Here is a 56428-nt window from a genome sequence, read left to right on the forward strand (position 1 = left end):
GACGACGTCTCGGTCATCGGGTTCGACGACGCGGAGTGGACCACGCTCGTCCGACCACGGCTGAGTGTGATCAGCCAGCCGGTTCAGGAACTGGGCGGCCTCGCGGCGGACATCCTGGTCCGCCGCATCAACGGCTCCACGGCCCGACCCCGCCGCCACACCCTGCGCACCACCTACATCGCGCGCGAGTCGACCGGACCCGCTCCGGCCCAGGTGCGGGGACTGCGGGCGCCAGAGGAGTGACTGCGTCGACAAGCGCTGCGTGGTCGCGGGTGACCGGTGTCCCGGACCGGATCGAGCGAGGGGTTCGTTCTGTCCACGAAGTTTTCCCCGGCCTCGCCACCGGTCTCATCACCCACCGCCACGTCCGACGCCGTTGTCAGGACATCTGACCCGGCGACGGCGCGGTTCGGCGGCGGTAGTAGGCGATCCCGAGAGCGATGGTGATAGGTCCCCATGCGGCAATCGGGGCGATGCACACCGTCGCAAGCGCCTGCCAGGCGTCGTTGGTGTATCCGACGGTGTCAACGATGCCGTAGGGGGTGAGCCGGCGACCGTCGCCGATCGGGACGTCGGTGAACAGCAGGGTGAGGATCAGGCCGCCGAGGACCGCGGGGACGACGGCCGCCATCGGCCGGATCCGTCTGCCGCCAATGATCGGGATCCAGGTGGGCGCCACCTCTCCCCAGCCCCGGACCAGCCCGATGGTCAGGATCGCGATCGCTTCCGACAACACGCTGAGCCCGAGGACGTACGGGATGCTCACCCAATAGGGCGGCATGCCGAGCTCCTGAACCTGCCCCATCTCGAAGTGCAGAGCGAAGGGCAATCGCCACAGGCACGACGGCAGCAGAAGCAGCGGAAGCGCGTAGGCCAGGCGCACAGCCCAGCGGGGAACGGGCCGCTCTGTATCACTGACGGACGGAGGCGTGTGAAGGATCTTCAGCTTCATGGCTTCATCCTCGTGTAGCCTGCACAACCAGGGGTCATCCCGGCGGGCCGAATCGCTACCCCGCGCGAGGGACGCCGTACTGATCAGCGTCCCCCCTCGGGGGGATGCTCGCCGTGCAGCCCTCAAGGTGCTTGGTGAGCGGATACGTGGGGGTGCTTGCGAGCGCCGTCCTGGATCACCGCTGGTCGGGCCGCCACCCGCTCGATCCCAGCTCGGGCAGCAACGGCTCGATGAGCGACCGCAGTCTGTCCGACGCGATCCACGACCGCGACTGACGCTTCCACACGACCCGACCAACGAGCACACAAGCCGACGGTCACGTGATCAACACTTCTGTTATGGCCTCTGAGAACTTCTAACGGAATGAGGCGGGGACAACCTGCTTGTGCCCGTTGATCTGGTTCAGAGACCCTGAGCTCTGGCAGATGCGATCGGGCAGGGCAGAGGGTGCACGGTGGAACTGATCAGTCTCTCGGATGGCGACAACAGCTTCCGGGTGCGTGTGCTGGGGCGTAGGTCGCCGGGCGTGCTGCATCTTCACGACCAGCTCGACGCAGAGGTCCCCGGGTGCCTATGAGTGGCGGCGCTGAACTGCGGCCAGGCCTCGCCAGCAGATGAGTGCGCATCCGACGGGCGGCGCCGGGGCCGGCCACGCTTGCCCCGCACGGACGGCACGGCCTGGAGGAGCAGGATCAGCTGGGTGACGCCGTTGCGGTTGCCGCCGGTCAGGGCCACGGCGAGCGGGATGCCGGTGGCGTCGGTGATCAGCTGGTGTTTTTGCTGCCCGTCCTGCCCCGGTCGACGGGACTTCGTCCGGTCTTGGAGCCCCCTACAACGCGCGGATATGGGAGCCGTCGACGGCCGCCCGGGAGAAGTCCAGGGGTTCGCGCTGCGGAGCTTGGCGAGGAGGACCTCGCGCAGTCGCGGCCACAGGAATTACCTGAGCCTGGCCGCAGTAGGGTCTGCCCCTCTGTTCCAGGGGGGCTTGTCGGAGTGCCTGACTCCAGCATCGCATGATCGTCTGTTGGCACGGGATTCACGCGTCGGAAGGTGGACAGGTGAGCGTTCGGATCGGGTACTCGGCATGGATCGCGGGTGTGGTGCAGTTCTTCGCCATCCACGCGATCGCCGAGTCCGCTTGGGCGAGACCGTATAGCTGGGCGCGGAACAACATCAGCGACTTGGGCAACGCTCACTGCGCTCTGCAGCAAGACCCTGAGCCGCGGTATATCTGTTCCCCCGAGCACGGTCTGATGAATGTCTCTTTCGTCATCTTGGGAGTGCTGCTCGTTGTTGGCGTCGCGCTGACCGGTAGTGTCCTTTGGCGCAGAAGCGGGGCCGCCGCCGTGGCCCGGCTTCTGTTCGCCAGTGCTGGCATGGGTTTTGTGTTGGCTGGGCTGGCTCCTGCGGACGTCAATGAGAACCAGCATCTCCTGGGTGCCCTCTTCATCATGGCAGCGGGCAATATCGGTCTCGTCGTGGCGGGGGCCGGCCTGGCAGAAGGAACTCCGGCCACCCTGCGGTGGGGCACCAGCCTGCTGGGAGTCACCGCGATCACGGCCTTCGGGCTGTTTCTTTCCCACCACTACTTCGGTCTGGGGATGGGAGGTATGGAACGGGTCGCCGCTTTTCCTCTCCTGTGCTGGGCGCTCGCTGTCAGCGTTCGTGGCCTGATCCATCGGGCAGGTCGTATGCGGGAGGCGGTGCCGGCGGAGCGTCTCAGCCGCGCTGGATGACAGTTCTGGTCAGGTCCCGGTGGTCTCCCTCGCGGCATCGAGTTCGGATCGGGCCTCATCCGCCGCAGGCAGACTGGGAAGGGCCGCGCGACACCTGGTGGGCTGGGGAGGCTGACGTAGTCCTTCCCTTCTTATGCCGATGTCACGGCTGGTGATGCTGGTTGAAGGCAGGCGGGTACCTCGACCAGCGTCTGGGCTTCCCGCACTTACGCCTGGCCGACATCGGTCAGGCCGGACGCGTGGCTGTCGGGCTCCCGTACGCGGTCGCTCTCGTCCTGCACGAGGAGAGAGAGCAGCGCGGCCACGGTCAGGCCCGCTTCCGCCGGGTGACGCAGCACCTTGTCCGGCTGGATGCGGTAGGTGTTCGTACGCCCGTCGCGGATGTGGGAGAGGTATCCGTCCTGCTCGAGGTCGGAGATGATCCGCTGGACGGCACGCTCGGTGAGCCGGCAGTGGGCGGCGATGTCGCGGATCCGGATGTTCGGATTGTCGGCGATGGCTGCCAGTACACGCGCATGGTTGGTGACGAACGTCCATCCGGTGTGAGATCCAGGCGCTTCAACCATGCACAGCATTGCAGAGACCGCTTTTGCATGACGCCGAATACATAACGCACTGTTCGCGCATGGTGCGGTACGAACGGTGCGGCGCCTGTGTGGTCAGCGCGCGGGGCTCCTGACGACTTTCCAGGACTCTCATCGAGTCGGACGCGGGTCACGGACTACCCGGGTCATTCGGGCTCGACCACTCGGAAGCGTTCCGCAACGACAAGGGTGTTGTGATCAATGACTGGGGTGTGTCCCAGGTACTCGCTCACGCCGTCGCTGCGGAAGAACTCTTCGTGGGCTGCCCGCCACTGGGCCACATTGGAATAGCCGCGTCCCTCGGCTCGCGCGAAATCGTCGTCGATCTCCTTCATGGGAACGACGCGCACATCGACAAGCTCGATCGTGACGGCGGGACGACTTTCGGAATCAAGCACCGAGAATCGCTGACCGGCCATCGGGACTGCCTCACCGTCGTGCTCGTAGATCTCCAGGAGACCCGTGAGTGCGGTCTTCTGACCGCTCAGGATCGCCGCCACACCACGGTCGCGTTCGGGACCGGGGAAGGCGAGTTCAACGGTCGGAAGGTCGTCAGGTCCCATTGAGCGAGGGTACGAAAGACCGGCCGCGCTGTTCAAGAACCACCGCTCCCAGTACCCACAGCAAGCGCTCGACGTCTTCAGCCACGAGTGCCCACGGCCAAAGGGCGGACCCTTTGGGAGACGCGACGTTGCCCGAGATCACGCGCATCGCCCAGTGGCCTTGCTCAGAGTGGGCGATCGCTTGCACAGCGTCGATTATGGGCACCCGGCACTCGAGCCCGGGGACAGACTGGTAGAGGCGCACTTGTCTACGGACGGCGGTGACGCCGTGCCGAGGAAGGAGGGTGCGGGCTATGGAGGATCGGAACCGTGATGACCGGGGAATGCTGGAAGGACTGCTGGCTGCCAGCCACCTGATGCCTCTGGAACTCTTGCCGGCCCGGGTGACCGAGCACGCGGCAACAGCAGGCTTGAACGAGGTGCTGATCTACATAGCAGACGTGCAACGCCATGTCTTGCGGTTGCTGACCGGGCGAGGTGAGGACGCTGGCCAGGCTGCGGATCATGAGGAAGCCGAGCTGAAGATCGAGGGGACGCTGCCCGGGCGGTCCTACCAGTACGTCGAGGTACTGGCCGACAGGTCCAGCGACGCGCAGGAGCATCACTGGTGGGTGCCGCTGCTGGACGGCACCGAGCGGATCGGGGTGTTGCGCATCACGCCCGCCGCCGACACCGCACACGTGCGGCAGGACATGGCGGCGCTGGCGTCCTTGGTGGCGTTGATCCTGGTCAGCATACGCGAGCACAGCGACTCCTATGCGCGGCTGACCCGTACGGAGCCGATGAACATCGCCGCCGAGATGCAGTGGCACCTGATGCCACCGCGCACCTACGCCGATGGCCGGGTGGTGATCTCCGCGGCGATGGAACCGGCCTACCGCATCAGCGGCGACGCCTTCGACTACGCGACGGCCGGACCGGTCGTGCACCTGTCGATCTTCGACGCGATGGGACACGACACCGCCGCCGGGCTGACCGCGAACCTCGCCATGGCCACGTGCCGCAACTCCCGCCGTCAGAACGCCGGTCTCATGGAGATCACCGAGCGGATTGAGCAGGTCCTACTCGAGCAGTACAAGCAGACTCGCTACACGACCGGGGTCGTCGCCGACCTCGACACCCGTACCGGCATTTTGACCTGGGTCAACCGGGGCCACCACCCGCCGGTGATCATCCGCGGGGGACGGTGGACCAGCGTGCTGCACTGCCAGCCGGCCCACCCCATGGGCACCGGCCTGGGACTGGAGACCATCCTGTGCCGTGAGCAGCTGGAGCCCGGCGACCGGATCGTGCTCTACACCGACGGGATCACCGAAACCCGAGGCCCGGGCGATGCGGAATTCGGCCTGCAGCGGTTCATCGACTTCCTCATCCGCCACAACGCCGACGGCCTGCCCGTGCCCGAGACACTGCGTCGGCTCGTCCGTGCCGTCCTGGAGTACCACAAGGCTCAGCTGGACGACGATGCCACCGTACTGGTCTGCGAATGGATCGGCCCCGACCCCGGCAACACCACCGAAGCCAAGACCCTGGCCGGCCTCACGGCACCATAGCCATGACCACCGACCGTCCTGAGTTCGAGGAGCCCGCACAGGAGCGACCCACCCATGAGCAACGACCTGAATGTCATCGTCCGAGAGACCTGCGGCGGCCTGGCCGTGGCCGCCGTGCGGGGCTTCCTGGACCTACACACCGCCCCCGCCCTGCGCGAGCAGGCCACCGGCATCCAGAACACACACCCGGAGCTGGTGCTGGATCTGTCCAACGTCGGGTTCTGCAACTCCTCCGGTCTCAATACCCTCCTGCGCCTGCACCGCCACGCACAAGCAACCGGCGGCACCCTGGCACTGGCATGCGTCCCTGACCAGACCATGCGGCTGATCACCCGCACCGGCACGGATAGCTTTCTCGACCTGTTCGCCACCACCGACGAAGCCCTCACCGCCCTGAAAGCCCACCGCCCCTCACCCTGAGACCCCGGCCCTGTCACCGATGCCCTTCTCACGGCCCCGGGCGGACAGGTCTCAGGGCCTTGCAGGGGCGTCGTCCCAGGCCAGGGAGGACATCCTCCAGCCCTCAGGGGTGCGCAGGAACTGGGTGGTCTTGTGGCCGCACCCTTCGAACCACTCGCCGTTGTGGTACCCGGACTTGCGGTACTCGCTGAATCGGTGGGCGATCGACCCGAAAACCTCGGTGCGTTCGGCCACCTCCCACTCGGAGAACTCCGTCAGGGTCCCGTCGGTGAGGATCTTCTGGCGTGGTGCGATGAACCCGTCGAGGTCGTAGATCACGGGTTCTTCGCCGACGTTCGCGATGATCCGCCCCTGCCGTACGAAGACGCCACGGATGACGCCGAGATCCGGCCGCCTACCGCCGGTGTTGTCGAAGGCGCCCACGAACACGCCCATCAGCCGGTCCAGTTCGGCGCGGACAGCGGTCTCGGACGCGTCGACGACGGTCGGCCACTCCTCGGCGAGGACCGACCACACCTCGATGTCGCGCCGTTCGCCCTGGTGGACGGAGTGCCGCCGCAGCACACCGTCGCGGCTCATACCGAGCCTGCGGGCGACAGCGATGCTGCGGACATTGCCCGAGGCGGCCCACCATTCGGCCCGGCTCATCCCGCGGTGCTCGAAAGCCCAGTCGATCAGGGCCCGACAGGCCCGTGTGACCAGCCCCTGCCCCTCGCCCGCCTGCTCCAGCCAGCATCCGATCTCGCACACCCCGGAGTCGCGCTCGAAACGGGTGAACATGACGCCGCCGACCAGGGTGCCGTCCAGCCAGATGCCGTGGATCCGGGCGCCGTCCGTGGCCTGCCGGTCGGCGTAGCGCTGAAGGGTGGCCGTGGCGGAGGCGAGGTCGGTGCTGAGGGAGGCCCAGGGTATCCACGGGTCGACGGTGGCCCGGGCCCGGTCGATGTGAGCCAGGAACTCCGGCGCCTGCCAGGGTTCCAGGGGGCGGAGCTGAGCACGGTCGCCGAGCGGCAGGGTGAACACGGGGCCTCACACTCCAGGTACGTAACAAGCGTTCGGTACGTAAGCCAGCAGCATGCCCCCCGCGCCTGGAGACCGTGAAGCCCGCCGCAAGGACGTATCCGAGGCGGTGTGGCGTGTCCTCGCGGACAAGGGGTTCGGCGGGCTGACCCTGCGCGCCGTCGCCGCCACGATGGGCGTCTCGACCGGCATGCTCATGCACTACTTCCCAACCAAACGGGCCCTCGTCAGGCACGCCCTGGACCTGCTGGAGAAGGACACCGCGCAACGGCCCCGACGAGCGCGCCCGGCGCCGGGGCTCGCCACGGTGCGCGCGATGCTCCTTGACATCCTGCCGCTGACCTCGGGCGACACCGCGCGCAACCGCATCTGGGTCAGCTCCTGGGACCTCTCCCTCGCCGACGACGCCCTTGCCGCGGAGCAGGCCGGCCGTTGCACCCGACTGCGCTCGACGATCCGCCCCCACCTGGAAGCCGCACGCGACACGGGCGAGCTCCCCCCGACCGCCGACCCGGAACAACTCGCCGCAACCGCCGTCGCCTTCACCCACGGCCTTGTCGTTCAAGCCCTCTTCGATCCCGACCGCTTTCCCTTGGACGTGCAGACCGCAATGGTCGACTCCTTCCTCTCCTCACTCGCCCGCCGTCAGGACCTGCCCACCCCGCTTTGGCCGTAGTCGTCGGCGGTCCGCCGTTGATGTGCCAGTACTGCGGGTAGCGGGAGCGGGTGTTGGAATCCGGAGCGGCGTTGAGGACCTCGCTGCGGCCACATGAGCGGGGCAACCGAGGACCGCTACCCCGACGTGTTCGGGGCGAACGCCGACTTCCTCACCAAGGTCACCGGCTGTGTCTGACCTGGGCTACACGGAAGGTCACGGCTGCTCGAATGAGGCTTGTCGTCGGGAGAGGGCCAGCCTGCGTCGCTCTCGGTCGATCTCGGTGACGACCACCGTAACCTCGTCGCCGACCTGGACGGCATCCAACGGAGTTTGCACGGGCGCCCGTGTGAGCTCTCGCAAGTGGACCAGTCCCTCGATTCCGTCGACGACCTGGACGAAGGCACCGAATGGGACCAGCTTGGTGACCTGTCCGTGCAGTTTCTGCCCTACCGCGATGCCGTCGGCGAATGTCTCGAAGGGGTCTGGCTGTGTCGCTCGCAAGGACAGTCTGGCCTCCAGGTTCCATGCGTCGAACTGGAGAAACTCGCATGAGATCCGCTGTCCGACCTGCACGACGTCGGAGGCTGCTTCGATGCGCCGCCAGGACAGTTCGGGGATGGTGATGAACCCGACGCCGGGAAAGACCGGGTGGTCGGGGCCGTCGTCCAGCGCTACGAATACACCGAACCGTTCGATCGCTGCGACAGTGCCGGAAAGGAGCTCACCGCAGTGCAGTGATTCCAGGAACGTCCAGAGTTCTGGGTTCTCAGACCGTCCGCCCATCATGCTCCCAGCATTTCACGAGGAGCTGTGCGGGGCGGGAAGTACGGTCACGCTGCGGTCTTGAGGGGACGTCCGCCCCAGCAGACGCCTTCCTTGGGGTGCTTGGAGTCGGCGATGGTGAACTGCCACAACGGTCCGAAGTGCGCCTTGATCGGGTTCGCCCGATGCCTAGGCCGGGGTGAAGCACCATTCGATCTTGTGCTTCTTGGCTCAGCGGCGGATGTCGGCGCCCTTGTGTGCGGACAGGTTGTCCAAGATCCCACGCCCTACAGGCGTTCATCGCCGACCGAGTAGCAGTCGTGGAAGTAGCGTACCTCGGGGGTGCGGTGGTAAGTGGCCGGCACCTGTTCATGCCTGTCGGCGGGGACAGGGCCGAGGTGGGCCGGCCGGCGCCGGCGCGGCATGCCACCGGCACCACCCGGCCTCTGTGCGTTTCGAGGGCTACGGCAGTTGCACGAACGGCGACAGGAAAGCGCGCGCTCCCGGAGTGTCCAGCCGGTATGTGACATTGGTGGCGTAGCACGGGCTGTCGCCGGTGATGGTCGTCGCCGCGAGGATGCGCCTACCACCGATGACGGCGAAGTTCGGTCCGCCCGAATCGCCGTAGCAGGCGCCTCCGTTGCCCTGCGGGGCCGTCATGGCGAGGCGCACCCAGGCATCGTTGAGGGCGTTGAAGCTCACTGGCGCCTTCATCCTGACACCGCCACCCGGGTGAGTGTGGCCGCCCGGTCCGTTCACTGCCTCCTGGGTGCCGTATCCGGCGACGACCCAGTCGGTGGAGTTGAGCTTCTTCGACCCGAGCGCTGCGAGCTGGTTGGCGGTCGGCAACGCGGCCGGAGTGAAGGACCAGCGTGACTTCATCTGCGCGGCCGGGAGTTCGACGACCGAGATGTCGTGCGTGTCGGCGGCGGGTCCCGGGTAGTCGGAGTGGCTGTGGGCCGTGCCCTGAACGGCGACGGCTCTCGCCTGGGCGGCGGGGTCACCGGGGTACTTCTTCGCCGCGGCGTCCAGGTCGGCCTGGACGTCCTGGCTGAGAGAGACGTGGAATCGTACGTTGTCCGGCCAATCGGTTGTGCAGTGAGCGGCCGTCAGGAATGTGTCCGGGTCGATCATCGTGCCCGAACAGACCCAGTCGACGCGGTCCGGGGTGGCCGGGTCACCGTCGTCGTCCCAGGTGGCCACGAGGGCGCCGACCTCGGTGCGCTCGGGGGCGGGGGTCGCGTTGTAGGAATTGATCGCGGACGAGGGCGACGCAATGGCGAGCACGGTGGCGCAGGCGGCCGCAGTGATGGCGGTGGCGCGTATGGCGGTCAAGAAGAAGCCCTTCGCTGGGTATGAATCGGGTTTCCTTCTGTGGACGGTGGGGGCATTGAAGCGCTTGTGATCGTCTACGGCAAGACAGTCTGCAGGTTCACCCGGACCAGCGGGCCGATCGGACCTCTCCGGCCGGACAGTGTGCAGGAGATGGCGTGAGCCACTCCAACCGGCCGCCGAAGGCGCTGTCCCCACGGACCGCAACGTCAGCATGCGCTGGACGTGGCACGCGGACTCAGCGGTGGGCGGTCCAGAGAAGGGTCGGCCATCCGCGGCCGCACCGCGCTCGACCGCGTGTCGAAACACCTGGGCCACCGCCCAGCATCCTGGGTGGCGGGCCGGCGTCCCGGGTGCGGCGGCACGCCCAGTTGCCGCGTGAGCTCCTCAAGTCCTCGATCGACACCGGCTCCGTCACACGCCGCTCGACATCGACCTCGCGTGGTACTACGGGGCACGTCTCGGCGGTGGTGCGCTCAGGCCGTCGAGTCCGCCGGAGCGAGCCTCGACGATTCGGCCAACCATGCGGCTCAGCGCACCCGTTGCGCCGTGCGGGTCCATGCACCTTCCCTACGCCGCCACCCGCTCCATTTGCCCCGCCGCCACGACGAGCCCGGTGGCGCGGCTCACCGGTCGCCACGGAAGTGGTCGCGTAGTTCGTCACTGCAGTCCTTCGCACCGACCCGGATTCGAGCGAAGGCCAGCACGCCGTCGTCCGTGCCTTCCTGCTTGGCCTCGGCCAGCTTCGTCTCGACGTCCGCGATGTACTCGGCGCACTCCGCGCTGACGGGCGTCTCGGGCCGCTGCGCGTCCGTCGTCGAGAAGGCTGTCAGCTCGGCGGTGACGGCAAGACCGGCCGCGCAGAGCACCACCCACGCGGTGATCCAGATGCGCCGGCTCTTCCACAACGGCTTGGGCATCCGGGCATCCTACGTGGGCCACGGCAGGCCGTCGCCGAACGGGCCAGTGTCTCAGCGGTCGGCCACGGGGAGGCGACTGTGTGAGACCACGAGGCCAACGGAGCCATTTGCACGACCACTTGGTGCCGCTCGAGAAGCAGGTTGCCGTTTCCTATAGGTTGATCACGTTCCGTCGGCGGACGGGGCCCAGACCTACGCGTGAGGGAGCTCGCATGGCCTCCATCCACCGCACCACCATGACGCCCACCAAGCTGGAGTTGCTGGCCGAGTGGCTGCCGAAGCAGAGCTGGTACGTGGGCAACCCGGGAACGGCGGATCTGGTCAACGCCGGTGGGTTCCGTCTGGACGATCCGCAAGGCGCGGTCGGGATCGAGTTCATGATCATTGCGCCCACCACCGCGCAGGATCCGGTGGCGTATCTGGTGCCGATGGGCTACCGCGACGCGGCACTGGAGGGCGTCCCCGGCGAGGCGCTGATCGGCACCTCCGAGCACGGCGTCCTCGGCACCCGATGGGTCTACGACGGCGTCCACGACCCGGTGGTGATGGCACAGCTGCGTGCGCTCCTGTGCGGTGAGGCGACGCCGCAGCACCAGAGCAGGAGCGACACCCCCGACCCGACCGTCACGGTGCACGGCACTGGCCCTGGCGACGGGCTCGACGTTCGGGTCACCCGCGTCCTGCGGCCGGCGGAGGCTGCTCAGGAGTCGTCCGGACACCTCGTCGGCGGGTGGACGTGGCCGAACGGTGCGGCCGCGCGGGGCGTACTGGCGGCCGTCGTGCCGCGGTAAGAGACCACACTGGGGCGGCGGTCGGGAAGCACTCTCGTGGCAGCGCCGGCATGAGTTCCGCCTGTTCCACCTCACCCATCCGGCCCTGGACGCCACTGAGGTACTCACAACGCCGAGCAGTTCAGCGGTTGTCGCGGCACGCCGCGACCAGTTGGAGACGTGTCGAGGGCGCCTACGGTGAGCTGTGGGGCGGCGGATAGCGTGCGGGCATGACGATGACGGGGAAGCGACGGGTCCTGTACCGGCAGGGCACGGGGTTCTGGCGGATGACGGCGAAGTGGGTCCTGGTCTTCGGGGCCCTCTACCTTCTGGACGGCGGGCTGCTCCGGTCGTGGGGCGACGCTCTGGCCTGGCCGTTGATCGGAATCCTGCTGTGGGTGCCGTTCGGGATCGGCGTCGTCTGGTACCCGAAGAAGGACCAGCGCGTCGAGCTGACGACGCAGGAACTGCGGGTGCGACGCAAACGGCTGCCGATGGAGAGGATCAACCTGCTGCACGTGGCCCGGCTGTGGCTGGAAGGGCGGTCGACCGCGGACGACCAGCCGGTGCGGGAGTGGCGGCGCTTCGACCGGGTGGTGTGGGTGCCGCTGCAGGACGGCCGAGCGTTCGGCGTGGAATTCCGCGATCCTGCCGCATATGCCGAGGTTTTCGGCGACTTCGCGCTCGCGGCCTGCGGCGGGCCCGACATCGTCCGCGCGCGGGTCGCGGCAGAGACCTACCCGGATCCGATCCCGATGCGGCCCCGTCCCGCCGGCGACGGCTCCTGGCCGGATCTCATGGACATCTTCGGCTGAGATCCGGAAGACGAGCGACCGTCGCGGTTTCGACGTACCGACCGGGCCGGTGCGGGCGTCTTCCTCCGGGTTCGTCGCCGCAGCCGGGTCCGGCCCGGTCCCGGGGGCCTGGGCATCCGTACTGATCTTCGCGGCGGCGCCCGCGGCCCGGTCAAGGACCGTCACAGCCACGACACCACAGCGCATGGGTACACGGACGGCATGAAACCGAAGCGCACACTCGTTTCCCGTCTCTCAGCCGGCCGCTGGCCGTACGTGGTGTCCGGCGCCGCGGTGTCCGTGAGCGCCTGGACAGGTGCGCGGGCGGCCGGCCGGTCGGACACCTGGCATCGCTGGACAAGCCCGGCTGGCAGCCACCTGCCTGGGCGTTTCCCGCCGTGTGGACGCCGTTGTACGCCTCGATCGCGTGGAGTGCCGGACATGCCGTGAGCCGTGCCGACGGACGCCGGCGGCGCGCCCTGATGATCGGCTTCGGTGCGAATCTGGCTCTCAACGCGTCGTGGACATGGCTGTTTTTCGGCCGTCGCAGTCCGACCGCCGGCGTCTGGGGCACCGTGCTGCTGGACGCGAGCAACGTCCAGCTCGTCCGCCAGGTGTGGCGCGGCGATCCCAAGGCCGCCGCGGCACTGGCTCCGCATGCGGGCTGGGGCCTGGTCGCCACCGCACTCAGCGCCTCCCTCGCCCGCCGCAACTGACCGCGAGGAACGATCTGTCAAGCTCCGAGGCTTCGGATGCCGGGGCGTGAACTCCAGGCGTCGCGCAGGGCCGGCCGCACGTCCTCCCCGAGGAGGAGATGCGTCGGCGCACCGGGCAGGGTGGGCAGCTCCGCCCAATGCGTCACGCTGTCGTCGCTCTGCGGGTCGTAGGGAAAACGGATGACTCCGTCGGAGTCGACGAAGCAGTCGTGATGCGTCACTCCGCCTACGCACAGTGACGGTGCCGGCCCATGGACCACCCCTGTGTGCTGACGCACCGGCACTTGCTTGTTTCTGTTCGAAGTGACGCCTCTTTGAGCAACTATTGACACGCCTCCGTCGGTCCCGTCAGAGTCGTTGCCGCCAGTGATGCCCGGTCGCGGACCGAAGGAGCGTCCCCATGCCCGAAATCCCCGCAGTCTCACGCCGCCTGCTCCTGGGAGGTGCGTTGGCCACCGGGGCGATGGTGGCCGGTGCCGGGGCCGCGCACGCGGCACCCGGTGATCCCGCCGCGCCACTTCCGGCCGCCTCGCCCCGGCGCGGCAGTGCCCAGAAGTCGATGATCAACGTGCCCTTCGACACCTACGGCACCGTCCGCGTCGGCCTGATCGGGATCGGGAACCGCGGGTCCGGCATGGGCGAGGGGTGGGCAGCCGTCCCCGGCTGCCGGGTCACCGCCGTCTGCGACATCCGCGCCAACCGTGCCAAGGCGCTCGCCGACCGCCTCGTCGCGCAGGGCAAGCCCCGCCCCGCCGAGTACGGCGGCACCGAGGACGCCTACGCGCAGATGCTGCGGCGGGACGACATCGACCTCGTGTACATCGCCACGCCCTGGGAGTTCCACTACGAGCACGGCAAGGCCTCGCTGGAAGCCGGCAAGCACGTCGTCGTCGAACTCCCCATCGCCACCGAACTCGACGAGCTCTGGGACCTCGTCGACACCTCGGAACGCACTCGCCGGCATCTGCTCCTCTCGGAGAACTGCTGCTACGGCCGCAACGAGCTGGCGATGCTGAAGATGGCCCACGACGGGCTGTTCGGCGACGTCACCAACGGCCACGGAGGCTACCTGCACGACCTGCGTGAACTGCTGTTCTCCGACACGTACTACACCGACTCCTGGCGGCGCCTGTGGCACACCCGCAGCACCGCCTCCTTCTATGCGATGCACGGCCTCGCGCCGATCGCCGCCGCGATGGACATCAACCGCGGCGACCGCATGACCGTACTGAGGGCCACCGCCACCGAGCCCAAGGGGCTGGCCGACTACCGGGAGCGGTTCATCGACAGGTCCCATCCCTCGTGGAAGGAGACCTACATCAACGGTGACCTGGTCACCTGTCTGATCGACACCGCCAAGGGCCGCGTCATCCGGGCCGAGCACGACGTCAGCTCGCCCCGGCCCTACAGTCGCATCAACAGTCTGGCCGGCAGCCGCGGCATCTTCGAGGACTACGCGGGCACGTCGTCGACCGGCGGGCGGATCTACGTCGAGCCCGACCACAGTGGGCACTCCTGGCGCGACTTCGACGCGTACCGGAAGGAGTTCGACCACTGGCTCTGGAAGAAGATCGGCGACGACGCGGCGAACAACGGCGGCCACGGCGGCATGGACTACGTGCTGCAGTGGCGTACCGTCCAGCTGATGCGGTCCGGACTCGTCCCCGACATCGACGTCTACGACTCGGCGGCCTGGTGCTCCCCCGTCCCGCTGAGCGTCAAGTCGCTTGCGATGGGCGGCCGTCCGGTGGCGATCCCGGACTTCACCCGCGGCTCCTGGGTGAACCTGCGCCTGGGCCTGGACTCCCGTGAATCGAGCATGCCTCCCGTGGCCTGAGCGCCTTCCCGGACGACCGACAGAAGGAGCAGTCAGTGAAGTTGACCCGCTTGATCGGTTCGCTCAGAGCCATGGCGGTGGCGGCGGCGGTGACACTCGCCTTCGCGCCCGCCGCCACCGCCGCCGAACCACCGCCCGAGCCCGCGGCCGTACGGACCGAGGTGTCGATCTCACCCGTCGACCTGGACGGTCCGGCCATCTCGACGGTGAAGGTGACCGTGAAGAACGCCGGGCCGGGGAAGATGCGGTCGCTGAAGGTGTCGTTCACGGGTCCGGTCGGCTGGGCCGTCCAGCCGGGCGTCGCAGGCATCGCCGGAACGTTCGCGCAGGGAGCCTCGGCCTCCACGGAGTTCCGCATCCAGGTTCCCGAGCAGCGCGGCGGTTTCACGCTGCGCAGCTTCACCGCCACGGCCACCTACGCCGGCGGCGACGGCCTGGGCTCGGCAACCGCCACCCGTACCCAGACGAGCGGCGCTCCTCTTTCCGACCTCTCGGCCGCCTACAACAACGTGGGGGTCACGGATGAGAGCAACACCGGGCCCGGCAACTACGACGGGGACGGCAACAGCTTCTCCGCGCAGAAGCTGGCCGCCGCCGGGCTGACTCCGGGCGGCCGGGTCGAGGCGCTGGGTGCCGAGCTGACCTGGCCGGCGGCGGCTCCCGGCACCAAGGGCAACGTCTCCAGTGCGGGCCAGGCGATCGCACTGAGCGGCAAGGGCGGCAAGCTGGTCTTCCTCGGCTCCGGCGTGAGCGGCGGAGCCACCGGTACAGCCACGGTGTACTACACCGACGGCACCAGCAGCCGCGGCTCGTTCGGCTTCCCCAACTGGTCCTTCGACCCTGCCGACGCCCACGGCGCGACGCTGGTGGCCTCCGCCGACGGCCGCAACCGGCAGGACGGCTACGGGAACGCGGGCATCGCCTACCGGATCTTCGCCCACTCCGTCCCGCTGGACGCCACGAAGCAGGTCCAGTTCGTGGTGCTCCCGTCCAACGGCAACGTCCACATCTTCGACATGGTCATAGCCCCCTGACGGCACGGGACCCCACCGCACGCAGACGGCTCGGCGCGCTTCGCGGCGGGCCGTCCGCATGTCCGGTCGGCATCAGGGCCGCTGCTCCCGGCTTCCCCGATTCCGGCCCGCTGTCGGACCCGGCATCTACGCTGGCCCCCACGATCCGATCAAGGAGCAGGGCAGTGCGGATAGAGCGTCATCAGGTGGGCGAGGCCGTCGTGTCGGCCGCACGCGAGGACTTCACGAACCGGATCGGGGGGCTGGTGCGGTCCATGTCGCGGGCCGACCGGATGACCACTTATGAATGGCAGTCGATCGCCGAGGAGTTCCTCGACTATTTGGGCGCCCTCTCCGTGGAGACGCCCGACCTCGACACCCCGGAGGCGAGAGCCGCGCTCAAGGACGCCTCCGAGGCCGCCGCCGGTGCCGTCGCCTACGCCGCGTACCACCCGCACTGCAGCTTCCAGGTCTTCCTGGAGTACGTGAACTTCGGCATGAGCTACGACCCCGGCGAGGACGCCCCCGAGGAGAGCGTCACGCCCGGGGCGTGGATCGACGCGCTGTGCCTGTCGGTCCTCCGGGACAGGGCCAAGGCGCACGGCGAGGCATTCCACTTCGCCCGGCAGAAGTTCGCCGGGCGGGTGCAGGGAACACCCGTCGGCGAGCTGGCCACCGGACTGATGGCCGTGGTCCTGGACGACACCGGCGACGACGAGCGGTATCCGCCGAGCGCGCGGGACAGGCTCGCCGCTGTCGACGCGGCCCTGGACCGGGTCCGGGCCCGCGCGGAGGAGACGGGCGAGCCGCTGACGGAGCGGCCGGACAGCGTGGCGCTGCGTACACTGCGTGCCCTGGCCGCGGAGGACCGGGATGCCTTCGATGCCGCGCTGTCCGACCTCCTGGTCGGGCACTCCGCCCTGCACAGTGCCTCGGCCTCCCCCAGCAGCCTTCTTCCGCTGGTCCCCATCGCCCTCGCCGTGCTGGCGTACCGGAGTCTGGGCTGGGCGCCGGCCGTTCAGACCGACTACCTCCCGCACGCCTTGATCACCGGCTTCGCGACCCGGGGCCCACGGGTCGCGGGGTTCGGCCGGAAGCGGCGGCCGGACGCGGTCGCCGCACTCGCCGCGGGCCCGCTGGTGGTGGAGCGGCCGGACTGCGAGTGGACCGTGCACCCGCAGACCAGGGCCGGGTACGAGGAGGCCCTCCGCAAGGCGTTCACCTCGGCCGACGGAAAGCCTCTCTCCGTTTCGCGGCTCGGCTGGGTCATGGGCGATCAGGAGCGGCTCTTCAAGTGGCACGCGGGTGACCCCGACGGGGGCACGGACGCCCTGCTCGCCAGCGCTCGGCTGGCCTCCGGGATGGGGGCGGCCCTGTTCCGTATCGCCCTGGCGGAGCCGGGCACAGAGGCGGAGGTGACCATTGGCGGCCGCACGCTGCGCTACCCGGCCGGGCGGGGCGAAGAAGCCGGCGCCCACAACTGGCATACGGCCACCGCCTTCGCCCTGATCACGGGCGCACGCGAGGACCTGGCTCCGCTGGTGCTCACCGGACCCGCCTTCGCCCGCCCGGACGGATCCGCCTTCACCGCGTACCGCGAGGCCCTCCATGCCTACTTGACCGGCACCGACACCGAGCAGGCCGCGCGGCGTGCGCTGGAGCAGGACGAGAAGGCCGAGGACTGGGGTTTCGCCATGCCCCCGGCCGTGCTGCTGTCGCAGCTCGTGGAAGGCGACGAGGAGAGTTTCAACCTGGCCCTGGCCGACGCCCTCGAGGGCCACCGCGCCTACTACCAGGTCGCCGACCGAGCGGACGATCCCGATGCCTCCGTCGACCTCGACGTTCTCGCCCTGGCCTGCCACGCCCGCCGCCGCGGCTGGGCCGTCCGCGTCGAATCCCCCTACCTGCCGCAGAGCCTTCTGCGGGCCGCCGAGCCCTTCTAGGGCCTGGTCCGAGGGATCGGGGGCCCGCAGCCGATGCGACGAGCGAGGCCGGCGGGCCGTCCGTCAGCGACGGTCCGTCAGCCGCAACGGATGTCCGGGGTGCTGAGGCGGTAGGTCACCCCGCCCCGGACGAGCGAGCCGCTCAGGTGGATGCAGTGACCGGTCGCGTTGAACCAGGTGTAGAGCGGTCCTGCGTAGTAGTGGTAGTTCTGCGGGTGCTCCGGAGGTGGGTCGGCGGCGTAGTCGCCGCTCTCGTCGTGGAGGTACAGCGTGATGTTCGACGCCAGGCCGTCGTAGGGGCTGGACCAGAACTTCGCGCAGTTGCGCTTGGTCGAGGCGTTCCAGTAGGTGCGCGCGTAGCCGCCCCCGCTGCGCCCCGCGGGGCTCTTAGCCCAGTACGTCTTGCCGTCCCAGCTGCCACTGCACTCGACGGCCGCGGGGGCAGCGGCGTGCGCCCCCACCGCCTCGGCCGGCGCCGCCTGCGCGGTGGGCGCGGCCACCAGGCCGAGCAGCAGCGCCATGACTCCGAGGCCCAGCAGCCGTGTTCTCCGCAATCGCTTCATCCGCTACTCCTGTGGGGAGATGTCGCTGATCCGGCACATGACCGGCAGCACACGGAATGCTCCACTTTCCGGGAACCCGGTATCCGCCTTTTCACGAAATCTCCGCCGAATCGGACCGGCGGCACTCCGGCGAGGCATCCCGAGCCGGTCGGCTCGGCATGCGTACCGGACCGCCGAGTTGAACATGTTCAAAATTGGGAGCTACGCTGAGCCGAGCGAAGGCCGAGGGGGTCCGATGAAGGTAGTGCTGCCCGGAGGAACCGGACAGGTGGGCACGGTTCTCGACCGTGCGCTGACGGCCGCCGGTCACGAGGTGACGGTACTGACCCGGCGCCCTGCGCGAGCGCGCGACGTCGGCTGGGACGGGGCCACGCTCGGCCGCTGGGCCGCGGCGATCGACGGCTGCGATGCCGTCATCAACCTGGCCGGACGCAGCGTCTCGTGCCGTTACACCGCCGAGAACCTGCGGACCATGATGGACTCGCGGGTCGATTCGACGCGGGTCGTGGGCGAGGCGATCGCCGCCGCCAGGCGGCCACCGCGCGTCTGGCTGCAGATGAGTACGGCGACGGTCTACGCCCACACCTACGGCACGGCACACGACGAGGCGGCCGGGGTGATCGGTGGCTCGGAGGCCGGGGTGCCGGACTACTGGGCGTACAGCGTCGAGATCGCGAAGAACTGGGAGCGCGCGCAGACCGAGGCGCCGACTCCCGCGACCCGCAAAGTAGCGCTGCGCTCGGCGATGGTCATGAGCCCTGACCGGGGCGGCGTCTTCGACGTGCTGTCGTGGCTGGCGCGCCTCGGGCTGGGTGGCCCGGTCGCCGGGGGCGCGCAGTACGTGTCCTGGATCCACGACGAGGACTTCGTACGCGCGGTGGAATTCCTGATCGACCGGGACGACCTCGAGGGGCCGGTGAACCTCGCCTCGCCCGGCCCCCTCCCCCAGCGCGCGTTCATGCGGGCGCTGCGCACGGCGTGGGGGATGCCGGTGGGGCTCCCGGCGACGCGCTGGATGGCCGAGCTGGGGGCGGTCGCGCTGCGCTCGGACACGGAGCTGCTCCTCAAGAGCCGTCGGGTGGTGCCGGGTCGGCTGCGCGCCGCCGGGTTCACCTTCGCCCATCCCGAGTGGCGGGGGGCCGCGAGGTCCCTCGTGCGGCGCCACGCCGGGGGACGGTGAGTAGCCCTCAGGCGACCGGGGCCAGGGGCCCGCACATCACGTTGCCGGGTTCGGACGGATCGTCACTGATCCAGAACTGCGTCCACAGCAGCGCGAACTCAGCGCGCCCGAGGTAACCGTCGCCGTCCTGGTCGAGACGGTCGAACACATCCCCCGTCGCCATCCTGCGGCCGTGCCAGGTGTCGATGAGCCGCTGGTGCTCGGCACGGGAGATACGCCCGTCACCGTTCTCGTCCACCGCGTCGAAGATGGTGTCGGCCGTCGCCATGACGGCCTCCGGCATCGACGGCAGCCGGTCGACCACGGTCATCAGCTCGTCCATGCCGACCTGCTCGCCCCGGTGCGCGGCGGCCGACAGATGCTGCCACCATCCCATGATCACTTCACGCACACGCGCGGCCAGCTCGGGATTCGCCGTCACCCGTGGCAACCGGCCCCATCGCGCCGCCAGCGCCTCGAAGTCCCCCTTCTCCAGACAGCCGTTGCCGTCCACGTCGAAGACATCGAACATCGGCTTGATCTTCGTCCTCTGGAACCCACTGGCCACCACGAACCCCCCTCGACTCACTGTTTCGGGTACAGGCTGTCCAGTTCCACCCGTCACCCAACAGCGCTCTCGAGCGCATCAGGCCCGACGTGTGACACCACGCCCCGTACGAACGCACCGAGCGCCGGTTCGATCAGGCGTGCGCCCCGGGCCCGAGTTGCCGCGCCCCCTGGCCGAGCGGAGACTGGACGTACGAACCGCGGGCTTGCCCGTGGACCGGGGGACGTTCGGCCCGGAGGCCCGGGCCTCGCCCGACCCGGTGCGGGTGTGCCCTCCGCCAGTCGTTCCGGCGGTGCCGGAACTGTGTTCCGGCAAAGGAAGGTTATGGGCAACGGGCACCGAGATGATCGCGGCTCGGTCGGCCGGCGGGCACCGCGGCAAGGCCTCCCGGTTCCATCCTCCCCGGCTTCCGCTGCGGCTGCCGCGCCGTCCGGGCGGGCCGGACCCGGAGCGTGCATCGGTGTCCTGGGCGGCTTCGGTCTCTGGGTCGGCGGGGAGCCGGCTGCCGTCCCGGCGGGGTCGGAGCGCGTCCTGGCATTCGTCGCCCTGTGCGCCCGTGCGGCAGTGCCCCGCCCTCTCATCGCGGGCACTCTGTGGCCGGCGTCGCCCGAGCACAGTGCGCACGCCAATCTCCGATCGGCCCTGGCACGCCTGCACCAGGCCGGCCGGCAGGCCCTGGAGATCGGCACGGCCGAGGTACGTCTGGCCCCCGAGACCACCGTCGACCTCCACGAAGCCCGCCGGACCGCCCTCCACATCCTTGCCTCCGCCGAGGCCGGCCGGCTCCCCGGCTGTTCCGTCCTGGAAGCGATCGAAGCCCTCTCCGCGGACCTGCTGCCCGGCTGGTACGACGACTGGGCGCTGCTGGAGGCCGAGGACTGGCGGCAGTTGCGACTGCACGCCCTGGAGACGCTGGCCGAACGGCTGATCACGGCACGGCGCCATGCCGACGCCGTCACCGCCGCGCAGGCCGCCGTGCACGCCGATCCGCTGCGCGAGAGCGGCCAGGTGTGTCTGGTCCGAGCCCACCTGGCGCAGGGCAACCCGTCCGAGGCCCTGCACGCGTTCGCCCGATACGGACGCCGCCTGTACGACGAGCTGGGGCTGGAGCCGACCGAGCGGCTGCACCGGCTGGTAGCCGGTCTCGCCCCGTCACGCCGCGGTGACGGCCGGCCCGCACGGTGAAGGCATGACACGTTCGAGCACCGGCGTGATGATCCTCCGGGTCTGGGTGGAGGAAGGCTCCGCCCGTCCCCTGCGCGCGCACGTCCGCGCGACCGCCGACATCGCCTCGGGCGTCGAGCGCGACATGACGCTCACCCGGGTCGACGCCGTGTGCCGGGTGGTCCAGGAATGGCTGGAGGAGATGCTGGTCGACCCCGACGGAGGGTGACGATCGGCGGCGGGCCACGCGGCCGTCACACGTCGGTGACGCCTCGGCCGGGACACTCGAACCATCAGGGGGTCGACAGGACCCTCTCATGTCACGGGGGCTCCTCGCGGAGGCCGTCCGTCGAGGAGATCTCCTGTGCACGGCAACCCGAGGAGGACAGCCATGGCCACCCCAATGTCAGCAGATCGGCTCCTCGACGCGCTGCGCGCCGAAGGACTCACCGTCGTCGAGCACCGGTCGTGGCGCACCCACAACCGCAATCACAAGGGGCCCTGGGGCCCGGTGAACGGGGTGATGATCCATCACACGGTCACCAGCGGCACGACGGGCAGCGTCCAGCTCTGCTACGACGGCCACGCCGCCCTGCCCGGGCCGTTGTGCCACGGAGTCATCGCCAAGGACGGCACCGTGCACATGGTCGGCAACGGCCGCGCCAACCACGCCGGGCTCGGTGACGACGACGTACTGCGCGCGGTGATCGACGAGGTCGCGCTGCCGCCCGACAACGAGGCCAACACCGACGGCAACCAGCACTTCTACGGCTTCGAGGCGATCAACCTCGGCGACGGCGTCGACCCCTGGCCCGAAGAGCAGCTGAAGGCGATCGAGAAGGCGGCCGCCGCCATCTGCCGGGCTCACCACTGGACCGAGCGCAGCGTGATCGGTCACCTGGAATGGCAGCCCGGCAAGATCGACCCCAAGGGCTTCACCATGGCCTCGATGCGGGGCCGGATCAAGGACCGTCTGAGCGCCGCTCTGGCCGGGACCCATGTGATGCGGTAGGGCCCGGGCCCTGAGACGGCAACAACCAGGCGGCGCACAACGCGTGACGGGGGCTGCGTTGTGTGCCGTTCCGAGCTTTCACGAGGAGGGATGGTCATGGCCAAGCGTCTGGTCGTCTGCTGCGACGGGACATGGAATGTCGCCGACCAGCCGAGCAGGACGAACGTCGCCAAGGTCGCCCTGTCCGTGCTCCCCGGGTCCGTCGCCGGGACGGAGCAACGCGTCTACTACCACAGTGGTGTAGGCAGCCGGCGGGGAGAGCGCCTGCGGGGCGGCGCGTTCGGTGTGGGGTTGTCCCAGAACATTCTGGACGCCTACCGGTTCCTCGTCGAGACGTACGAGCCCGACGACGAACTGTTCCTGTTCGGCTTCAGCCGCGGCGCGTTCACGGCCCGCAGCCTCGCAGGGCTGGTACGCAACAGCGGCATCGTGCGTCGGGACCACGCGGACCGGATTCCCGAGGCCTGGGCTCTGTACCGTGACCGGATCGAGCAACCGAACGGCGCGGCCGCCACCTTGTTCCGCCGCTCCTACGCGCGCGAGACGGAGATCGGTTTCGTCGGGGTGTGGGACACGGTCGGCGCCCTGGGCGTCCCGGTTCCGGACGCGACATGGCTCCAGCCGGCGGCGGAGCGCTTCAACCACCGCTGGGCGTTCCACAACACCGAACTGAGCGGCTGGGTCAAGGCGGCCTTCCACGCGCTGGCCGTCGACGAGCAGCGCTCGGCGTTCCGGCCGACGCTGTGGCATCAGAAGTCCGGTGCCGCCGCCTCGGGTCAGGAGCTGAAGCAGGTGTGGTTCGCCGGAGTGCACTGCGACGTCGGTGGCGGTTACCGGGAGACGGGACTGTCCGACGTCGCCCTGCTGTGGATGGTCGACCAGGCCCGCAGGCATGGGCTGGAGTTCGACACCGAGGCGCTGAGCACGGACGGGCCGCGGGTGATGCGGCCTTCGGAAAGCGTCGGCTTCCGCGTGCGGCCGGACGGTTCGGACACTCTCCACGTCTCGCGGACGGGTATGTACCGACTGGCCGAGCCGCTGCACCGGCCCCTCGGGGAGGCGGTGGGCGAGGACGGCCAGCCCGACGGCAACGAGTTCCTCTCGGTGCCCGCTAAGGAGCGTCACGACCGGAACGCGGACTACCGGCCACCGGAGCTGGAACGCTACCTGCGCAGGCAGGAGCGGGTACGGCTGGAACCCGTCCTGTTGCCGGGCCTCTCCGCGGGCCTGCCGCCCATGCCGTCGGCCGTGTCCGGCCGGGGAGCGGCGGCCGACGCACACGACGGACTCGACCGCTCCACATGACGCCGTACCCGCAGGCAACCCTGCCGGAGGCCGGCCGGACGGTGCGCGGTGCCCTCGCGCGGTGCCCTCATCTCCGTGCCGCGACTGGCTTCGATCATTTCGATCAGGAAGACGTGCTTCGTCGCCACCCGCTTGCCCCGGACCTTCAGCGAACCGTCTCGGTCGTACCGGGCCCCGCACGGCGCCCGGTACGCAGCCACACCGCCGTGTCGCACGGCAGGAGGCCGTCGGGGGCGAGCGGGGCGCTGGAGAGCAGTATCCGCTCGTGCGGGGGCAGGCCGACCGGTTCGCCGGACAGGTTGACCACGCAGACCAGGCCGTCCGTCCGGCTGAAGGCCAGGACGCCCTCCGGGGCGGGCAGCCAGGTCATGGTGCCGTCGCCGAAGCCCTTGCCGGTCCGGCGCAGCACCAGGGCCTCCCGGTACAGCGTGAGCATCGACTCCGGGTCGTCGAGCTGCCGGTCGACGGCGTAGCGGGCCCAGTCACCGGGCTGCGGCAGCCACGGTTCCGTCGCCGAACCGAAGCCCCACCAGGGTGCCGTGGCCGTCCACGGCAACGGCACCCGGCAGCCGTCGCGTCCCGGGTCGGTGCCGCCGGAGCGGAAGTGCATGGGGTCCTGGATGCGGTCCAGGGGGATGTCGGCTTCCGGCAGCCCCAGTTCCTCCCCCTGGTAGAGGTAGACCGAGCCGGGCAGGGCCAGGGTCAGCAGGGCGGCGGCGCGTGCCCTGCGGGTGCCGAGCGCCAGGTCGGTCGGGGTGCCGAACGCCTTGGTCGCGAAGTCGAACGCGGTGTCGGCGCGGCCGTAGCGGGTGACCGTCCGGGTGACGTCGTGGTTGGCGAGGACCCAGGTGGCGGGAGCGCCGACGGGAGCGTGCTCGGCGAGGGTCGCGTCGATGGTGGCGCGCAGCCGGTCCGGGTCCCACGGGCAGGTGAGGAGGTTGAAGTTGAAAGCGGTGTGCAGTTCGTCGGGGCGCAGGTACCGCGCGAAGCGCTCGGCGTCGGGCAGCCAGACCTCGCCGACGAACACGGCGCCGTACTCGTCGGCGATCGACCGCCAGGAACGGTAGATGTCGTGGATCTCGTCCTGGTCGATGTACGGGTGGGGGTCGACGCCCTCCTCGAAGTCGGCGAGCGCGGGGTCCTTCACGAGCAGGGCGGCCGAGTCGATGCGCACGCCGGCGACGCCCCGGTCGAACCAGAAGCGGAGGATGTCCTCGTGCTCGCGGCGGACGTCGCGGTGGGCCCAGTTCAGGTCGGGCTGCTCGGGGGTGAACAGGTGCAGGTACCACTCGCCGTCGGGCACCCGCGTCCAGGTGGCGCCGGAGAACTGCGAGGGCCAGTCGTTGGGCGGGAGTTCGCCGTTCTCACCCCGGCCGGGCCGGAAGTGGAAGCGCTCCCGCTCCGGGCTGCCGGGGCCGGCGGCGAGGGCGGCGCGGAACCAGGCGTGCTGGTCGGAGACGTGGTTGGGGACGATGTCGACGATGACGCGGATGCCGAGTTCTGCGGCGTCGGCGATCAGCTTCTCCGCCTCGTCCAGGGTGCCGAAGGCGGGATCGATGGTGCGGTAGTCGGCCACGTCGTAGCCGCCGTCGACCAGGGGGGAGGCGTACCAGGGGGTGAACCACACGGCGTCGATGCCGAGACCGGCGAGGTAGGGCAGTCTCGCCCGGACGCCCGCGAGGTCCCCGGTGCCGTCGCCGTCGCCGTCGGCGAAGCTGCGTGGGTACACCTGGTAGATGACGGCGTCGCGCCACCAGTCGTCGGTGCGGGGCGGAAGAGGGGCTGCCACGGGTGCGGTCCTTTCGGGCAGGGTGGGTCTTCGCCGCCGGCCCGGAAGCGGGGCGTCGGACGGGTCGGCGGCGAAGGCTTGGGAGAGGCGGGGTGCGGGGTTCCGGAAGGGTCAGCCCTTGAGCCCGCCGGCGGTGAGGCCGCTCATGATGTTGCGCTGGAAGATCAGGAAGATCAGGAGCGTCGGCAGTGAGGCGATGGTGAGCGCGGCGATCAGCACGTTCATCGGTACGCCGTTGGAGAGCGAGTAGATGCCGACGTTCAGGGTCTGCATGGCCGGGTCGGGCAGGACGAGCATCGGCCAGAGGAAGTCCTTCCAGACGCCGACGATCGCGAAGATGGAGACCACGCCCAGGATCGGGCGGGAGATCGGCAGGACGATCGACCGGAGCGTGCGCATCGGGCTCGCGCCGTCCATGGCGGCCGCGTCCAGCAGTTCCTTGGGGATCGAGTCGAAGAACCGCTTCAGCAGGAAGATGTTGAAGGCGTTGGTGACCGACGGGAGCCAGATGGCCCAGGGGGTGTTGAGGAGGTTGCGTTCGACGACGGGCACGTCGAGCACGGTGAGGTACTGGGGGACGACCAGGACGGTCGCGGGGATCATCAGCGTCGCCAGCATCGCCCCGAGGACGGCCTTGCCGAAGACGGGACGGAGTCTGGAGAGCGAGTACGCCGCGGCGACGTCGAGGACCAGTTGGAAGGCCAGAGCGCCGAACGCGTAGTACAGGGTGTTGAACAGCAGCTTGGCCAGGTCCATGACCTCCCAGGCCCTGGAGTAGTTGTCCGGCTCGAAGGAGCCGGGCACGAGTGTCGGCGGCGTCTGGATCACCTCCTGCGTGTCCTTGAAGCCGCTGGAGATCATCCAGTACAGCGGTCCGAGGAACACGAGGGTGAAGCCGGCGACGACGACGGTGAACATCACCCAGTAGACGGCCTTGCCGCGGGGCCTGGCGAGCTGGGCCGGTGAGATGAGCGTGCGTGTGGACATGCCGGGGCTCCGGTTCCTACTCGTTCTCGGCGCGGTTGAGCTTGACGTAAGCCGCCGAGAAGCCGGCGAGGATGACGAGCAGGAGCAGCCCCAGGGCTGCCGCGGCGCCGTAGTCGTTGAAGTTGAAGGCGTACTGGTAGATGAGGTAGACGACGGTGGTGGTGGACCCCTCGGGGCCGGCTCCGCCGGTGAGCAGGAAGGGCTCGACGAAGACCTGCATGGTGGAGATGACCTGCATCAGCAGCATCAGGGAGAGGATCAGCCGCGTCTGCGGAATGGTCACGTGCCAGATCTTGCGCAGCACCCCGGCCCCGTCCAGCTCCGCCGCCTCGTAGAGCTCACCGGGAATTCCCTGCAGGGCTGCGAGGTAGATGAGGGCGGCACCGCCCATGTTCATCCAGGTGGAGGCGATGACGATCGAGAGCATCGAGGTGTCCGGGTCCTGGAGCCACTGCTGCGCGGGCAGACCGAAGAAGCCGAACACCTCGTTGAGCAGCCCGTACCCCGGGTCGTACAGGTACTTGAACAGCAGCACCGAGGCGACGGGCGGGAGCATCACCGGCAGGTAGACGAGCAGCCGCAGGTATCCCTTGCCGTGCCGGAACTCGTTGATCACGACGGCGACGACGAACGGTACGGCGAAGCCGAAGACCAGGGCCAGGACCGTGAAGAGCAGGGTGTTGCGCCACGCCTGCCAGAACGCGGGGTCGTTGAACACCGTGGTGAGGTTGTCCAGCCCCACCCAGCTGACGTCGCCGTTGTCCGTCTTCTGGAAGGCGAGGAAGAACTCGCGGATCATCGGGTACCACGAGAACACGGCGAAGCAGAGCACCGCGCCGATCAGGAAGCCGTGGGCCGTGAGGTTGCGCCGCAGGCTCTTGGCGAAGCGTCCGCCCGGTGGCTCGGGGTCCGCCGCGTGCGGAGGGGTGCGGCGGTGACTGGCCGCCTTGCTCGGGTTCATGCTGGGGGCCGACATCGTCGCTCCTTGACACTGGTCCGCCGGGGCGTCGCCCCGGATGCCACAAGTGGTCTGGTCCGCTCCCCTGGGGGGCGGCGTCCGGCGGGGCGGTCGCGACGCCCCGCCGGGGCGCTCACTGGTGGGCGAGCACCTGGTTGACCTGGCTCTCGGCGGTGTCCAGCAGCTTGTCGATGTCGGCGTCCTCGTTGGTGAGGATCCCGGACATCACGTTGTCGAGGACCTTGTAGATCTCCTGGGCCTTCGGCGGCTCGGCCTTGCCCGCGACCGGGTTGTCCATGAAGGTCTTGAAGTTGGCGACCGGCATGGTGGCGTTCTGCTTGCGGGCGGCGTCGTCCTTGGTCTTCGACTCACCCGTCCAGAAGTTGGGCTGCGGGATGCCCACCGGCAGGTCGTCGGCCTTGGTGCGCTCCCAGTCGAACTGGCCCTTACCGACGGCTAGGTTCTTGAAGTTCAGCCAGGCGATCGCGGCCTTGACCTTGTCGCCGGAGATGCCCTTCTTGATCATGTAGCTGTTGCCGCCGGCGAGGGTGTTCTTCTCACCGGGGATCGGGCCCATGCCGAAGTTCTCGTACTTGGCGCCGAGTTGCTGGACCATGTAGGCGATGTCGTCGGGCGCCGCGAGGAACATGCCGAGCTTGTCGGTGGCGATCTGCTTCTGCAGGTCGCCCCACTTCAGCAGCTGCGTCTTGCCCATGCTGTCGTCCTGCCAGCGCATGGCGTGCAGGTTCTGCGCGACCTGGTGCCCCAGGGCGTCGTTGAAGGCCGCCTTCCTGCCGCTCGCGTCGACGACGTCGCCGCCCAGGCTGTACATGTGCGCCGTGAAGTGCCAGCCGCCGGTGTTTCCGGCGCTGTACTCGCCGAAGCCGGCGATGCCGTTGCCGAGGCCGGCGATCTTCCCGGCCGCGGTGCGGACCTCCTCCCAGGTGCGCGGAGGTGTGTCGGGGTCGAGGCCGGCCTGCTCGAAGAGCTTGCGGTTGATCAGCAGGCCCATGGTGTAGTTGCTGGTGGGCAGGCCGTAGAGCTTGCCGTCGCTCTTGAGGGAGGCGAGGACGTCCGGGTCGATGTCCTTCAGCAGCGGCACCGTCCTGTCGTTGACGTACGCGGTGATGTCCTCCGCGCCGTCGTTGTCCAGCACCTGCGGCAGGTCGGTGAAGTAGGTGTAGAAGACGTCCGGCTGCGACTTGGCCTTCAGCATGGCCGTGAACCGCGGGGGTTCCAGGCACTGGCCCGGGGTGGAGCGGCCCTGGATGGTGACGTTGGGGTAGGTCTTGTTGAACTCCTCGACGTCCTCCTTCCACTCCTTGAGCTCGGCCGCCTTGGCCGTCGGGGGCATGCAGTCGATGGTGAGCGTGACCTTGGTCTTCGGGTCCAGCGGAGCTGACGGGTCCGAGGACCCTCCGTTCGAGGAACCGTTGCCGTCGTCGCTGCTGCTCGTTCCGCAGGCGGCGAGCGCGGTGAGCATGAGCGTGGAGACAAGGGTCATGGCGCCGACACCGCGGACACCGGACAGCCGAGCACTTCTCATGGGTGGACCCCTTCGGGCATGAACGAGGAAGGCGCCCCGTCGCCGATGCGTGGCGGGGCGCCGCTCACTCAACCACCACGAACAAGTGAACGCAAGATCTCACGCTCATTTCGTAATTGTTTGACAAGCTCGCGGTACACAGAGGCAGAACGGACGCTCAACCGGTCGAAAAGCCCGTCAGCCGCCGGCCACCAGGTCGACGGCGGGGGTGGTGGCGGCCCGCAGACCCGCGGCCTGGGCGGTCGACGCACGAACCACCAGTTCCGGTTCGAACAGCAACTCGTTGTGGGGCACGTCGCCGCCCTGGATCCGAGTGGCCAGCAACTCGACCGCGGCGCGTCCCATCGCCTCGATAGGCTGGCGCACCGTGGTCAGCGGCGGCTCGGTGCACGTCATGAAGGCGGAGTCGTCGTACCCCACCACGGACACGTCCTCCGGCACCCTCAGACCCCGCCTGCGGGCGGCCCGGACCGCTCCGAGGGCCAGGGGGTCGCTGGCGCACACGATGCCCGTCACCCCCTCGTCCAGCAGCCGCGAGGCGGCCGCCTGGCCGCCCTCCAGGGAGAACATCGACCGTTGCACGAGCTCGTCGGCCAGGAAGCCGCCGGCGGCCCGGGCGGCGGCCCGGAGCCTGCGACGGGAGGGGATGTGGTCCGAGGGGCCGAGCACCAGCCCGATCCGCTCGTGGCCGAGCGACACGAGATGGCGCCAGGACTGCTCGGTCGCCACCACGTCGTCGCACGCGACGCTGGGGAAGTCGAGCCCTTCTATGGCCGCGTTCATCAGGACGACGGGGATGCGCCGCCGGGCCAGCAGCCGGTAGTGCTCGTGCGGCGCGTCCGCCTGCGCGAACAGCCCACCCGCGAAGATCACGCCGGAGACCTGCTGCTGGAGCAGCAGCTCCACGTAGTCGGCCTCGGACACACCCCCCTTGGTCTGCGTGCACAGCACCGGCGTCAGCCCCTGCTGCGCCAGTGCGCTGCCGATCACCTCGGCGAACGCCGGGAAGATGGGGTTCTGCAGCTCCGGCAGCACCAGCCCCACCAGACGGGCCCGCTCCCCCCGCAGTTGCGTCGGACGTTCGTACCCCAGGACGTCCAGCGCCGTCAGCACCGACTGCCGTGTCGCCTCCGACACCCCCGCCTTGCCGTTGAGGACCCGGCTGACCGTGGCCTCACTGACTCCCACCTTCTTCGCCACTTGAGCAAGTCGTCGCGTCATACTCGCAACCGTAGCGCAAACCCCCGCAAGGATTTGCGCTACGCATGGCCGATCCGCGACGGAACCAGCTGGGCTAGGGGTTGATGTTGATCTTGAAGGTCGAGGTCGTGTTGCGGACGTCCACGGCGTTGTCCTCGAGCTTCAGCCCGTTGAAGGTGACCTCGCCGACCGCCGGGCCCTGCCCCTGCTCCGGCATCTCGTTGGCCCACAGGCCGAAGCCGGACCTGGCGTCGTAGGCGTCACCGCTCTTGTGCGCCCCCGTGACGGTGACGTCCGTGAAGACGGTGTCCTTGACGGGGTACTGCGGCTGCCCGCCCACGTAGTTCGTCTGGAACATGATGCCGCTGTAGGTGGGGTCGACGATGTCCACGTGATTGACGCGGATGCCCTGGAAGACCTTCGAGGCGGAGAAGACCCAGATGCCGGGGAAGGTCTGCGCGTCCCAGAAGTGCCCGCCGGCCCGTTCGACCGAGATGTTCTCGAAGGTGGTCAGGGCGGCCCCGAAGCCGTTCATCGGGTAGCCGAAGTCCAGCGACGAGATGGTGATGCCGGAGTACACCAGGGTGTCCGCGATGCGGATGTTGCGGAAGGTGTTGTCGTAGCCGCCGTACACGGCGACACCCGCGGCACGCCAGGTCAGCGTGGTCGTCAGGTTCTCGTAGAGATTGTTCTTCATGTCCGCGCCGCCGGCGTCGATCGCCGAGAACAGCGCGAAACTGTCGTCGCCGGTCGCCCGGGCGTCGTTGTTGGAGACCAGGTTGTCCGTCGACCCGTTGGTCATGTTGACGCCGTCGGCGAACATGTTGCGGATGCGGGAGTTCTTGATGGTCATCCGGTCGGTGTTGGCACCCCAGTACAGGCAGACCATGTGCTCGTTCCAGATGTTGTCGATGACGATGTCCGACACGTTCTGGAAGTCGAAGACCTTGCCCGGCCCGTCGATGCGCGAGGTGTAGTTGCCGAAGTAGGCGAAGTTCGCGAAGGACGAGCCCTTGGCGGTGGCGTCGGCCCGGAAGCCGATGTCGGTGTTCGACTGCCCCTCGGGAGCGTGGAACCGGGTGTACCACGGCCCGGCGCCGACGACCTCGACCGCCTTGCCGTACACCTGGAACGTGCTGGACGTCTGGTAGTCCCCGGACGGCAGGTACACGCCGACGAGCTTGCCCGAGGTGTCCATGCGCACCCGGTCCAGGGCGTTCTGCACGTCCTGGTGGGTGAGTCCGGCGGGTACGGCGTACGCGGCCGGGTCCGGGTTGGCGGCGGGCGCCACCTGCTCCAGGTTCACGAAGTCGAAGGCGTACGCGGTGGAGTCCGAGGCGTCCTTCTGGAGCCGGATCCTCGACCCCGCGGGCACGGTCTGGTCGAACATGAGGTGCGCCTCGTCGTAGATGTGGCGCGGCGCCCCGGAGCCGGGCGAGTTCCCGGGCGCGGCCTCCGCCCCGTACAGCCAGGCGTAGCGGGAGGTGAGCGGCAGCGTCTTCTTCTTGACGCCGTCCACGTAGACGCTGATCGTCGAGTCGATGCCGCCGCCGCCCGGCGCGTCCGGGATCGAGAAGCGGGTGACCAGGGTGTTGGTGGTGGCCCGGGTCGTGAACTCGACGTACTGACCGGTGCCGGTCAGGGTGACCGCCTTGCGGCCCGAGGCCTCGCCGGCGAGATCGCCGACGGTCCGGTTGGGCCCGACGACCCTGGTGCCGCCACCGAGCGAGCCGTCCTCGGCCTCGTACATGTCGTACGGCATGTTGGCGCCGCGCCCGACGAACAGGGGCTTGGTGGAGGTGTTGTTGTCCCGCTTGGCCGGTATCTCCTCCGCGTCGGGGTCGACCACGGCCTTGGCGCTGCAGGACCCGTTGACGGCCTTCCACGAGCCGAGGGTGACGGCGGTGGTGGTGGCGCCGGGGGCGATGACGCCGGTGTGGGTGCCCGCCAGGGTTCTGACGGTCGCGCCCTTGCTGTCGGTCAGGGTGAGGGTGATCCGGTGGTCGCCGCCCGCGGAGGCCACCGTGCCTTGGTTCTTCAGGGCGACGCGGAAGGTGACGTCGTCCCCGGCGGCCGGGGACGACGGGGACGTGCTCACCGCCGCGACGACCAGGTCGGAGCTGGCGACCGGCTTGACGACCAGCGCGTCCGGGCCGGTGTAGGTGTTGTTGGTCTCGTTCTGTTCGATCACCGCGTCGCCGTCGTCGGCCACGGCGCTCAGCGGATAGGTCCCCGCCTCGCGGTTGCCGAGGGACGCGGTGACCGTGGTCTGCTCCCCCGCTCCCAGCGCCCCGACCTGCGCGGTGGCCACGGTGGAGCCGCCGAGCCGCACGGCGAGCCTGCTGGCCGGCGCGTCGGCCGCCCCGCTGTTGCGGACGGTGGCGGAGGCGGTGATGTGGTCCGACTCCACGGGCGTCGCCGGTGACGTGGTCAGCTTCGTCACCTCCAGGTCGGGGTTGGGCGCGGTGACGCCCATGACCTGGAACTCGGCGATCTGTCCGGCCGTCGCGCCGCTGTTGGCGGTGAAGCGCAGCCGCACGTCGGCGGTGCGCTTGCCGACCGGGACGGTGACGGTGTTCCGTCCGGCCGGGGTGAACGCGTAGTCCTTGGCGGCCACCAGCGGGGTGAAGCCGGTCGCGCTCTGCTCCCGGCCCTGGACCTCGATGGTCTGGGTGCGGCTGCCCCAGTCGGGGTCCAGGCGCAGCACCAGCCGGTCGACGTCCGCGTTGGCGCCCAGCTTGACGGTGAGGGTGTTCGGGTAGGTTCCCGCGCCGCCCTCCCAGTACGTCGCCGTGTTGTTGTCGTTGGCGTTGGCCGCGACGTACGTGTGGATCACGGAGGAGGCCTCGATGGGTTTGCCCACCGCCAGGTCGGCGTCGGCTCCGCTGCCGTTGCGGGTCACCTGGTTGCCGGGCGGTGACTGGTTGCCCGCCGCGTCCCTGGCGCGCACGGTGTAGGTGACGGTCGCGGAGGCGGGCTGGGTGTCCGTCCAGGTGGTCACGTCACCGGCGACGGAGGCGCGCCGGATGTTGTTGGCGTAGATGTCGTAGCCGGTCACGGCCCTGTTGTCGGCGGAGGCGCCCCAGGTGAGCCGGATCCGGCCGGCCTCGGGCTCGGTGAGGGACAGGTTCACCGGGGCGGTGGGGGCCTCGGTGTCGCCGTCGTCGGCCGCGCGGGTCACGGTGTCGCTGTTCGCGGACTGGTTGCCCGCCGCGTCCCTGGCGCGCACGAAGGAGCTGACACGGGTGCCCGCGGGCCGGGTGTCGGTGTACGTCGTGACGTTCCCGCCGACCGACGGTCGTCTGCGGGCTGTCATGCGTCCCCGATCTCGGCCCCGCGGGCGGCGGGGCACGGCGGTGGGATGGGTGGGGGGCGGTGCGCCGGCCGTGGCCGGCGCACCGCGGTGATGCCGTGGTCAGCCGCGCGAGGCGGCGGAACCGTTCGCCGAGCCGTTGAACGTGAACTGCGATCCGGGTTCCTTCACCAGATCGCCCTGGGCCGAGGCGGTGATCGTCACGTTGGCCAGGGTGGCGCTGCCGCGCGCCCCGCCCATCGCGAGGATTCCGGACCCGTTGTTGGACTTGGCGATGGTGACGTTCCTGATCTGCACGTCGGGCATGGCGCCGCCGCCCGTCTTGAACTGGATGCCGTCGTAGGTGGAGTCGTGGATGTCGGTGTCGCGGATCGTCACGCCGGGGATGTCCTGGCCCTGGGCGAAGAGGGTGATCGCGCCGAACTCCTGGGCCTCGCCCCAGAACGCCCCGCCCGTGCGGTACAGGCCGTTGTTGGCGAGGAGGGTCTGACCGGAGAAGGGCAGGGGGTCGTGGTCGGTGGCCAGCATGATCCCCGGGTAGTTCATGGTGTCGGAGATCAGGTTGTTCTCCACGGAGTTGCCGTGACCGCCGTAGATCGCCACGCCGTTGGCCCGCCAGGGCAGCTGGATGGTGTTGTTGCGGAAGTGGTTGTCGTGGCCGACGTCGACGGAGGTGTCCTTCACGTACTTGTTGGCCCACACGGCCAGCGCGTCGTCGCCGGTGTTGCGGAAGGAGGAGTTGTAGACGGTCGAGTTGCGGGTGCCGTTGGAGAAGTTGACGCCGTCGGCGTAGGTGTTGCGGATGCGTACGCCGTTGAACTCCAGACCGTCGGCGGGGCCCCAGAGCTCGGGGATGTTGGAGTAGTCCCTGCCGACCCAGGCTCCGACGTTGGAATGCTCGATCCACACGTTGGTGATCCTGGTGTTCCTGCCGAAGCGGCCGTTGAGCGCGACGCCGCCCTCGGCACCGCCGTCTCCGCCGCGGATGGTGCCGGAGCCGAAGACGGCGATGTCGGAGATCTTGGTGTTGTCGTCGATGTCGAACCCGAAGTTTCCCTCGTGCGGGTGGTTGATGCCGCCCGCGTCCTGCGGCTGGATCAGCGAGTACAGCTGGGAGTGCCACATGCCGGCGCCGCGCAGGGTGACGTCGCGGATGCCGACCTGGTTGTACTGGCCCCGGTTCTGCGGGGCGTCGGTGAGGATCTTCTTCTCCTGGCGCCATTGGCCCGCCGGGATCCAGACACAGGGGATCTCCCCCTTCTGGTCCGCCGCGACGGCACGCTGGATGGCGTCCGCGTCGTCGAGGCCGTCGTTGGGCACGGCTCCGTAGTCGGTGATGGAGACGCACTCCGCGGGCTTGGCGGCCGCGGGGGCGACCTGCTCCAGGTCGACGAGGTCGATGACGTAGAAGGCGGCGTTGTCGCCGGCATCGCGCTGGAGGCGGAACGTGGTGCCCGCCGGGTAGGTCTCGGTCAGCAGGGCGTGGGACTCGTCGAACAGGCGCCGGGCGTCACCGCCGGGGCGGTTGGTCAGGCCCTCCGGGTCGTCGGTGGTGCCGTAGAGCCAGCTGTGCTTGGACGACAGGTTGAGCTTGCGGACGAACTCGCCGTTCGCGTAGAGGCTGATCGTCGCCTCCTGTCCGCCGCCGCCGGCCGCGTCCGGGATCGCGTTGCGCACGACGACCGAGTTGGACGGCGTGGTGGAGGTGAACTCCACGTACTCTCCGGCCGAGTCGAGCCGGACCGAGCGGCGCCCGGAGGACTCGGTGGCGAAGTTGGTGTGCCCGAAAGTCCGCCTGGCGTCCGTCTTCAGCAGGGTGCCGTTGTAACGGCCGTCCTCCGCCTCGTACTCGACGTACGGCACGGCGGCGCCGCGGCCGACGACGAGCGAGCGGGCGAAGGTGTTGTTGTCCTCATTGGTCTCCTGGACGACGGAGGTGGCGTCCGCGGTGGCGGTGAGCGTCGCTCCCCCGCTGGTCGCGGTCCAGTCGCCGCTGATGGCCACGTTCGTGGTGGCACCGGCCGCGATGGCGCCGGTGGTGCCGTTCAGGGTGGTGCCGCCGACGGTGAGCCGGGTGACCGATCCGGCGGGCACGGGGCTCGTGCCCCGGTTGCGCACGGCGACGGTGAAGCCGACCTTGGCTCCGACGGCCGGGCTGGACGGGTTGGTGGTGATGCCCGTGACCTCGAGGTCCGGGCCCGGTGCCTGGCCGACGACCAGTTTCGAGCCGGCGTTGCGGCTGTTGTTGCTGTTGTCGAGTTCGGCGACGGAGTCGGAGGGATCGACGACCGCGGAGACGGTGTAGCTGCCCATGGGCCGCTTGCCGACGTGCACCGGCACCCTCACCGACGCGCCTGGGGCGAGCGCGCCGACAGCGGCGCTGCCGGCGACGGTGCCCTCGAGGCTGACGTCCACCGTGGTCGCGGGCGAGGCGGCACTGCCGTCGTTGCGGACCGTGGCCTCGACGGTGACCGCGTCCGACTCGGAGGGCGCCGCGGGTGACCAGGTGAGGGAGGTGACGGTCAGGTCGGGTGCGGGAGCGGCCGCGCCGATGACCTCGAACTCCGCGACCTGTCCCCCGCCGGCGCCGGTGTTGCCGGAGAACTCCAGGCGCACGTCCGCGTACCGGCCGGAGACGGGGATGGTCACCGTGTTGTTGTTCTGCGCCGGGCCGAAGGTGTAGTCGACACGGCTCTTCAGGGAGGTGAAGCCGGTGGCGCCGGCCGCGCGGCCGAGTACCTGGATGCTCTGAGTGCGGGTGCTCCAGACCGGGTCGGGGTTGAGCTTGACGACGACGCCGCTCAGGTCGGCGTCCGCACCGAGCCGGGTGGTCAGTGTCGACGACTGGCCGCTCGCCTCCCAGTAGGTGGATGTGCTGCCGTCGTTGGCGTTGGCGGCGACGTAGTTCTGGGTGGTCGACGAGGCCTCCATCGGCTTGCGCAGGGCGAGGTTGGTGCCGGCCGGCGGGGTCCCGGGGTCCCCTCCCCCGGCGTCGCCGTGGACCTCCACCTCAGACAACTGGGCCGCGTTCCAGCCCGTGTTGCCGGTCACCTGAACCCTGACGTAGCGGGCATCCCCGTCGACGCCGACGACCACGGTGCCGGCGGCGTTCGGGGAGAAGGTTCTCGCGGCGCCCGCCGAGAGGGTGGAGAACGCCTGGCCGTCGGTGCTGCCCTGGACGCTGATGGTCTCGGTGCGGGCCTCCCAGGATGCGGGGAGTTTCAGCACGACGTCGTCGAGCTCGGATCTGGTCCCGAGGTCGATCTGCACCCACTGCGGGAACGAGCCCGTAGGCCCCTCCCAGTACGAGGCCTGGCTGCCGTCGGTGACATTGCTCGCCGGGTAGCCGCCGAGGGCCCCGCCTGTCGTCACCGGTCGGCCCAGCGCCAGGTTCGGGCCCTCCGCGGTGGCCGCGTGGGCGGTCACGGGGAGCGCGCCCGCCGTGAGCAGACCCGCCGTCACGAGGCCGACGGATACCCGCCGGCCCGGATGTCTTCCCCTCATGAGGCTCACTCGTTTCCTTTCCCTGAGTGCCCGGGAACCGGCCCGCCGTGCGTGGCCCGCCGCGCACCGCACGCCGAGGCACGGGAGCGCCGAGCGGCGGTGATCGTCGGGCAGGAGGGGCCGGTGCGCCTGGTGGGCGGTGGCGGTCGGCAGGCCCGGAAGAAGCCGAGGTGAAGCCAGGCCCGCTCAAATCCAAAAGTTGAGTGATTTCGTCAATCTTTTGCAGCACTGAGGTGACAGGTTTCTACCGCGTATCGACTTTGTCAACGCCTCGGGACGGCACAGAAGTTGGACACCGGCGCCGGCGGGCCGTCGCGGCCGGTGCACTTCGGTCGCCGAGGTCACCCACTCGCTCGTCGGCGACAGGGGATGTAACGCGTCCTCGGCGCAACGGATTTACCCAGGCGATGGCGTACGTTCCGGAGCGCCGGCCTCGTCCCGGTCCGGCCTCCGACCTCAGCCGATGCGGACCCGGTGGCCTGAGGCCTCGGCGCTCTCCGTCACGCGCGGGCCGGCAAGCTGGTCAGCAGGCTGCGCCGTGCGGACTCCACGTGCTCTTCGGCCCGGCGGGCCAGGGTGCGGCTGTCGCCGGAGCGCAGGAGAACGGCGAGTTCACGATGCTCGTCGACCACACGCGCGCGGTAATGGTCGTAATCCGCGTCGACGCGACGTAGTTGGAACAGGTGCAGCTGGGAGCGGATCGCCTGCCAGGCGGTGGTGAGCCGGCCGTTTCCGGCGGCCGTGTAGATCTGATCGTGGAAGGCGATGTCCAGTGCCACCAGTCGGCGAGCTTCGCTGCCTCCGGCGACCCCGGTCGCCATCTCGGCCACCAGCCGATCGAGGCCGGCCAGTTGCTCCGCCGTCGCGGTCCGCCGCGCGGTGGTCGCGGCCAGACGGTCCAGCGCGGTCCTCAGCGCGTAGACCTCCTGCACGTCCTCGGCCGTCACCTCGATGACGGTGGTGCCGCGGTGCCAGCCGCCGCGAACCAGGCCTTCCTGCGCCAGCCGGGCCAGCCCTTCCCGGACCGAGCCACGGCTGACCCCGAGGCGCTCGGCCAGCTCCACTTCCCGCAGTGCTGCTCCAGGCGGGAAGTGACCGGAGAAGATGGCCGCCCGCACCAAGTCGGCGGCTTCGTCGGCCAGACCGCGCCGGGCCGCCTTCGGCAGTGCAGAGGACATCCCCCGATGCTGACATCCGGACAACTCTGCCGCCAGACCTCGTCCCCGACTTGGGCACCTCATTGTCCTGATGTTGACATTGGGACACGACCGGGACACGCTGCCCGGGACGCCGAGCCCGCCGGAGAGGACCCCCGATGTCTCATCGACCCGCTGTCCACCTGGCCATCCCGGTCGACGACCTGGCGGCCGCCCGCGGCTTCTACGGACAGGTGCTGGGCCTGCCGGAGGGACGCAGCACCGACCACTGGGTCGACTGGAACCTCGAGGGGCACCAGCTGGTGACCCACCTCGTGCCGACCGCGCCGCAAGCGGCCGGTACCAGCCTGGTCGGACAGCACCGGGTGCCGATCCCGCACTACGGTCTCCTGCTGGAGGAAGAGCAGTTCCACGAGCTCGCCGAGCGGCTGCGAGCCGCCGGCGTGTCCTTCGACATCGAGCCGCACCGTCGCTTTCCCGGCGAGCCCGGTGAGCAGTGGACCATGTTCTTCCGTGACCCCGCGGGCAACGCCCTGGAGTTCAAGGCCTTCCGTGACGAGTCAATGGTGTTCGCCCGATGAGCCAGGTGAGGGGCGTACTGGTCACCGGCGCATCGCGCGGCATCGGCCGCGCCGTCGCGATGGCCTTCGCCGCCGGCGGCGACCGAGTCGCGGTGCAGTACGCCGCCCGTCGTGCGGACGCCGAACGGACTCTGCGGGAACTGCCGGGCACCGGGCACACGCTGCTCCAGGCCGACCTGGGCGAACCCGGCGCGGCCGAGCGAGTGGTGACCGAGGCGGTGGCCGCGCTCGGCACCGTGGACGTACTCGTGAACAACGCGGCCGTGGCGCCCGCGGCGGACACCCGGCATCCGATCGCACAGACCCCGCTGGACCACTGGCAGCAGGTCTGGCGGCGCATGGTGGACGTCAACCTGCTGGGCGCGGCCGACTTGAGCTGGGCCGTGGCCCGTCACCTCGTCGACCGGGGCGCCGATGGTGCCATCGTGAACGTCGGCTCGCGCGGCGCGTTCCGCGGCGAACCGGACTTCCCGGCCTACGGGGCGACCAAAGCCGCTCTGCACGCTCTCGGCCAGTCGCTGGCCGTGGCGCTGGCCCCGCACGGCATCACGGTCACGTCCGTCGCGCCCGGATTCGTGGCCACGGAACGGCAGACGGCCAAGCTGTCCGGCCCGGAGGGCGAGCGCCTGCGCGCGGAGAGTCCCTTCGGGCGGGTCGGCACCCCGGAAGAGATCGCCGCCGCTGTGCATTTCCTCGCCTCCCCGGCGGCGGCGTGGGCCTCGGGAAGCGTCGTCGACCTCAACGGCGCGTCGTATCTGCGCACCTGACGCACGAACCGGGCAAGGACGGCCACACCCACGGCCTCGCGTCCATCGGCCGCTCCGAAGGGGCTGCTCCTACCAGGGCTCACCTGTGGAGGGGTCGAGGCCCGCATCAAAACGACGTTGCTCCTCGCGCCAGTTGACGAAGGAGGGCTCTTCGGGGAGGCCAACGCTGATCGTCTCCTCCTGGAATTCTTCGTCGGTGAGCAGTCTGCGCAGGAACTCGGCCATTCCGAACGGGTGGACCTGGAGATGAGGATTCGTGTCCCGCCCGCACACGAGCACGGGCCACAGGTCGGGATCGTCGCCCGTGGTCAGCCAGCAGTAGATGTCCGCGCCACTGGTGACGCCCCAGGCACTGAGCCGCCCTGCCCCGTACACCCGCATGAAGGCGACGTAGTCGGCGGGAAACCGGGTCCCCCAGATCTCCTCGAGCTCACTCCAGTCGATCCGCTCATCCACTCCGTGCGCCGTCGGCACGACCTGCTCCAGTGCCGCTGTCCGAGGGATCCCGCCCACGTCCACTTCTTTGACTGTGCTGCATCCAGACGTTGGGTTCCTGACGCTCTGCTGGTCCGTGCGGTAGCGGCCTGGAAGGCTACCAGCGGAGTGTGCCGTGCCCGGCTTGGCCCCCACTGACGGCCTGGCCCAGACGGCGGGGGATGCGGTGAAGTGGTAGGGGCGGTAGCCCTTGCCGTCGTTATCCCAGTCGAACTGGAGGTAGCCGTCGCCGAGTCCCCGGCGGCTTCCGGCCGCCCAGCGGATGGCGGAGGTCGTGTAGGAGCCGGAGCGGGTGTTGTTCTCGATGCCGTAGAAGTTCTTCCAGGCCTGGACAGTGCCGGGGCCGGAACGGGAGTGCTTGATCTGCTGGACCCAGCGGGCGGCGTCGAACACCGGGCCCTCGTCGTAGAAGTTCGGGCTGTTCACGCTGACCTTGGCGTAGGCGTACGCGGACGAGCCGAAGCGCTTGGCGCAGATCGTGGCGGCGAGAGCCCAGTTGTCGGGCCAGGGGCCGCTGTAGGCGGGGTCGTCGACCGTCCTCTTCGAGGTGGTGCAGCGGTAGCCCGCGGCCGAGGCCGTCGGCGCGGTGTCCAGGGCCGTCGCGGCACTGGCGGCGACACTCAGAGCGGTGGTTTGGCGGGCCTTCGCCGACGGGGGCCGCGGCGGGAGCGGATCGGCGGTATGCCCTTCACGAGCGGGACGAAGGCCTGGCTGTCGTGGACGTTGGCGCCGGAGATCCCGACGGACAGGGGCAGACCGGTCCGCTCGGTGATCAGATGGATCTTCGAGCCGTACTTGCCCCGGTCGACAGGATTCGGACCTGTCAGGTCCCCCTTTTCAGGGCCCGCATGTTGACCGAGTCGATCGCGCACCGCGACCAGTCCAGGTCGCCGCGGGAGCCGAGTTCGTCGAGGACCAGGCGGTGGAGCTTGGCCCACACCCGGGCCTTCGTCCATTCGGTGAAGCGGCGGTGGGCCGTCGCGCCGGACGGACCGAATGAGGCCGTCGGCAGCTGCTGCCACGTGCAGCCCGAGGTCGCCACGAATACGATCGCGGCCAGCACCTCACGGTCGCCGTGACGACGCCGGCCGCCACCTTGCGGCCGCGACGGCGCCTCCGGCACCACCCGCTGGAACAGCTCCCACAGCTCATCCGGCACCAGCCGCTCAACGGTCCCCGCCACGGCAGCAGCCTACCCAGCCAAATGAGATGACTTGTTAGCTGATCAGACGGGTGGGAGAGTTCGTGAGGGCTGACAGCCATGGCGCAGCCCATGATGAGCTTGGCAGTTGTGGTAGCCGCCGTGCGGGTGCCATCCGGATTCAGGCGGCAGGAGAAAGATTGCTCAACGGCGATGACATTCCTCGGGAGCAACAGTCTCCTTCAGGAATGCCCCTGCCGGAGTCCTGCGCCGGGGCACGCAGTTCACGATTCTGGACAGGAGTACAGCCCATATGAGTAATGCGGCACTGACAGCGGACCACAGGCGTGAGGCCGGGGTGTGGCCCTTGATCCACGCTGAGCGAGCGGCGCTGGCAGCCGATCTGGCAGATCTGACGGACGAGCAGTGGGCGACGCCGTCGCTTTGCACTGGCCTGACAGTGCGTGAGGTGCTGGCGCACCTGACCGCGGGCGCGAGCCTCAACACGATGCGCTGGCTGGCGGGTGTGATCCGCTGCCGGTTCGACTTCGACAAACAGGTGGCCATGCGGCTGGCCCAGCAACTCGGCACGACCCCGGGCGAGACTCTTGAACGTTTCCATCGAACCGTCCCGAGCACGACCAAGCCTCCCCTGCCTGCCATCGCCATGCTGGGCGAGGCGATCGTGCACGCAGAAGACATCCGGCGCCCACTGGGCATCCGCCGTGACTATCCGATCGATGCCGTGGCGAAGACGGCCGGGTACTACCAGGGATCAGACCTTGTAGTCGTCGCCAAGGGCCGCATCAGCGGCCTGCGACTCGTAGCCGACGACAGCCCGTTCACCAGCGGTTCGGGGCCCTTGGTGTCCGGCCGCACCGTAGCCTTGATCATGGCCATGACGGGGCGCGCCACGTACTTGGACGATCTCGAAGGCGACGGTGTGGAACTGCTTCGCAGTCGCTGCGGAACAGCGTGACACGGTGTCGTGACCTCCAGCCCGGCTCCGGAGCAGCAGCCGACGTGCGCCAGGGCTGACCCGGGGTGAGTGTTCATCTTGGTGATGGCGGGCCCTACTACGGTGCTCACGCGGTGGCAGGCGCGCGGGTGTGGGTGCAGGCGGTGAGTATGAACACGCCCAATCTGAAGACCGCCACGCAGTGGATCAGCGGCGGAGCCCCTCTCTACCGGGTGCGCAAGCCGGATGGTCCGGCGATGCACTTGGTGAGCTACTTCGTCGTCCTGGACGAGACGCGTGGGCAGCTGCTGCTCGTCGCTCACCGCAAGGCGGGTCTGTGGCTGCCGGCAGATGGTCATGTCGAGCCGGGTGAGGATCCGTGGGCGGCGGTGGTCCGTGAGAGCCGTGAGGAACTGGGCATCGAGGCTGTGGCATCGCCGGTCTCCGGCAAGCGTCCCTTCTTCCTGACCGTCACCCGCACCCGGGGGCACGGCCCGCACACCGACGTCTCGCTCTGGTACCTGCTCAACGCGGCTGCCCACACCATCACCTCCTGGGACGAGAGTGAGTTCGACTTGATCCGGTGGCTGACCAGCGAGCAGGTACTCCAGGAGCCGTGCGAGCTGCTCGACCCCCACGTGCACCGCTTCACCCGCAAGCTGCAGCACGCCTGGACCCGCAGGCACTGCGGGTAGTCTCCTGCGGCCGTCCGCGAAGACGTCATCGGCCCTCGGGGCTCCGTTGCCCGCATGGTCACCGATGGATGCCAGGGACGCTGGGGCCGGCGGCCTGCGCCTGGACGTGCCTGTCGTCGTGCGCGGCGCTCGCCGCGGCGGTGGTGGGTGCGGGTCCGGCCGGTGCGGGGTCGGGCTGAGGGGCGGGGCGTGCCACGGCCTGCTTGAGGCGGGCGCGGGTCTCGTTCTCGTCGAGCGGGACCACCCGCGCGGTGAGTCGGTGGCCGCGGACAGTGCCCCGTCTGATGACGGCCGCGCCGCGCGACGTCGTAGTGCGCGGCTAGGTTGGCGCGCAGTTACTCGCTGACCGATCTGGGAGAGGTGTATGTCCTCGTTGGATGAGTTGCGGCCCCTGCTGGGCGAGCCCGTCGCCAAGCGTGCGGACCCAGGTGGCTGGGATGAGGTCGAGGAGTACGTCGGTGCGGCCCTGCCCGGCGACTTCAAGGCGTTCGTCGGTGCGTACGGCAGCGGGCTCGTCTGCGGCGAGCTTGCCGTCTTCCATCCGCGGGGGTCGAGCCCGCTGCTGGAGCGTATGCGCGCGACGCACGCGACGTTCACCCGACGTCGCGCCAGTGCACTTGCCAGTGGGGACGCCGAGCACGTCCCCTATCCCTTCCATCCCGATCCCGGCGGGCTGATCTCGTGGGGGTACGACCACAGCGGGGACGAGTACTTCTTCTGGCCCTGCGACCCGGACCCGGACCGGTGGAAGGTCGTCACGATGGCTCATGAAGAGGGCTGTGTGACCTTCGACGGGCCCTTCTCGGCGTTCGCCCTCGCGTTCGTGCGGCAGCTGCTCGACGTGGACCGGTACCACGGCATCGACCTCGATGCCCTGGAGTACCTGGCCCCGGAGGACCTCGAAGAACTGGCCGCCGCCGGAGAGATCGGTCCCGTCCAGCCGGGCTTCGAACCGCTCTGACAGACCAAGCCCCTGGGGGGGCTCGGTACGCCGGACGGACAGTGGCCGGGCCGGCTGCACTCGCGTGGGCTGCCGGCGCAGCGGTGAAACGGGGCGGCAGGAGAGTGGCGCGTTCGGACGCGGTCCGCGACCGCGGAAACTGCGGTGCCCTCAGGGTGCTGATGTCCGTATCCTCCGGCGGGTGAGTCTGATCGAGATGGGGCCGGGGCAGGACGAGGTCGTCGTAGGAGGGGCGGGGGCGCTGGCGCCCCGTGTCCGGTTGTTCGACTGGGTGCGGGCGGATGAGTACGAGTCGGCCTTCGCGGTCGAGGCCGTTGCTGACGGCATGCGGGCTCGGCTCGAGACCGTGACCGTCACCGTCTGGGACGACATGAGTGCGTTCTTCGACGGCCTTGCACGGGACTTCCGCGGCTGGGAAGGCGAACGCGTCTGGAGCAACAATCACCTGGTCGTGACCGCGGTCTTCGGCTCGGGTGGTCATGTGTCTTTGGGCTGGACGCTTCGGCCCGACCCCTTCTCCGCAGACTGGACGTGCACGGTGACGACCATGATCGAGGCCGGGGAAGGGATGACGGCAGTCGCTGAAGACCTGCGCGCGTTCCTGCACCAGGGATAGCCGCCTGGGTCGGCAGCCTCTCGCCTCGGGTTCAGCGGGCCAAAGGCCGCCCGCCCGGGGCGCCTGGGACGGCGGCGAGTGTCGTGGCTTGCCGGCGGCGTGGAGGCCCGGGAGGCGGGTTGGGAGGCCGGCCGGGCCGGGATGGCTTTGTCCATGAGAACGGGCTCTGGCTCAACTTCTGTGTAATCAACCCACAGGACGGCAGGTCCAAGACCGGTAATCATGCCCGCCGGGACCGGAGCCGCGGGCGGACTGTGACAGGGTAGGCGGCGTGGACTGCGTCTTCTGCCAACTCATCCGTGAGGGCACCGCACGCTGGGTAGCCCGCGAGGCTAAGACCTGTGCATTCACCCCACTGAACCCGCTCGCGCCGGGGCACACACTGGTTATCCCCACCAGCCACTTCACGGACGTGTTCGACACCCCGCCCGATGTCCTGACTGCGTCGATGATGCTGGTCCAGCGCCTGGCAGCGGTCATGCGCACTGCCCTGGACGCCTCGGGCGTCAACATCCTGAGCGCCAGCGGACCGGGATCGGAACAGTCCGTTCCTCACCTGCACTTCCACGTCGTTCCTCGGTGGGTGGACGACGGGATCTCGACATGGCCGACCGGTCACTCCCGCCGCTGCTTCACCGGCGACCCAGGCACGCAACTGGCAGCCGCACTCACTCGTGCTCAGCGGTAGGGGGGCGCGACGCGTGCCGGATGCTCATGCCTCCCTCGTCCCTCGGTCTCAGGGGGCAGAGGCGCCGACGACTTCCGCCAACTCGCCCGCTGCCTCGGGGGTCAGACGGTAGAACCCCTGGAGGCTGACCGAGCTCTCAAGACGGCCCTCCACCACGTGCTTCAGACCGCGGGTCTGACCTCGGCGGTTGCGCCAGGTAAGCCTTGCAAGCAGTTCACCAGGGGATGGCCACGTCGAAGCGTACGGGCGTCGCGTCCACGTGCACCGCCATGGCGCCACAGCCGCCGGCGCCGAGCATCGACCAGTCACCGTGCCCGGGATACGCAGGATCCTCCCAGGTTGCGGGTGCCGCACCGCAGCAGTCGCGTCGATCCATGTCGATCACCCGCAGCCGACGAGGCCACTGTGTCTGCCGGAGTGCGGGAACTCGACTCCGGAGAGGCCCCGTCGAGACGTATCCTCCGGCCCGGTGCCGGCCGCAAACGCGTCGTAGACCAAAACCCAGCCGTGCGGGAGGCACTGCTCACACTGGTCGAGCCCGACGTCCGCGGAGATCCCATGTCGCCGCCGCGCTGGACCACCTAAGACGCCGTTTCACTTGGTGAGTCGTCGGTAGTTGATGAGGCTGGTGGCGATGGCGGTGAACGCGAGGAAGTGCTCAGGCTTGCGTTCGTAGCGGCGGTGCAGGCGGCGGCAGCCGGCGAGCCAAGACATGGTCCGCTCGACCACCCAGCGGTGTCGGCCCAGTCGCTGTGAGGTGTCGGTGCCGCGGCGGGCGATGCGGGGTGTGATGCCTCGCTCGCGGAGCCATCGCCGCAGGTGAGAGTAGTCGTAGCCCTTGTCTCCGTGGAGTTTCGCAGGCCGCCGTCGCCGGGGACCGCGTCGGCTGCGCACCGGCGGGATGGATGCGATCAGCGGCTGCAGCGCGAGGCTGTCGTGTGTGTTGGCAGCTGAGATGGCGACGGCGACGGGAAGGCCGCTGCGGTCCACGACGAGGTGGATTTTCGATCCACTCTTGCCTCGGTCGGTCGGATTCGGTCCGGTCAGCTGCCCCCTTTGAGTGCTCGGACGCTGACAGAATCGACGGCGAAGCGCGACCAGTCCAGCTCGCCCTGGGCTCCGAGTTCATCGAGGATGACGTGGTGCAGACGTGCCCAGACCCGGGCCTGGCTCCAGCGGGCGAAGCGCCGGTAGACCGTGGGCCAGGCCGGCCCGAAGACCGGTGGCAGTTGCCGCCACGAGCAGCCTGACGTGGCCACGAACACGATTGCAGCCAGACACTCGCGGTCCCCGGCCCGTCGCCGGCCGCCTCCCTGTGCGCGTACGACCACCGTCTCGGGCACGACCCGCCGGAACAACTCCCACAGCTCGTCCGGCACCAGGCGCTCAGCAAGACTCGTCATACCAACACAACGACCCCGGCGACCAAAGGAAACGACGTCTAATCCACCCGCAAGCTCGCCGAGCAGCTGACCCGGCAGGGCCACAGGATCTGTGCGGATACGGTGGGCAACCTTCTGCGCGAGGAGGGCTTCAGCCTGCAGAGCAACGCCAAGACCCTTGAAGGCAGGCAGCACTCCGACCGGGACGCACAGTTCCACCACCTCAATGAACAGGCCCGCGATCATCAGCACGACGGGGCTCCGGTGATCAGCGTCGACACGAAGAAGAAGGAACTGGTCGGCCCGTTCAAGAAAAATGGCCGTGAGTGGGAGCCGCGAGGCGAGCCGGTGCGGGTCGATACCCACGACTTTCCCGACCCTAAGCTGGGCAGGGCGGTGCCCTACGGCATCTACGACGTCGTCGCGAACACCGGCTGGGTCAACGTGGGCACCGACCACGACACCGCCGCGTTCGCCGTCGAGTCCATCCGCCGCTGGTGGAACGGCGCCGGACGAGCCACCTATCCGACAGCCGGCAGGCTATTGATCACCGCCGATGCGGGCGGCTCCAACGGCTTTCGCACCCGCACCTGGAAGTCTGAACTTGCCCGATTCACCGCCGAGACCGGGCTGACGATCACCGTCTGCCACCTGCCTCCCGGCAAATCGAAGTGGAACCGGATCGAGCACCGGCTGTTCTCCCACATCACCATGAACTGGCGAGGCAGGCCCCTGACCATCCACGAAGTCAGCGTCCAGAGCATCGCCGCGACCACCACGAAGACCGGCTTGACCGTTCACCCCGAAGCCGACACCAACCCCTACCCCACCGGCATCCAGGTCAGCGATGACGAACTTGCCGCCCTCCCGATCACCCGCACCGCTTCCACGGCGACTGGAACTACACCCCCCACCCCCAGCACCCACGGGACACGACGGCTATCAACAACGTCGTGTCGGCGGGTGGGTGCGAACGACAACTTTATTCAAGAAGCAGCGCCGGGTATGCGGCCCGAAGAAGGGAGTGTCTTGTCGCATACTCGGCGCTGACCGGCAGAGTTACGCCGTCGTGGCTGCTGTCTCGGTGGCTTCGACTGCGGACTTGAAGTCGGGGTGGACCCCGATTTGATCAAGCCACACGCTCATCGAGTTGTAGCAATTGAACCTTTCGATCTTTCCGTCACGGAGGTACCAGAGGTCCGCCGCCGGCACGTCGATCCGGTTCCCGGTCGGTGGGATCTCGCCGACCGGAGTCGGAAACCCTCCGAGATGCGTGCCCTGGATTCGCAACTCGACGGCGACGACATCACCGAACGCATGGACCTCGAGCAGCTCACGGTGTACATCGGGGAACGAGCGGGCGAGGCCCGCGATCACCTGAGGAATCTGCTCTCCGCGGAAGCTCTGCGAGGTCGACATGTCGTTGAACGACCCGTCCTCGGTGAACAAGGCCAGGAAACCGTCACCGTCGAGAACGTTCCCTTCCGCGAGCCGGTAAGCCTCGCGAATGGTCTTTTCGTTACTTTCCATTCCTGTTCTCCTTTGAGTTCGCAACACGCTGACGGTCCGCGCTTGTCCTTGATTGGCCCTTCCCCGGCTGTCGTAACGATAACCGTTACGACAGGTTGTTGCAACCTACACTGTTACGACTATGCTGTCGTAACATGGAGTGTTGCGACCGGAGGAGGGATTATGAGCGCCAACAGCAGGCTGACCATTGCCGCCCACGCGCTGGCCTGGATCGGTCTCTACCAGCGCCAAGGCCACGAGGTCGCCACCTCCGAGCCGATCGCAGCCAGCGCGAACACCAACCCCGTGGTGATCAGGCGGCTGCTCGGCGAGCTGGGCAGGGCCGGGCTCATGGAGTCCCGGCGGGGCGCGGGCGCGGGCTGGTCGCTGGCGCGCGAGCTGGGATCGATCACCCTGCTCGACGTGTACGAGGCAGTGGAACCCGGCCCACTGTTCGCGATGCACCGCACTACCCCGAACCAGGGATGCGTGGTGGGTCACGGCATCCAGCCGGCAATGCGGGGCATCTACCAGGACATCGAGGAGACCCTGAGACACGAACTGGCCCGCGTCACGCTCGAGAAGGTACTCAGGGACGTACTCGCGGCACCTCGCCAGCCTCTCTGATCAGCTGGGCGACCCCGTGCGAACCGTAGGGTTCGGCGTGGGTTCTGCCCACCGGGGCGGACTGACGTGAGCGTGGAGATGAAATCCCGCGCCGAACGCGTTGGATCCGCCGCCGGAACAGACGGCGGGCGCAGGCCGAGCTCACCGCGGACCAGGCCGTGCTCGTCCAGCGGCTCTACGACGACGAGCGGGAGAAGACCGGCCAGCAGATCCCCGACAGATTCGGCGTGCCCCGTTTCACGGTGCACGGGCACCTCGACAAGCCCAGACCGTCCCCCGCCGAGCCCAGACCGTCCCCCGCCAGGCCCAGAAGGCTGCGACCGCCCACCCAGCCGGACAGCCGGACAGACCGTCTGCTGCCGCACTTCCTCAGGCCCCGGGTTCCTCCGGTGACGTCGGCGGCTGGTTGCGTCCTGGGAAGTGGTGTACGGGTTCCCACCTGATCCGGGCGTTTGTCCTCGCGTCGGAGTGAGGGCCCGGATATGAGAACGGCCACCGGCTGATCTTCGAGATGTCGAAGCTCGAAGGAGATCAGCACGATGACCGCACCAGACAGTCTGCCCCTGCACGCCCTCGCCGAGGACAACCTCGCCGCGGCGAGTCCCGATCTGCTGCGCGCGATGGTCAAGACGTTCGCCGACGCGCTCATGTCCGCGGAGGCCGACGCCCTCTGCAACGCCGAATACGGGCAGGTCAGCGACGAACGCGTCAACCACCGCAACGGCTATCGCCCACGCGAGTGGGACACCCGCGCCGGGACCGTCGAACTCGCCGTCCCCAAACTGAGGCAGGGCAGCTACTTCCCGCACTGGCTCCTCGAACGGCGCCGACGGGCCGAGCAGGCCCTCATCTCGGTGGTGGCCACCGCCTACCTGCTGGGCGTCAGCACGCGCAGGGTCGAGAAGCTCGCCGAGTCCCTCGGCGTCACCCAACTGTCGAAGTCCCAGGTCAGCGCGATGGCCAAGCATCTGGACGAGCAGGTCGCAGCCTTCCGCAACCGGCCCCTTGGACGCGGGGCCGTATGCCTTCGTCTGGGTCGACGCACTGACCCAGAAGGTCCGCGAGGGCGGCCGCATCATCAACGTCCACGCCCTGATCGCGGTCGGCGTCAACGCCGACGGACACCGCGAGATCCTCGGCATCGACGTCGCCACGGCCGAGGACGGCGCCGGCTGGCTCGCCTTCCTGCGTTCGCTGACCGCCCGCGGCCTGTCCGGCGTCCAGCTGGTCGTCTCCGACGCTCACACCGGCCTGGTGAACGCGATCGGCGCGGTCCTGCCGGGCGCGTCCTGGCAGCGATGCCGCACCCATTGAAGCCGTAAGGAATCAACATGGTGTTTCGCCTCTTTCGGCGACGAACTTGAGTACGTCGGCGGCCGTGGCGAAGCGTCGTTAGGCGGGTGTCACGAGGTATTGATCCTGGTCGAGGAGAGGCTGGACGTCCTCGATGGCGTTGCGGATGGTGCCGCGGCTGACGCCGAACACGGCGGCCAGGGCCTGTTGGTCGCATAGACCTCGTTGCGAGAGGACAGTTGCCAGGATTCGGTCGGCGTCGGTGATCTTTTGGCGGAAGAGGTCGCCGCGGGTTCCGGGTCGCCTGTCACCGCCGCGCTGGCGATGCCGGCGTTCTTCGAGGGCGGCCTGGTAGGGCAGGGTGATCCGGTCGATCAGTGCCTGGAGGTCTGATCGAGGCATGCCGGTGAGGGCGGGGTGGGACAGGGCTTGGGAGAGTTCCATGCGACTGGTGGTCGCACCGCCTTCCGCCCAGTCGCGCAGTTCCCGGGCGGAGGAGAAGTATTGCGCGGTCTGTGTGATGGTTGATCTTCTGTACGTCCATGAGCGTGCGGGTCTCACCGATGACCTTGCCGATGGTGACCGCGTTGATGGCCAGCAGATCGACCAGGACCTTCTGGGAACATACGCGGCGCAGGTAGATCACGGTGATCAGGACGCGTTCAGCGTTCGAGAGCAGGGGTCTGCCGTGGGCTCCGGGGGCCTGCAGCCGTCGGCCGCCGCGCTGGTGGAACTTGCGTTGTTCCGCCTGGGCGGCTTGTGCGGGGGCCAACTGGTCGCGCAGCGCGTCCAGTTCCGATGCGGTCATGCCGCTCAAGCGTGGGTCGGCAAGCATCGTGAGGACCTGCGCCCTGGTGCGGTCTCGATCGCTGGGGCTGACCTGGTTGCCGTCCTCGGCACCGGCGGCGGCGGCGATCGTGTAGTTCCAGGATCCGTGCTGGTCATGGGGCGTGATCGGCAGAGAGCGCAGGTGGTCGCGGCTGACGGAGATGCCCACCGGGTAGGCACCGGCGTCCAGCTCGGCGTGAACGCGCAGGCCGGTACGGGTGCGGGTCGCAGCGATGCTGTTGACGACGACTTCATAGCTGGTCAGGGGCCTGCCGCGCCAGTTCATGGTGATGTGGGAGAACAGCCGGTGCTCAATCTTGTTCCACTTCGAGGTGCCCGGCGGGAAGTGACAGACAGTCACGGTGAGACCCGTCTGGGCGGCGAAGGCGGCGAGTTCGGCCTTCCATAACCGGTAGCGGTAACTGTTGGACCCTCCGCAGTCCGCAGTGATCAACAAGCGGTCGGCGTCCGGGTAGTCCGCCCGTCCACGCGCCTGCCACCAGCGGCGAATTGACTCGACGGCGAACACGGAGGTGTCGTGGTCGGTGCCGACGTTCACCCAGCCGCTGTCGTTGGCCAGGTCGTAGATGCCGAAGGGGATCGCCACGTCAACGTCGGGGCCGATGAAGTAGAAGCTGTGGTCCTCCACCTGTACTGGATCACCTGCCGGTCGCCACTGCCGGCCGGGATTGGGCAACTGCCCCAGCTGTTCCTTCTTCTTGGCATCGATGCTGATCACCGGCTGTCCGGCGGACTGATGCTCCTTGACCTGCTCGTTGAGATAGCGGAACTGCGCGTCACGGTCGGGGTGCTGTTTCCCCTCCAGGGTCTTGGCACTGGCCTGCAGGCTGAAGCCCTGCTCCTTCAGCAACCGGCCGACGGTCGGAGCGGAGACCGGATGCCCCTGCCGGGTCAGTTCTTCCGCGAGGTTGCGCAGCGACTTGGTCGTCCAGCGCAGCGGAGACATCGGATCGCCCCGTTCATCCGGCTCCACCAGCGCCAACAGCGCGGGGACGAGTTCGCGGTCCACGTCCTCGACGCGCATCCTCCCGCCGCCCGCCTGCCGGACACGGCCTTCGGGCAGCGATCCGGTGCCGCCTTCGAGTTCGAAGACACCTCTGCGGACCGTAGTCTCGCTGACCCCGGCAGCTCTCGCCACGAGCCTCACACCACCATGGCCCAGCAGTCGGGCCTCGGTGGCCAGGGCGAGACGGCGCTGCCGTTCGTTCAGGTGCGGGAGCAGAACCTCGAACCGCCGGGTCAGCAGGACACGGGCCTCGTCGGATATTCGCATACCAGACCAACGAACGCGTCCTCGCGAAGCAACGTGTTATTTCCTTACGGCTTCATTACGCCCGAAATCTGCTGAGCCAGGTCCCGAAGTCTGCTCAGCCGTGGGTGGCCACCTTGCTGCGGACTGTCTTCGAACAGCCCGACACCGACGCCGTCCGGGCCCAGATGCGGCACGTTCTGGACGCACTGGAGGCCAAGTTCCCCAAGGCGGCAGCCCACTTGGACGCCGCCCAGCACGACCTGCTGGCCTTCACCGCGTTCCCACGTGAGATCTGGCGGCAGATCTGGTCGAACAATCCGCAGGAGCGGCTGAACAAGGAGATCCGGCGCCGCACCGACGTGGTCGGCATCTTCCCCGACCGCACCGCCGTGATCCGCCTGGTCGGCGCGGTCCTGGCCGAGCAGAACGACGAGTGGACCGAGGCCCGGCGCTACATGGGCCGCGAACTCCTCGCCAAAGCCCGTCTCCACCCGATCGAGTCAGAAACCGACGAGACCGTCCTGCCCACCGAACTCACCGCATAGCCTCAAACCGAGATCACCGAGTGGCCGTCGATACACCACTCCAGCGGACGTGACCTGATCATGGTCGACCGGGACATCCTCGCGCATCAGCTGTTCACCGGTGTCTCCCGGCAGCATCTGGCTTGCTTGGTCGAGGAGTTGGCTGACCCGTGGCAGGCCGTGGTCGAGAGTCGTCGTCACGAGGCTCGCGGCGGGGCCAGGAAACGTGAGGCGGGGGCCGGTGCCCGGCATCGGCTGGTGTTCGTCGACCGGCTGGTCGTCACGCTGATCCACCTGCGGCACGATCTCCCGCACTCGGTCCTGGCCCTGTTGTCCGGTGTCGACCGTTCCACCGTTACCCGCGCGATCGGAGAGATACGCGGGCTCCTGGCCGAACGCGGATGCGCAGTCCCTGACCGTCCTGGCCTGCGGCTTCGGACCCTGGCGGATGTGTTCGCCTACGCCCAGGCCGAGGGCATCGAGCTGCGGCTGGATGCCACCGAGATCCAGGTCCGCCGGCCCGCAGCCGGCCGCGGCGGACGCCGGGCGTTCGTCTCGGGCAAGAAGAAGCAGAACACGATGAAGGCCACTGTCGTCGCCGACCATCAGGGCCGCACTCTCTGGACCGACGCCCTGCGGCCAGAACGGATGCACGATGCGACCGCCACACGCAACGAAGGCATCGGAACCTGTTTCCAGCACTTCCCCGACGTTGAAGTGCTCCTGGACGACGGCTACCTCGGTCTCCGGCGTGACCACCCCGGCCAGGCGATCACACCGCCCAGAAAACCGAACAAGATCGCTTTGCCGCACGTACACGCCGCCAGAGAAGAGGCCCGGCACCGACACTCATCGAAGCGCATCACCGTCGAGCACGCGCTCGCCGACCACAAACGCTGGAAGCAGCTGACCCGCTGGACGCACCGGCGAGAGGCCCTGCCCGACACCTACCGGGCCATCGCCGGCCTCGTCTCCGACCGCACCGCCAACGCGTGACCACGACCCTGATCAGGCAAACACGCCTCAACCGCAATCACGCACCAGCTCGTAAGAACTACGCCGAGCAGGTCATCCCAGTCATCCGGGCCGCCGACCCCGACGCCGTAGTCATCGTCGGCACACGCGGCTGGTCCTCACTGGGCGTCTCGGACGGCTCCAACGAGACCGAGGTCGTCAACAACCCGGTCAACGCCTCCAACATCATGTACGCGTTCCACTTCTACGCCGCGAGCCACAAGGAGAACTACCGCGCCACGGTGAGCCGGGCGGCCGCCAAACTGCCACTGTTCGTCACGGAGTTCGGCACGGTGAGCGCCACCGGTAACGGAGCGCTGGACCGGACGAGCACCACGGCCTGGCTGGACCTCCTTGACCAGCTGAAGATCAGCTACGCCAACTGGACGTACTCGGACGCCGACGAGAACAGCGCGGCGTTCAAGCCGGGCACCTGCGACGGCGGCGACTACAGCGGCAGCGGCGTGCTGACCGAGTCCGGTGCGCTGGTCAAGAACCGGATCAGCACCGCCGACAACTACCCGACCAACTGACCCCGCCCGAGTACCGGGAGACCGGTACGCGGCGCTCACGCACCCAGGCAGCGAGGCACCGACATACGGAGAGCGCTCCCGAGAAAGATGGGGCGCTCCCCCCGTCCCTTCGCCCCACCGGAGGTACCCATGCCCATCCTTCTCCGTCGCTTACTGCGCCGCCCGCGCCGTCCCTGGACCGCCGCGGTGTTCCTCATAACCGTGGCGCTCCTCGCGTCCGGCTTCACCGTCCTGTCCGCGAGCGGCGCGGAATCCGGCTGCCGGGTCGACTACACCGTGAACCAGTGGACGGGCGGCTACACGGCACAAATCAAGATCATCAACCTCGGCCCCACCGTCACGAGTTGGCGGTCTGGCCTGGACCTACGCCGGTGACCAGCAGGTGACCGCAGCCTGGAACGCCACCGTCACCCAGACCGGCAACACCGTCGTCGCCGAGAACACGAACTGGAACGGCTCGCTGGCCACGGGCGGCACCGCCGACTTCGGTCTCCAGGGCACCTGGCGCTCCTCCATCCCCGCACCAGGGGACTTCGCCCTCAACGGCGTATCGTGCGGCGGCACCGGCACCCCTCCGCCCACCACCCCACCGACGAGCACCCCGCCCCCGACGACACCGGCGCCCACCACCCCGCCGCCGACCGGGGACTGCGGTGGGGCCGTGATCTGCTCGGGCTTCGAGGACCAGACCGGCCCCACCCCGTCCGGCGCATGGCGCTTCACCGCACCCGACTGCCAGGGCACGGGCACGGCCGCCGTCGACACCGCGGTCGCGCACAGCGGCGGCCGGTCGCTGCGGGTCGACGGCAGGGCGGGCTATTGCAACCACGCTCTCGTGGCGGCCACCGCCGATCTGTCCTCCGTCGGCCCGGTGATGTACGTACGGTTGTGGGTACGGCACACCACCGCGCTGCCGGCCGCCCACGTCACGTTCGTCTCCATGCCCGACTCCTCCCAAGGCGGGCGGAGCCTGCGCGTCGGGGGCCAGAACGGCGCCCTGCAGTGGAACCGGGAGACGGACGACGCCACCCTGCCCGCGCAGAGCCCGTCAGGCGTGGCGCTGAGCAGGCCGCTGCCGACCGGCAGTTGGCAGTGTCTGCGGTTCGCGATCGACACGTCCGCACCCAAGCTCGACACGTGGCTCGGCGACGAACAGGTCCCGGGCCTGCACGCCGACGGCGTCCCCGACCAGGACATCGACCGGCAGTGACTCGCCCGCACCGCACCGCCCCGTCCGACCGCCTTCCGCCTGGGCTGGGAGAGCTACGGCACGGGCGACGACACCCTGTGGTTCGACGACGTGGCCGTCGGCTCGTCACCGATCGGCTGCTGACACGACCAACCGGAAGGGGGAGCCGATCCGACCACGGACCGCTCCCCCAAGATCCGATGCCGGAAGGGCCCGGCCGACCTTGCGCGGCCATAGCGGGCGTTTTCGTCCGATATTTTATCCCGCAACCGGCTATTTGATCTGCAGTGTCGGGTCGAGCCCGGAGATGGCGTTCTCGCCGGTGAGGCGGCGGGCCATGAGGCCGGCCATGGCGAGGTGGATCATGACTTCGGAGCACGCAGGCCGATGGCTCACGGTGGCAGGGGTGACGGGGGATCAGAACACCCTCGTCCGCACCATTGACGTGGTCATGCCTCCCTCGCATCATCATGGGAGCGCTCCCATCAACGTTCCATCGAAGGCACCCCACCGACCACTCACACCGGGCGGCCTGCCGACCGACGCGGCGCTCGCCCGAGGAGGACACCTCATGCCGCTCGCACACCTACCCGCCACCGGCCGGTTGGGCCGATCGCCTCGCAAAGCCGGAAGAACCGCGGACAGACGCTCCGCCGCCGCGCTCGTCTGCGCCCTGGCCACGGCCGCCGCCCTCGCCGCCGCTCCCCCGGCGCCCGCCGCGACCGGCCGGACCGCCGCGGACCCGGCCGCCACGGCAACGGCCGCCGGCGAGGCGTCGACCGTCGAGGTCTCCGTCAATGCCGGGGTGGGGCTCGGCACCATCGACAAGGCGGCGTTCGGCGTTAACCACGCGCTTTGGGACTCGCATATGAACGACCCCGAGGTGACCGGCCTGCTGGGCCAGGCGGGCGTCGGCATGATGCGCTATCCGGGCGGCTCCTACGGCGACATCTACCACTGGAAGGACCACACCGCCCCCGGCGGTTACGTGGCGCCCGGCACCACCTTCGACGAGTTCATGGGCAGCGTCCGCGCCTCCGGCTCCCAGCCGATGATCATCGCCAACTACGGCACCGGCACCCCACAGGAGGCCGCCGACTGGGTCCGGTACGCCAACGTCACCCGCGGCTACGGGGCGAAGTACTGGGAGATCGGCAACGAGATCTACGGCAACGGCCACTACGGCAGCGGCTGGGAGGCCGACGACCACCCGGACAAGAACCCGCGCGAATACGCCCGCAACGTCCTCGCCTACGCCGAGGCGATGAAGGCAGTCGACCCGACGATCAAGATCGGCGCCGTGCTGACCACGCCAGGCGACTGGCCGGACGGCATCGTCGGCCCGGGTGACTCGGCCGACTGGAACCACACCGTGCTGTCCGCGGTCGCCGGGACGATCGACTTCGCCATCGTGCACTCCTACCCGGGCGGCGCCACCGCCGACGAGGCCCTGGACCGGACCGCCCGGCTGCCCGGGCAGCTCCGCGAGGTCCGTCGGCAGATCGACCGGTACGCCGGCGACCGCTCGTCGGAGATCGGCATCGCGCTCACCGAGG

General features: G+C 69.1%; 49 protein-coding genes and 11 pseudogenes (2 of these 60 cut by a window edge). 34 read left to right on the top strand and 26 right to left on the bottom strand.

What is annotated here, in order from left to right; translation table 11 throughout:
• On the top strand, window positions 1-243 hold the 3' portion of the coding sequence (locus AC0VYN_RS17935; RefSeq protein ID WP_475531729.1) for a LacI family DNA-binding transcriptional regulator. The gene continues 855 nt to the left of window position 1, outside the view; only the last 243 of its 1098 coding nucleotides appear in the window; its start codon lies beyond the left edge, outside the window; the stop codon is at window positions 241-243.
• Window positions 244-379: 136 nt separating this feature from the next.
• Here AC0VYN_RS17935 and AC0VYN_RS17940 read toward each other — a convergent pair whose 3' ends face one another.
• Window positions 380-952 carry a hypothetical protein gene (locus AC0VYN_RS17940; RefSeq protein WP_475531730.1) on the bottom strand — a complete coding sequence of 191 codons (573 nt, stop codon included), beginning with the start codon at window positions 950-952 and terminating at the stop codon, window positions 380-382.
• 134 nt (window positions 953-1086) lie between these two features.
• On the opposite strand from AC0VYN_RS17940, the gene AC0VYN_RS17945 reads away from it, so the two are divergent.
• A complete protein-coding gene (locus tag AC0VYN_RS17945) occupies window positions 1087-1227 on the top strand; it encodes a hypothetical protein (protein WP_475531731.1) in 141 nt (46 codons plus the stop codon).
• Window positions 1228-1406: 179 nt separating this feature from the next.
• On the top strand, window positions 1407-1529 hold the full coding sequence (locus AC0VYN_RS17950) for a DUF5959 family protein (RefSeq protein ID WP_475531732.1): 123 nt from the start codon (window positions 1407-1409) through the stop codon (window positions 1527-1529).
• Between the two features lie 29 nt (window positions 1530-1558).
• Here the strand turns inward: AC0VYN_RS17950 and AC0VYN_RS17955 are convergent.
• A pseudogene (locus tag AC0VYN_RS17955) lies at window positions 1559-1885 on the bottom strand (transposase); the annotation flags it as partial.
• 125 nt (window positions 1886-2010) lie between these two features.
• Between AC0VYN_RS17955 and AC0VYN_RS17960 the strand changes: the two are divergent.
• Entirely contained in the window at window positions 2011-2688 is a 678-nt protein-coding gene (locus AC0VYN_RS17960; RefSeq protein ID WP_475531733.1) for a DUF998 domain-containing protein, read from the top strand.
• Between the two features lie 206 nt (window positions 2689-2894).
• On the opposite strand, the gene AC0VYN_RS17965 is transcribed toward AC0VYN_RS17960, so the two are convergent.
• Entirely contained in the window at window positions 2895-3254 is a 360-nt protein-coding gene (locus tag AC0VYN_RS17965; protein WP_475531734.1) for a helix-turn-helix transcriptional regulator, read from the bottom strand.
• A 164-nt stretch (window positions 3255-3418) separates the two neighbouring features.
• Window positions 3419-3835: an ASCH domain-containing protein gene (locus AC0VYN_RS17970; protein WP_475531735.1), complete on the bottom strand. Its 417-nt coding sequence runs from the start codon at window positions 3833-3835 to the stop codon at window positions 3419-3421.
• Between the two features lie 284 nt (window positions 3836-4119).
• Here AC0VYN_RS17970 and AC0VYN_RS17975 point away from each other — a divergent pair, with 284 nt between their 5' ends.
• Together AC0VYN_RS17975 and AC0VYN_RS17980 are read left to right on the top strand one after the other, a co-directional pair.
• Window positions 4120-5388, top strand: coding sequence for a PP2C family protein-serine/threonine phosphatase (locus AC0VYN_RS17975; protein WP_475531736.1), 1269 nt, complete (start codon window positions 4120-4122; stop codon window positions 5386-5388).
• Window positions 5389-5442: 54 nt separating this feature from the next.
• Window positions 5443-5808: an STAS domain-containing protein gene (locus AC0VYN_RS17980; protein ID WP_475531737.1), complete on the top strand. Its 366-nt coding sequence runs from the start codon at window positions 5443-5445 to the stop codon at window positions 5806-5808.
• Between the two features lie 51 nt (window positions 5809-5859).
• Here the strand turns inward: AC0VYN_RS17980 and AC0VYN_RS17985 are convergent, their stop codons facing one another.
• The gene (locus AC0VYN_RS17985) at window positions 5860-6831 is read right to left on the bottom strand and encodes a GNAT family N-acetyltransferase (RefSeq protein WP_475531738.1); all 972 of its coding nucleotides are present in this window, start codon (window positions 6829-6831) and stop codon (window positions 5860-5862) included.
• A gap of 52 nt (window positions 6832-6883) precedes the next feature.
• On the opposite strand from AC0VYN_RS17985, the gene AC0VYN_RS17990 reads away from it, so the two are divergent.
• Window positions 6884-7504 (top strand): TetR/AcrR family transcriptional regulator, encoded by a 621-nt coding sequence (locus AC0VYN_RS17990; protein WP_475531739.1) that lies wholly within the window; start codon window positions 6884-6886, stop codon window positions 7502-7504.
• Between the two features lie 195 nt (window positions 7505-7699).
• Here the strand turns inward: AC0VYN_RS17990 and AC0VYN_RS17995 are convergent, their stop codons facing one another.
• The 3 genes from AC0VYN_RS17995 to AC0VYN_RS18005 all read right to left on the bottom strand — a co-directional run bounded on the left by AC0VYN_RS17995 (window position 7700) and on the right by AC0VYN_RS18005 (window position 10500).
• Window positions 7700-8272 (bottom strand): S1 RNA-binding domain-containing protein, encoded by a 573-nt coding sequence (locus AC0VYN_RS17995; protein WP_475531740.1) that lies wholly within the window; start codon window positions 8270-8272, stop codon window positions 7700-7702.
• A 438-nt stretch (window positions 8273-8710) separates the two neighbouring features.
• Window positions 8711-9583, bottom strand: a complete 873-nt coding sequence (locus AC0VYN_RS18000; RefSeq protein ID WP_475531741.1) for a trypsin-like serine protease — start codon at window positions 9581-9583, stop codon at window positions 8711-8713.
• Between the two features lie 623 nt (window positions 9584-10206).
• Window positions 10207-10500, bottom strand: coding sequence for a hypothetical protein (locus AC0VYN_RS18005; protein WP_475531742.1), 294 nt, complete (start codon window positions 10498-10500; stop codon window positions 10207-10209).
• A gap of 212 nt (window positions 10501-10712) precedes the next feature.
• On the opposite strand from AC0VYN_RS18005, the gene AC0VYN_RS18010 reads away from it, so the two are divergent.
• The 3 genes from AC0VYN_RS18010 (at window position 10713) to AC0VYN_RS18020 (ending at window position 12780) form a co-directional block, all read left to right on the top strand.
• Window positions 10713-11291, top strand: coding sequence for a maltokinase N-terminal cap-like domain-containing protein (locus tag AC0VYN_RS18010; protein WP_475531743.1), 579 nt, complete (start codon window positions 10713-10715; stop codon window positions 11289-11291).
• A gap of 209 nt (window positions 11292-11500) precedes the next feature.
• Window positions 11501-12085 (top strand): hypothetical protein, encoded by a 585-nt coding sequence (locus tag AC0VYN_RS18015; protein ID WP_475531744.1) that lies wholly within the window; start codon window positions 11501-11503, stop codon window positions 12083-12085.
• A gap of 377 nt (window positions 12086-12462) precedes the next feature.
• Window positions 12463-12780, top strand: coding sequence for a TspO/MBR family protein (locus tag AC0VYN_RS18020; RefSeq protein WP_475531745.1), 318 nt, complete (start codon window positions 12463-12465; stop codon window positions 12778-12780).
• A 17-nt stretch (window positions 12781-12797) separates the two neighbouring features.
• Here AC0VYN_RS18020 and AC0VYN_RS18025 read toward each other — a convergent pair whose 3' ends face one another.
• Entirely contained in the window at window positions 12798-13001 is a 204-nt protein-coding gene (locus tag AC0VYN_RS18025) for an AQJ64_40280 family protein (protein WP_475531746.1), read from the bottom strand.
• Between the two features lie 179 nt (window positions 13002-13180).
• Between AC0VYN_RS18025 and AC0VYN_RS18030 the strand changes: the two genes are divergently transcribed.
• The 3 genes from AC0VYN_RS18030 to AC0VYN_RS18040 all read left to right on the top strand — a co-directional run bounded on the left by AC0VYN_RS18030 (window position 13181) and on the right by AC0VYN_RS18040 (window position 17573).
• Window positions 13181-14617, top strand: coding sequence for a Gfo/Idh/MocA family protein (locus AC0VYN_RS18030; protein ID WP_475531747.1), 1437 nt, complete (start codon window positions 13181-13183; stop codon window positions 14615-14617).
• 71 nt (window positions 14618-14688) lie between these two features.
• Complete coding sequence (locus tag AC0VYN_RS18035) at window positions 14689-15651, top strand: NEW3 domain-containing protein (protein WP_475536909.1); 963 nt, start codon at window positions 14689-14691, stop codon at window positions 15649-15651.
• A 185-nt stretch (window positions 15652-15836) separates the two neighbouring features.
• A complete protein-coding gene (locus AC0VYN_RS18040; RefSeq protein ID WP_475536910.1) occupies window positions 15837-17573 on the top strand; it encodes an immunity 49 family protein in 1737 nt (578 codons plus the stop codon).
• A 77-nt stretch (window positions 17574-17650) separates the two neighbouring features.
• Here AC0VYN_RS18040 and AC0VYN_RS18045 read toward each other — a convergent pair whose 3' ends face one another.
• On the bottom strand, window positions 17651-18136 hold the full coding sequence (locus tag AC0VYN_RS18045; RefSeq protein ID WP_475531748.1) for a hypothetical protein: 486 nt from the start codon (window positions 18134-18136) through the stop codon (window positions 17651-17653).
• 235 nt (window positions 18137-18371) lie between these two features.
• Here AC0VYN_RS18045 and AC0VYN_RS18050 point away from each other — a divergent pair, with 235 nt between their 5' ends.
• Window positions 18372-19316 carry a TIGR01777 family oxidoreductase gene (locus AC0VYN_RS18050; protein ID WP_475531749.1) on the top strand — a complete coding sequence of 315 codons (945 nt, stop codon included), beginning with the start codon at window positions 18372-18374 and terminating at the stop codon, window positions 19314-19316.
• Window positions 19317-19323: 7 nt separating this feature from the next.
• On the opposite strand, the gene AC0VYN_RS18055 is transcribed toward AC0VYN_RS18050, so the two are convergent.
• Window positions 19324-19863: an EF-hand domain-containing protein gene (locus tag AC0VYN_RS18055; protein WP_475536911.1), complete on the bottom strand. Its 540-nt coding sequence runs from the start codon at window positions 19861-19863 to the stop codon at window positions 19324-19326.
• Between the two features lie 564 nt (window positions 19864-20427).
• On the opposite strand from AC0VYN_RS18055, the gene AC0VYN_RS18060 reads away from it, so the two are divergent.
• From AC0VYN_RS18060 to AC0VYN_RS18075, 4 genes and pseudogenes are all read left to right on the top strand, one after another.
• On the top strand, window positions 20428-21048 hold the full coding sequence (locus tag AC0VYN_RS18060; protein ID WP_475531750.1) for an AfsR/SARP family transcriptional regulator: 621 nt from the start codon (window positions 20428-20430) through the stop codon (window positions 21046-21048).
• 4 nt (window positions 21049-21052) lie between these two features.
• Window positions 21053-21256 (top strand): hypothetical protein, encoded by a 204-nt coding sequence (locus AC0VYN_RS18065; protein WP_475531751.1) that lies wholly within the window; start codon window positions 21053-21055, stop codon window positions 21254-21256.
• Window positions 21257-21418: 162 nt separating this feature from the next.
• Window positions 21419-22021, top strand: a pseudogene (locus tag AC0VYN_RS18070) (N-acetylmuramoyl-L-alanine amidase); the annotation flags it as partial.
• A 114-nt stretch (window positions 22022-22135) separates the two neighbouring features.
• Entirely contained in the window at window positions 22136-23344 is a 1209-nt protein-coding gene (locus AC0VYN_RS18075; RefSeq protein ID WP_475531752.1) for a DUF2235 domain-containing protein, read from the top strand.
• A gap of 145 nt (window positions 23345-23489) precedes the next feature.
• Here the strand turns inward: AC0VYN_RS18075 and AC0VYN_RS18080 are convergent, their stop codons facing one another.
• The 8 genes and pseudogenes from AC0VYN_RS18080 to AC0VYN_RS18115 form a co-directional block, all read right to left on the bottom strand.
• Window positions 23490-25133 carry a glycoside hydrolase family 13 protein gene (locus tag AC0VYN_RS18080; protein ID WP_475531753.1) on the bottom strand — a complete coding sequence of 548 codons (1644 nt, stop codon included), beginning with the start codon at window positions 25131-25133 and terminating at the stop codon, window positions 23490-23492.
• A gap of 111 nt (window positions 25134-25244) precedes the next feature.
• Window positions 25245-26120, bottom strand: coding sequence for a carbohydrate ABC transporter permease (locus AC0VYN_RS18085; RefSeq protein ID WP_475531754.1), 876 nt, complete (start codon window positions 26118-26120; stop codon window positions 25245-25247).
• Window positions 26121-26136: 16 nt separating this feature from the next.
• On the bottom strand, window positions 26137-27096 hold the full coding sequence (locus AC0VYN_RS18090) for a carbohydrate ABC transporter permease (RefSeq protein WP_475531755.1): 960 nt from the start codon (window positions 27094-27096) through the stop codon (window positions 26137-26139).
• 115 nt (window positions 27097-27211) lie between these two features.
• Window positions 27212-28624, bottom strand: a complete 1413-nt coding sequence (locus tag AC0VYN_RS18095) for an ABC transporter substrate-binding protein (protein ID WP_475531756.1) — start codon at window positions 28622-28624, stop codon at window positions 27212-27214.
• 177 nt (window positions 28625-28801) lie between these two features.
• Window positions 28802-29845, bottom strand: coding sequence for a LacI family DNA-binding transcriptional regulator (locus AC0VYN_RS18100; protein ID WP_475531757.1), 1044 nt, complete (start codon window positions 29843-29845; stop codon window positions 28802-28804).
• Between the two features lie 73 nt (window positions 29846-29918).
• A pseudogene (locus AC0VYN_RS18105) lies at window positions 29919-33119 on the bottom strand (CARDB domain-containing protein); the annotation flags it as partial.
• A gap of 120 nt (window positions 33120-33239) precedes the next feature.
• Window positions 33240-36641 carry a CARDB domain-containing protein gene (locus AC0VYN_RS18110; RefSeq protein ID WP_475531758.1) on the bottom strand — a complete coding sequence of 1134 codons (3402 nt, stop codon included), beginning with the start codon at window positions 36639-36641 and terminating at the stop codon, window positions 33240-33242.
• A gap of 500 nt (window positions 36642-37141) precedes the next feature.
• Entirely contained in the window at window positions 37142-37819 is a 678-nt protein-coding gene (locus tag AC0VYN_RS18115) for a GntR family transcriptional regulator (protein ID WP_475531759.1), read from the bottom strand.
• A gap of 137 nt (window positions 37820-37956) precedes the next feature.
• On the opposite strand from AC0VYN_RS18115, the gene AC0VYN_RS18120 reads away from it, so the two are divergent.
• Together AC0VYN_RS18120 and AC0VYN_RS18125 are read left to right on the top strand one after the other, a co-directional pair.
• Complete coding sequence (locus AC0VYN_RS18120) at window positions 37957-38379, top strand: VOC family protein (protein ID WP_475531760.1); 423 nt, start codon at window positions 37957-37959, stop codon at window positions 38377-38379.
• Window positions 38376-39146, top strand: a complete 771-nt coding sequence (locus tag AC0VYN_RS18125) for an SDR family NAD(P)-dependent oxidoreductase (RefSeq protein WP_385464582.1) — start codon at window positions 38376-38378, stop codon at window positions 39144-39146. The genes AC0VYN_RS18120 and AC0VYN_RS18125 overlap by 4 nt, the downstream gene beginning before the upstream one ends.
• Window positions 39147-39215: 69 nt before the next feature.
• Here the strand turns inward: AC0VYN_RS18125 and AC0VYN_RS18130 are convergent, their stop codons facing one another.
• Window positions 39216-40067: a hypothetical protein gene (locus AC0VYN_RS18130; protein WP_475531761.1), complete on the bottom strand. Its 852-nt coding sequence runs from the start codon at window positions 40065-40067 to the stop codon at window positions 39216-39218.
• Between the two features lie 206 nt (window positions 40068-40273).
• Window positions 40274-40824: pseudogene (locus AC0VYN_RS18135) on the bottom strand (IS5 family transposase); the annotation flags it as partial.
• Between the two features lie 271 nt (window positions 40825-41095).
• On the opposite strand from AC0VYN_RS18135, the gene AC0VYN_RS18140 reads away from it, so the two are divergent.
• From AC0VYN_RS18140 to AC0VYN_RS18160, 5 genes are all read left to right on the top strand, one after another.
• Entirely contained in the window at window positions 41096-41761 is a 666-nt protein-coding gene (locus AC0VYN_RS18140; RefSeq protein WP_475531762.1) for a maleylpyruvate isomerase family mycothiol-dependent enzyme, read from the top strand.
• Between the two features lie 149 nt (window positions 41762-41910).
• Window positions 41911-42435 (top strand): NUDIX domain-containing protein, encoded by a 525-nt coding sequence (locus tag AC0VYN_RS18145; RefSeq protein WP_475531763.1) that lies wholly within the window; start codon window positions 41911-41913, stop codon window positions 42433-42435.
• Window positions 42436-42799: 364 nt separating this feature from the next.
• Window positions 42800-43396 carry a hypothetical protein gene (locus AC0VYN_RS18150; RefSeq protein WP_475531764.1) on the top strand — a complete coding sequence of 199 codons (597 nt, stop codon included), beginning with the start codon at window positions 42800-42802 and terminating at the stop codon, window positions 43394-43396.
• Between the two features lie 181 nt (window positions 43397-43577).
• Window positions 43578-44012 (top strand): DUF6228 family protein, encoded by a 435-nt coding sequence (locus AC0VYN_RS18155; protein ID WP_475531765.1) that lies wholly within the window; start codon window positions 43578-43580, stop codon window positions 44010-44012.
• Window positions 44013-44283: 271 nt separating this feature from the next.
• Window positions 44284-44700: an HIT family protein gene (locus AC0VYN_RS18160; protein ID WP_475531766.1), complete on the top strand. Its 417-nt coding sequence runs from the start codon at window positions 44284-44286 to the stop codon at window positions 44698-44700.
• 214 nt (window positions 44701-44914) lie between these two features.
• Here AC0VYN_RS18160 and AC0VYN_RS18165 read toward each other — a convergent pair whose 3' ends face one another.
• On the bottom strand, window positions 44915-45076 hold the full coding sequence (locus tag AC0VYN_RS18165; protein WP_475537063.1) for a hypothetical protein: 162 nt from the start codon (window positions 45074-45076) through the stop codon (window positions 44915-44917).
• A 17-nt stretch (window positions 45077-45093) separates the two neighbouring features.
• Here AC0VYN_RS18165 and AC0VYN_RS18170 point away from each other — a divergent pair.
• Window positions 45094-45282, top strand: a pseudogene (locus AC0VYN_RS18170) (ISAzo13 family transposase); the annotation flags it as partial.
• Between the two features lie 12 nt (window positions 45283-45294).
• Here the strand turns inward: AC0VYN_RS18170 and AC0VYN_RS18175 are convergent.
• Window positions 45295-46103 (bottom strand): IS5 family transposase gene (locus tag AC0VYN_RS18175; protein WP_475536912.1). Its coding sequence is split into 2 segments (ribosomal slippage): window positions 45295-45749 and window positions 45749-46103, totalling 810 coding nucleotides; the frame shifts between segments, so codons are not numbered across the junction.
• A gap of 42 nt (window positions 46104-46145) precedes the next feature.
• On the opposite strand from AC0VYN_RS18175, the pseudogene AC0VYN_RS18180 reads away from it, so the two are divergent.
• Window positions 46146-47008 (top strand): annotated as a pseudogene (locus AC0VYN_RS18180) (ISAzo13 family transposase); the annotation flags it as partial.
• Window positions 47009-47141: 133 nt separating this feature from the next.
• Here AC0VYN_RS18180 and AC0VYN_RS18185 read toward each other — a convergent pair.
• The gene (locus AC0VYN_RS18185; RefSeq protein ID WP_053637133.1) at window positions 47142-47612 is read right to left on the bottom strand and encodes a nuclear transport factor 2 family protein; all 471 of its coding nucleotides are present in this window, start codon (window positions 47610-47612) and stop codon (window positions 47142-47144) included.
• Window positions 47613-47774: 162 nt separating this feature from the next.
• Between AC0VYN_RS18185 and AC0VYN_RS18190 the strand changes: the two genes are divergently transcribed.
• The gene (locus AC0VYN_RS18190) at window positions 47775-48218 is read left to right on the top strand and encodes an Rrf2 family transcriptional regulator (RefSeq protein WP_475531767.1); all 444 of its coding nucleotides are present in this window, start codon (window positions 47775-47777) and stop codon (window positions 48216-48218) included.
• Window positions 48219-48757: 539 nt separating this feature from the next.
• Window positions 48758-49529: pseudogene (locus tag AC0VYN_RS18195) on the top strand (IS256 family transposase); the annotation flags it as partial.
• Window positions 49530-49544: 15 nt separating this feature from the next.
• Here AC0VYN_RS18195 and AC0VYN_RS18200 read toward each other — a convergent pair.
• A pseudogene (locus tag AC0VYN_RS18200) lies at window positions 49545-51633 on the bottom strand (ISAzo13 family transposase).
• 47 nt (window positions 51634-51680) lie between these two features.
• Between AC0VYN_RS18200 and AC0VYN_RS18205 the strand changes: the two are divergent.
• From AC0VYN_RS18205 to AC0VYN_RS18220, 4 genes and pseudogenes are all read left to right on the top strand, one after another.
• Window positions 51681-52157: pseudogene (locus AC0VYN_RS18205) on the top strand (transposase); the annotation flags it as partial.
• Window positions 52158-52217: 60 nt separating this feature from the next.
• On the top strand, window positions 52218-53132 hold the full coding sequence (locus AC0VYN_RS18210) for a transposase (protein WP_475531768.1): 915 nt from the start codon (window positions 52218-52220) through the stop codon (window positions 53130-53132).
• A gap of 47 nt (window positions 53133-53179) precedes the next feature.
• Window positions 53180-53683: pseudogene (locus AC0VYN_RS18215) on the top strand (cellulase family glycosylhydrolase); the annotation flags it as partial.
• Between the two features lie 129 nt (window positions 53684-53812).
• Window positions 53813-55016, top strand: a pseudogene (locus AC0VYN_RS18220) (cellulose-binding domain-containing protein).
• A gap of 129 nt (window positions 55017-55145) precedes the next feature.
• Here AC0VYN_RS18220 and AC0VYN_RS18225 read toward each other — a convergent pair.
• Window positions 55146-55268 carry a hypothetical protein gene (locus AC0VYN_RS18225; protein WP_475531769.1) on the bottom strand — a complete coding sequence of 41 codons (123 nt, stop codon included), beginning with the start codon at window positions 55266-55268 and terminating at the stop codon, window positions 55146-55148.
• A gap of 175 nt (window positions 55269-55443) precedes the next feature.
• Between AC0VYN_RS18225 and AC0VYN_RS18230 the strand changes: the two genes are divergently transcribed.
• A protein-coding gene (locus AC0VYN_RS18230) for a cellulose binding domain-containing protein (protein ID WP_475531770.1) crosses the window boundary here: on the top strand, window positions 55444-56428 show its beginning. 1175 nt of this gene lie beyond the right edge of the window; only the first 985 of its 2160 coding nucleotides appear in the window; the start codon lies at window positions 55444-55446; its stop codon lies beyond the right edge, outside the window.

This window comes from Streptomyces sp. 63XJN7_1_ISO-PGPR-S23-121 (assembly GCF_056173025.1).

Coding starts and splice junctions, on each gene's coding strand:
- AC0VYN_RS17940 (WP_475531730.1), bottom strand. CDS start 952: ATGAAGCTGAAGATCCTTCACACGCCTCCGTCCGTCAGTGATACAGAG.
- AC0VYN_RS17965 (WP_475531734.1), bottom strand. CDS start 3,254: ATGGTTGAAGCGCCTGGATCTCACACCGGATGGACGTTCGTCACCAAC.
- AC0VYN_RS17970 (WP_475531735.1), bottom strand. CDS start 3,835: ATGGGACCTGACGACCTTCCGACCGTTGAACTCGCCTTCCCCGGTCCC.
- AC0VYN_RS17980 (WP_475531737.1), top strand. CDS start 5,443: ATGAGCAACGACCTGAATGTCATCGTCCGAGAGACCTGCGGCGGCCTG.
- AC0VYN_RS17990 (WP_475531739.1), top strand. CDS start 6,884: ATGCCCCCCGCGCCTGGAGACCGTGAAGCCCGCCGCAAGGACGTATCC.
- AC0VYN_RS17995 (WP_475531740.1), bottom strand. CDS start 8,272: ATGATGGGCGGACGGTCTGAGAACCCAGAACTCTGGACGTTCCTGGAA.
- AC0VYN_RS18005 (WP_475531742.1), bottom strand. CDS start 10,500: ATGCCCAAGCCGTTGTGGAAGAGCCGGCGCATCTGGATCACCGCGTGG.
- AC0VYN_RS18010 (WP_475531743.1), top strand. CDS start 10,713: ATGGCCTCCATCCACCGCACCACCATGACGCCCACCAAGCTGGAGTTG.
- AC0VYN_RS18015 (WP_475531744.1), top strand. CDS start 11,501: ATGACGATGACGGGGAAGCGACGGGTCCTGTACCGGCAGGGCACGGGG.
- AC0VYN_RS18030 (WP_475531747.1), top strand. CDS start 13,181: ATGCCCGAAATCCCCGCAGTCTCACGCCGCCTGCTCCTGGGAGGTGCG.
- AC0VYN_RS18035 (WP_475536909.1), top strand. CDS start 14,689: ATGGCGGTGGCGGCGGCGGTGACACTCGCCTTCGCGCCCGCCGCCACC.
- AC0VYN_RS18045 (WP_475531748.1), bottom strand. CDS start 18,136: ATGAAGCGATTGCGGAGAACACGGCTGCTGGGCCTCGGAGTCATGGCG.
- AC0VYN_RS18050 (WP_475531749.1), top strand. CDS start 18,372: ATGAAGGTAGTGCTGCCCGGAGGAACCGGACAGGTGGGCACGGTTCTC.
- AC0VYN_RS18065 (WP_475531751.1), top strand. CDS start 21,053: ATGACACGTTCGAGCACCGGCGTGATGATCCTCCGGGTCTGGGTGGAG.
- AC0VYN_RS18075 (WP_475531752.1), top strand. CDS start 22,136: ATGGCCAAGCGTCTGGTCGTCTGCTGCGACGGGACATGGAATGTCGCC.
- AC0VYN_RS18085 (WP_475531754.1), bottom strand. CDS start 26,120: ATGTCCACACGCACGCTCATCTCACCGGCCCAGCTCGCCAGGCCCCGC.
- AC0VYN_RS18090 (WP_475531755.1), bottom strand. CDS start 27,096: ATGTCGGCCCCCAGCATGAACCCGAGCAAGGCGGCCAGTCACCGCCGC.
- AC0VYN_RS18095 (WP_475531756.1), bottom strand. CDS start 28,624: ATGAGAAGTGCTCGGCTGTCCGGTGTCCGCGGTGTCGGCGCCATGACC.
- AC0VYN_RS18100 (WP_475531757.1), bottom strand. CDS start 29,845: ATGACGCGACGACTTGCTCAAGTGGCGAAGAAGGTGGGAGTCAGTGAG.
- AC0VYN_RS18110 (WP_475531758.1), bottom strand. CDS start 36,641: ATGAGGGGAAGACATCCGGGCCGGCGGGTATCCGTCGGCCTCGTGACG.
- AC0VYN_RS18115 (WP_475531759.1), bottom strand. CDS start 37,819: ATGTCCTCTGCACTGCCGAAGGCGGCCCGGCGCGGTCTGGCCGACGAA.
- AC0VYN_RS18120 (WP_475531760.1), top strand. CDS start 37,957: ATGTCTCATCGACCCGCTGTCCACCTGGCCATCCCGGTCGACGACCTG.
- AC0VYN_RS18125 (WP_385464582.1), top strand. CDS start 38,376: ATGAGCCAGGTGAGGGGCGTACTGGTCACCGGCGCATCGCGCGGCATC.
- AC0VYN_RS18140 (WP_475531762.1), top strand. CDS start 41,096: ATGAGTAATGCGGCACTGACAGCGGACCACAGGCGTGAGGCCGGGGTG.
- AC0VYN_RS18145 (WP_475531763.1), top strand. CDS start 41,911: ATGAACACGCCCAATCTGAAGACCGCCACGCAGTGGATCAGCGGCGGA.
- AC0VYN_RS18150 (WP_475531764.1), top strand. CDS start 42,800: ATGTCCTCGTTGGATGAGTTGCGGCCCCTGCTGGGCGAGCCCGTCGCC.
- AC0VYN_RS18165 (WP_475537063.1), bottom strand. CDS start 45,076: ATGGATCGACGCGACTGCTGCGGTGCGGCACCCGCAACCTGGGAGGAT.
- AC0VYN_RS18185 (WP_053637133.1), bottom strand. CDS start 47,612: ATGGAAAGTAACGAAAAGACCATTCGCGAGGCTTACCGGCTCGCGGAA.
- AC0VYN_RS18190 (WP_475531767.1), top strand. CDS start 47,775: ATGAGCGCCAACAGCAGGCTGACCATTGCCGCCCACGCGCTGGCCTGG.
- AC0VYN_RS18210 (WP_475531768.1), top strand. CDS start 52,218: ATGGTCGACCGGGACATCCTCGCGCATCAGCTGTTCACCGGTGTCTCC.